The 57671-nt window shown below is 38.4% G+C and carries 61 protein-coding genes and 6 pseudogenes (2 of these 67 only partly in view); 37 read left to right on the top strand and 30 right to left on the bottom strand.

From position 1 onward, the window contains the following. Both MKP09_RS01585 and MKP09_RS01580 read left to right on the top strand, forming a co-directional pair. A protein-coding gene (locus tag MKP09_RS01585) for an ABC transporter permease (RefSeq protein WP_240826125.1) crosses the window boundary here: on the top strand, nt 1–516 show its 3' portion. The gene continues 471 nt to the left of window position 1, outside the view; 516 of the gene's 987 nt are visible here — the last part of the coding sequence; the start codon falls outside the window, past its left edge; it ends in the stop codon at nt 514–516. Then, the gene (locus MKP09_RS01580; RefSeq protein ID WP_240826124.1) at nt 513–764 is read left to right on the top strand and encodes an ABC transporter permease family protein; all 252 of its coding nucleotides are present in this window, start codon (nt 513–515) and stop codon (nt 762–764) included. Before MKP09_RS01585 ends, MKP09_RS01580 begins: the two co-directional genes overlap by 4 nt. A 111-nt stretch (nt 765–875) precedes the next feature. Here MKP09_RS01580 and MKP09_RS01575 read toward each other — a convergent pair whose 3' ends face one another. Then, the gene (locus MKP09_RS01575) at nt 876–1472 is read right to left on the bottom strand and encodes a 3-keto-disaccharide hydrolase (protein ID WP_240826123.1); all 597 of its coding nucleotides are present in this window, start codon (nt 1470–1472) and stop codon (nt 876–878) included. Between the two features lie 167 nt (nt 1473–1639). Here MKP09_RS01575 and MKP09_RS01570 point away from each other — a divergent pair, with 167 nt between their 5' ends. The 5 genes from MKP09_RS01570 (at nt 1640) to MKP09_RS01550 (ending at nt 5571) form a co-directional block, all read left to right on the top strand. Then, nucleotides 1640–2095: a DUF1569 domain-containing protein gene (locus MKP09_RS01570; protein WP_240826122.1), complete on the top strand. Its 456-nt coding sequence runs from the start codon at nt 1640–1642 to the stop codon at nt 2093–2095. Between the two features lie 21 nt (nt 2096–2116). Further along, complete coding sequence (locus tag MKP09_RS01565; RefSeq protein ID WP_240826121.1) at nt 2117–2572, top strand: YciI family protein; 456 nt, start codon at nt 2117–2119, stop codon at nt 2570–2572. A 128-nt stretch (nt 2573–2700) separates the two neighbouring features. Then, nucleotides 2701–3240, top strand: a complete 540-nt coding sequence (locus MKP09_RS01560; RefSeq protein ID WP_240826120.1) for an SRPBCC family protein — start codon at nt 2701–2703, stop codon at nt 3238–3240. Between the two features lie 106 nt (nt 3241–3346). Continuing rightward, entirely contained in the window at nt 3347–4939 is a 1593-nt protein-coding gene (locus MKP09_RS01555; protein WP_240826119.1) for a Na+/H+ antiporter, read from the top strand. Between the two features lie 191 nt (nt 4940–5130). After that, nucleotides 5131–5571: a lipocalin family protein gene (locus tag MKP09_RS01550; protein WP_240826118.1), complete on the top strand. Its 441-nt coding sequence runs from the start codon at nt 5131–5133 to the stop codon at nt 5569–5571. Between the two features lie 76 nt (nt 5572–5647). Here the strand turns inward: MKP09_RS01550 and MKP09_RS01545 are convergent, their stop codons facing one another. From MKP09_RS01545 to MKP09_RS01535, 3 genes and pseudogenes are all read right to left on the bottom strand, one after another. After that, the gene (locus MKP09_RS01545) at nt 5648–6133 is read right to left on the bottom strand and encodes a hypothetical protein (RefSeq protein ID WP_240826117.1); all 486 of its coding nucleotides are present in this window, start codon (nt 6131–6133) and stop codon (nt 5648–5650) included. Between the two features lie 211 nt (nt 6134–6344). After that, nucleotides 6345–7816, bottom strand: a pseudogene (locus MKP09_RS01540) (cation:proton antiporter). A 23-nt stretch (nt 7817–7839) separates the two neighbouring features. Further along, complete coding sequence (locus MKP09_RS01535; protein WP_240826116.1) at nt 7840–8322, bottom strand: hypothetical protein; 483 nt, start codon at nt 8320–8322, stop codon at nt 7840–7842. A gap of 632 nt (nt 8323–8954) precedes the next feature. Between MKP09_RS01535 and MKP09_RS01530 the strand changes: the two genes are divergently transcribed. The 5 genes from MKP09_RS01530 (at nt 8955) to MKP09_RS01510 (ending at nt 13546) form a co-directional block, all read left to right on the top strand. Beyond that, the gene (locus MKP09_RS01530) at nt 8955–9191 is read left to right on the top strand and encodes a HesB/IscA family protein (RefSeq protein ID WP_317235164.1); all 237 of its coding nucleotides are present in this window, start codon (nt 8955–8957) and stop codon (nt 9189–9191) included. 162 nt (nt 9192–9353) lie between these two features. Continuing rightward, the gene (locus tag MKP09_RS01525; protein ID WP_240826115.1) at nt 9354–10193 is read left to right on the top strand and encodes a TerC/Alx family metal homeostasis membrane protein; all 840 of its coding nucleotides are present in this window, start codon (nt 9354–9356) and stop codon (nt 10191–10193) included. A 139-nt stretch (nt 10194–10332) separates the two neighbouring features. Beyond that, entirely contained in the window at nt 10333–10902 is a 570-nt protein-coding gene (locus tag MKP09_RS01520; RefSeq protein WP_240826114.1) for a Mur ligase family protein, read from the top strand. 185 nt (nt 10903–11087) lie between these two features. Further along, complete coding sequence (alr, locus tag MKP09_RS01515; protein WP_240826113.1) at nt 11088–12668, top strand: alanine racemase; 1581 nt, start codon at nt 11088–11090, stop codon at nt 12666–12668. Nucleotides 12669–12859: 191 nt separating this feature from the next. Beyond that, nucleotides 12860–13546: a lipoprotein signal peptidase gene (locus MKP09_RS01510; RefSeq protein WP_240826112.1), complete on the top strand. Its 687-nt coding sequence runs from the start codon at nt 12860–12862 to the stop codon at nt 13544–13546. Between the two features lie 215 nt (nt 13547–13761). Here the strand turns inward: MKP09_RS01510 and MKP09_RS01505 are convergent, their stop codons facing one another. After that, nucleotides 13762–14298: a thioredoxin family protein gene (locus MKP09_RS01505; RefSeq protein ID WP_240826111.1), complete on the bottom strand. Its 537-nt coding sequence runs from the start codon at nt 14296–14298 to the stop codon at nt 13762–13764. A gap of 57 nt (nt 14299–14355) precedes the next feature. Here MKP09_RS01505 and MKP09_RS01500 point away from each other — a divergent pair. Together MKP09_RS01500 and MKP09_RS01490 are read left to right on the top strand one after the other, a co-directional pair. Then, nucleotides 14356–15116: pseudogene (locus MKP09_RS01500) on the top strand (pyridoxine 5'-phosphate synthase). 272 nt (nt 15117–15388) lie between these two features. Then, on the top strand, nt 15389–15634 hold the full coding sequence (locus MKP09_RS01490) for a hypothetical protein (RefSeq protein ID WP_240826108.1): 246 nt from the start codon (nt 15389–15391) through the stop codon (nt 15632–15634). A 32-nt stretch (nt 15635–15666) separates the two neighbouring features. Here the strand turns inward: MKP09_RS01490 and MKP09_RS01485 are convergent, their stop codons facing one another. From MKP09_RS01485 to MKP09_RS01455, 8 genes are all read right to left on the bottom strand, one after another. Further along, nucleotides 15667–15978, bottom strand: coding sequence for a DUF3467 domain-containing protein (locus MKP09_RS01485; RefSeq protein ID WP_240826107.1), 312 nt, complete (start codon nt 15976–15978; stop codon nt 15667–15669). Between the two features lie 318 nt (nt 15979–16296). Continuing rightward, nucleotides 16297–16956, bottom strand: coding sequence for a hypothetical protein (locus MKP09_RS01480; protein ID WP_240826106.1), 660 nt, complete (start codon nt 16954–16956; stop codon nt 16297–16299). Between the two features lie 135 nt (nt 16957–17091). Further along, nucleotides 17092–17808, bottom strand: a complete 717-nt coding sequence (locus tag MKP09_RS01475) for a SusD/RagB family nutrient-binding outer membrane lipoprotein (protein ID WP_240826105.1) — start codon at nt 17806–17808, stop codon at nt 17092–17094. 86 nt (nt 17809–17894) lie between these two features. After that, on the bottom strand, nt 17895–18653 hold the full coding sequence (locus MKP09_RS01470; protein ID WP_240826104.1) for a SusD/RagB family nutrient-binding outer membrane lipoprotein: 759 nt from the start codon (nt 18651–18653) through the stop codon (nt 17895–17897). Nucleotides 18654–18676: 23 nt separating this feature from the next. After that, nucleotides 18677–21844, bottom strand: coding sequence for a SusC/RagA family TonB-linked outer membrane protein (locus MKP09_RS01465; protein WP_240826103.1), 3168 nt, complete (start codon nt 21842–21844; stop codon nt 18677–18679). 495 nt (nt 21845–22339) lie between these two features. Further along, nucleotides 22340–23149, bottom strand: coding sequence for a SusD/RagB family nutrient-binding outer membrane lipoprotein (locus MKP09_RS25170; RefSeq protein WP_262915066.1), 810 nt, complete (start codon nt 23147–23149; stop codon nt 22340–22342). Next, nucleotides 23146–23820 carry a SusD/RagB family nutrient-binding outer membrane lipoprotein gene (locus MKP09_RS25165; RefSeq protein ID WP_262915065.1) on the bottom strand — a complete coding sequence of 225 codons (675 nt, stop codon included), beginning with the start codon at nt 23818–23820 and terminating at the stop codon, nt 23146–23148. The genes MKP09_RS25170 and MKP09_RS25165 overlap by 4 nt, the downstream gene beginning before the upstream one ends. Before the next feature lie 420 nt (nt 23821–24240). Next, the gene (locus MKP09_RS01455) at nt 24241–27054 is read right to left on the bottom strand and encodes a SusC/RagA family TonB-linked outer membrane protein (protein ID WP_240826093.1); all 2814 of its coding nucleotides are present in this window, start codon (nt 27052–27054) and stop codon (nt 24241–24243) included. Nucleotides 27055–27355: 301 nt separating this feature from the next. On the opposite strand from MKP09_RS01455, the gene MKP09_RS01450 reads away from it, so the two are divergent. Both MKP09_RS01450 and MKP09_RS01445 read left to right on the top strand, forming a co-directional pair. Then, nucleotides 27356–28267 carry a bifunctional 5,10-methylenetetrahydrofolate dehydrogenase/5,10-methenyltetrahydrofolate cyclohydrolase gene (locus MKP09_RS01450; RefSeq protein WP_262915064.1) on the top strand — a complete coding sequence of 304 codons (912 nt, stop codon included), beginning with the start codon at nt 27356–27358 and terminating at the stop codon, nt 28265–28267. A 167-nt stretch (nt 28268–28434) separates the two neighbouring features. Further along, nucleotides 28435–29016, top strand: a complete 582-nt coding sequence (locus MKP09_RS01445; protein WP_240826083.1) for a 7-carboxy-7-deazaguanine synthase QueE — start codon at nt 28435–28437, stop codon at nt 29014–29016. A gap of 371 nt (nt 29017–29387) precedes the next feature. Here MKP09_RS01445 and MKP09_RS01440 read toward each other — a convergent pair whose 3' ends face one another. The 4 genes from MKP09_RS01440 to MKP09_RS01425 all read right to left on the bottom strand — a co-directional run bounded on the left by MKP09_RS01440 (nt 29388) and on the right by MKP09_RS01425 (nt 32801). Continuing rightward, nucleotides 29388–29603, bottom strand: coding sequence for a hypothetical protein (locus MKP09_RS01440; RefSeq protein ID WP_240826081.1), 216 nt, complete (start codon nt 29601–29603; stop codon nt 29388–29390). 108 nt (nt 29604–29711) lie between these two features. Next, nucleotides 29712–30092 carry an ATP-binding cassette domain-containing protein gene (locus MKP09_RS01435; RefSeq protein ID WP_240826079.1) on the bottom strand — a complete coding sequence of 127 codons (381 nt, stop codon included), beginning with the start codon at nt 30090–30092 and terminating at the stop codon, nt 29712–29714. After that, the gene (locus tag MKP09_RS01430; RefSeq protein WP_240826069.1) at nt 30092–31513 is read right to left on the bottom strand and encodes an ABC transporter ATP-binding protein; all 1422 of its coding nucleotides are present in this window, start codon (nt 31511–31513) and stop codon (nt 30092–30094) included. Before MKP09_RS01430 ends, MKP09_RS01435 begins: the two co-directional genes overlap by 1 nt. 115 nt (nt 31514–31628) lie before the next feature. Further along, a complete protein-coding gene (locus MKP09_RS01425) occupies nt 31629–32801 on the bottom strand; it encodes an acetyl-CoA C-acyltransferase (RefSeq protein ID WP_240826068.1) in 1173 nt (390 codons plus the stop codon). Nucleotides 32802–33050: 249 nt separating this feature from the next. Here MKP09_RS01425 and MKP09_RS01420 point away from each other — a divergent pair, with 249 nt between their 5' ends. The 3 genes from MKP09_RS01420 to MKP09_RS01410 all read left to right on the top strand — a co-directional run bounded on the left by MKP09_RS01420 (nt 33051) and on the right by MKP09_RS01410 (nt 35554). Then, a complete protein-coding gene (locus MKP09_RS01420; protein ID WP_240826059.1) occupies nt 33051–34118 on the top strand; it encodes a quinone-dependent dihydroorotate dehydrogenase in 1068 nt (355 codons plus the stop codon). Then, nucleotides 34118–34798 (top strand): TerC family protein, encoded by a 681-nt coding sequence (locus tag MKP09_RS01415; RefSeq protein ID WP_240826057.1) that lies wholly within the window; start codon nt 34118–34120, stop codon nt 34796–34798. Before MKP09_RS01420 ends, MKP09_RS01415 begins: the two co-directional genes overlap by 1 nt. 258 nt (nt 34799–35056) lie before the next feature. Then, on the top strand, nt 35057–35554 hold the full coding sequence (locus MKP09_RS01410) for a deoxycytidylate deaminase (RefSeq protein WP_240826049.1): 498 nt from the start codon (nt 35057–35059) through the stop codon (nt 35552–35554). Between the two features lie 156 nt (nt 35555–35710). On the opposite strand, the gene MKP09_RS25160 is transcribed toward MKP09_RS01410, so the two are convergent. Further along, entirely contained in the window at nt 35711–36007 is a 297-nt protein-coding gene (locus MKP09_RS25160) for an amidohydrolase family protein (RefSeq protein WP_394800996.1), read from the bottom strand. A 23-nt stretch (nt 36008–36030) separates the two neighbouring features. After that, nucleotides 36031–36822 (bottom strand): N-acetylglucosamine-6-phosphate deacetylase, encoded by a 792-nt coding sequence (locus MKP09_RS01405; RefSeq protein ID WP_262915062.1) that lies wholly within the window; start codon nt 36820–36822, stop codon nt 36031–36033. A 105-nt stretch (nt 36823–36927) separates the two neighbouring features. Between MKP09_RS01405 and MKP09_RS01400 the strand changes: the two genes are divergently transcribed. Together MKP09_RS01400 and MKP09_RS01395 are read left to right on the top strand one after the other, a co-directional pair. After that, nucleotides 36928–37335 (top strand): hypothetical protein, encoded by a 408-nt coding sequence (locus MKP09_RS01400; protein ID WP_240826047.1) that lies wholly within the window; start codon nt 36928–36930, stop codon nt 37333–37335. Continuing rightward, entirely contained in the window at nt 37335–38141 is an 807-nt protein-coding gene (locus MKP09_RS01395) for a sterol desaturase family protein (RefSeq protein ID WP_240826045.1), read from the top strand. The genes MKP09_RS01400 and MKP09_RS01395 overlap by 1 nt, the downstream gene beginning before the upstream one ends. 2 nt (nt 38142–38143) lie before the next feature. Here MKP09_RS01395 and MKP09_RS01390 read toward each other — a convergent pair. From MKP09_RS01390 to MKP09_RS01370, 5 genes and pseudogenes are all read right to left on the bottom strand, one after another. Next, nucleotides 38144–38793: pseudogene (locus tag MKP09_RS01390) on the bottom strand (RsmE family RNA methyltransferase). A 127-nt stretch (nt 38794–38920) separates the two neighbouring features. Then, nucleotides 38921–40359, bottom strand: a pseudogene (dnaB, locus tag MKP09_RS01385) (replicative DNA helicase). A gap of 490 nt (nt 40360–40849) precedes the next feature. Continuing rightward, nucleotides 40850–41044, bottom strand: coding sequence for a PIN domain-containing protein (locus MKP09_RS01380; protein ID WP_240826043.1), 195 nt, complete (start codon nt 41042–41044; stop codon nt 40850–40852). Then, the gene (locus MKP09_RS01375) at nt 41041–41253 is read right to left on the bottom strand and encodes a PIN domain-containing protein (RefSeq protein ID WP_240826041.1); all 213 of its coding nucleotides are present in this window, start codon (nt 41251–41253) and stop codon (nt 41041–41043) included. Before MKP09_RS01375 ends, MKP09_RS01380 begins: the two co-directional genes overlap by 4 nt. Then, nucleotides 41250–41483 carry a type II toxin-antitoxin system Phd/YefM family antitoxin gene (locus tag MKP09_RS01370; RefSeq protein ID WP_240826039.1) on the bottom strand — a complete coding sequence of 78 codons (234 nt, stop codon included), beginning with the start codon at nt 41481–41483 and terminating at the stop codon, nt 41250–41252. Before MKP09_RS01370 ends, MKP09_RS01375 begins: the two co-directional genes overlap by 4 nt. A 134-nt stretch (nt 41484–41617) precedes the next feature. Here MKP09_RS01370 and pheT point away from each other — a divergent pair. The 9 genes and pseudogenes from pheT to MKP09_RS01320 all read left to right on the top strand — a co-directional run. Continuing rightward, nucleotides 41618–42756, top strand: a pseudogene (pheT, locus tag MKP09_RS01365) (phenylalanine--tRNA ligase subunit beta); the annotation flags it as partial. 18 nt (nt 42757–42774) lie between these two features. After that, nucleotides 42775–42948, top strand: a complete 174-nt coding sequence (locus tag MKP09_RS01355) for a hypothetical protein (RefSeq protein WP_240826035.1) — start codon at nt 42775–42777, stop codon at nt 42946–42948. Further along, a pseudogene (locus MKP09_RS27185) lies at nt 42942–43010 on the top strand (hypothetical protein); the annotation flags it as partial. The gene MKP09_RS01355 and the pseudogene MKP09_RS27185, both read left to right, overlap by 7 nt. A 93-nt stretch (nt 43011–43103) precedes the next feature. Further along, complete coding sequence (locus MKP09_RS01345; RefSeq protein WP_240826033.1) at nt 43104–44042, top strand: phenylalanine--tRNA ligase subunit beta-related protein; 939 nt, start codon at nt 43104–43106, stop codon at nt 44040–44042. Nucleotides 44043–44090: 48 nt separating this feature from the next. Further along, complete coding sequence (locus MKP09_RS01340) at nt 44091–44291, top strand: hypothetical protein (protein ID WP_240826031.1); 201 nt, start codon at nt 44091–44093, stop codon at nt 44289–44291. Between the two features lie 175 nt (nt 44292–44466). After that, nucleotides 44467–44757, top strand: coding sequence for a cell division protein ZapA (locus MKP09_RS01335; protein ID WP_240826029.1), 291 nt, complete (start codon nt 44467–44469; stop codon nt 44755–44757). A 175-nt stretch (nt 44758–44932) separates the two neighbouring features. Then, the gene (gene rny, locus MKP09_RS01330; protein WP_240826027.1) at nt 44933–46498 is read left to right on the top strand and encodes a ribonuclease Y; all 1566 of its coding nucleotides are present in this window, start codon (nt 44933–44935) and stop codon (nt 46496–46498) included. Between the two features lie 132 nt (nt 46499–46630). After that, the gene (locus MKP09_RS01325; protein WP_240826016.1) at nt 46631–46975 is read left to right on the top strand and encodes a type II toxin-antitoxin system RelE/ParE family toxin; all 345 of its coding nucleotides are present in this window, start codon (nt 46631–46633) and stop codon (nt 46973–46975) included. After that, nucleotides 46965–47273, top strand: coding sequence for a helix-turn-helix domain-containing protein (locus MKP09_RS01320; protein WP_240829059.1), 309 nt, complete (start codon nt 46965–46967; stop codon nt 47271–47273). The genes MKP09_RS01325 and MKP09_RS01320 overlap by 11 nt, the downstream gene beginning before the upstream one ends. A 30-nt stretch (nt 47274–47303) precedes the next feature. On the opposite strand, the gene MKP09_RS01315 is transcribed toward MKP09_RS01320, so the two are convergent. Then, complete coding sequence (locus MKP09_RS01315) at nt 47304–48455, bottom strand: hypothetical protein (protein ID WP_240826014.1); 1152 nt, start codon at nt 48453–48455, stop codon at nt 47304–47306. 122 nt (nt 48456–48577) lie between these two features. On the opposite strand from MKP09_RS01315, the gene MKP09_RS01310 reads away from it, so the two are divergent. The 6 genes from MKP09_RS01310 (at nt 48578) to MKP09_RS01285 (ending at nt 53520) form a co-directional block, all read left to right on the top strand. Then, on the top strand, nt 48578–49798 hold the full coding sequence (locus tag MKP09_RS01310; RefSeq protein ID WP_240826011.1) for a multidrug effflux MFS transporter: 1221 nt from the start codon (nt 48578–48580) through the stop codon (nt 49796–49798). A 283-nt stretch (nt 49799–50081) separates the two neighbouring features. Continuing rightward, the gene (gene rplS / locus MKP09_RS01305; protein ID WP_240826009.1) at nt 50082–50465 is read left to right on the top strand and encodes a 50S ribosomal protein L19; all 384 of its coding nucleotides are present in this window, start codon (nt 50082–50084) and stop codon (nt 50463–50465) included. 155 nt (nt 50466–50620) lie between these two features. Continuing rightward, a complete protein-coding gene (locus MKP09_RS01300; RefSeq protein WP_240826006.1) occupies nt 50621–50857 on the top strand; it encodes a Sec-independent protein translocase subunit TatA/TatB in 237 nt (78 codons plus the stop codon). Between the two features lie 111 nt (nt 50858–50968). Next, nucleotides 50969–52297, top strand: a complete 1329-nt coding sequence (gatA, locus tag MKP09_RS01295) for an Asp-tRNA(Asn)/Glu-tRNA(Gln) amidotransferase subunit GatA (protein ID WP_240825998.1) — start codon at nt 50969–50971, stop codon at nt 52295–52297. A gap of 171 nt (nt 52298–52468) precedes the next feature. After that, the gene (locus MKP09_RS01290; RefSeq protein ID WP_240825991.1) at nt 52469–52669 is read left to right on the top strand and encodes a hypothetical protein; all 201 of its coding nucleotides are present in this window, start codon (nt 52469–52471) and stop codon (nt 52667–52669) included. A gap of 20 nt (nt 52670–52689) precedes the next feature. After that, nucleotides 52690–53520: a lytic transglycosylase domain-containing protein gene (locus tag MKP09_RS01285; RefSeq protein WP_240825989.1), complete on the top strand. Its 831-nt coding sequence runs from the start codon at nt 52690–52692 to the stop codon at nt 53518–53520. A 492-nt stretch (nt 53521–54012) separates the two neighbouring features. Here the strand turns inward: MKP09_RS01285 and MKP09_RS01280 are convergent, their stop codons facing one another. From MKP09_RS01280 to MKP09_RS01260, 5 genes are all read right to left on the bottom strand, one after another. After that, nucleotides 54013–54528, bottom strand: coding sequence for an energy transducer TonB (locus tag MKP09_RS01280; protein ID WP_240825987.1), 516 nt, complete (start codon nt 54526–54528; stop codon nt 54013–54015). Then, on the bottom strand, nt 54525–54809 hold the full coding sequence (locus tag MKP09_RS01275; protein WP_240825985.1) for a hypothetical protein: 285 nt from the start codon (nt 54807–54809) through the stop codon (nt 54525–54527). Before MKP09_RS01275 ends, MKP09_RS01280 begins: the two co-directional genes overlap by 4 nt. A gap of 95 nt (nt 54810–54904) precedes the next feature. Further along, the gene (locus tag MKP09_RS01270) at nt 54905–55447 is read right to left on the bottom strand and encodes an ExbD/TolR family protein (RefSeq protein ID WP_240829057.1); all 543 of its coding nucleotides are present in this window, start codon (nt 55445–55447) and stop codon (nt 54905–54907) included. Between the two features lie 115 nt (nt 55448–55562). Then, a complete protein-coding gene (locus tag MKP09_RS01265) occupies nt 55563–56210 on the bottom strand; it encodes an ExbD/TolR family protein (protein ID WP_240825983.1) in 648 nt (215 codons plus the stop codon). A 71-nt stretch (nt 56211–56281) separates the two neighbouring features. Further along, nucleotides 56282–57139, bottom strand: a complete 858-nt coding sequence (locus MKP09_RS01260) for a MotA/TolQ/ExbB proton channel family protein (protein ID WP_240825981.1) — start codon at nt 57137–57139, stop codon at nt 56282–56284. 331 nt (nt 57140–57470) lie between these two features. On the opposite strand from MKP09_RS01260, the gene tpx reads away from it, so the two are divergent. Further along, on the top strand, nt 57471–57671 hold the 5' portion of the coding sequence (tpx, locus tag MKP09_RS01255; protein ID WP_240825979.1) for a thiol peroxidase. It continues 297 nt past the right edge of the window; the window shows 201 of its 498 coding nt (coding positions 1–201); it begins with the start codon at nt 57471–57473; its stop codon lies off the right edge, out of view.

Below are 57671 nucleotides of genomic sequence, written 5' to 3'. Positions count from 1 at the left end.
AAAAAAACGGCAACCGAACTTAAGTTAAAGCTGAATGACCGGGTTTTAATTTACTTTATACGTCCCGATGGCTCCAAAAGGCCAGACAGACTTACCATTAAAGGTATTTTCAAAACCGGTATCGGGGATTTTGACAATTCGTTTGCGATAGGCGATATTCAGTTGATCAGAAGATTAAATGACTGGCAAAATAACCAGATTGGTGGTTATGAAGTTGTGTTGAACGATTATAAAAAAGCTGACACTACAACGCAGGTATTGGCAACATTACCTGGTTTTGATGAAGACTGGAGCGTTCAAAATATTAAAGATTATATTCCAAATATATTCGACTGGTTAAATATGCAGGATACCACCAGGAATGTTTTGATCGGAATTATGATTGTGGTAGCTGTGATAAATTTAATTACCTGCCTTATAATTTTGGTGCTGGAGCGTATGCGTATGGTTGGTGTATTAAAAGCAATTGGTGCATCAGACTGGGCTGTACAAAAATATTTCTGCGCCATAGTTTGATTATTGCCTTGCGTGGTATTCTAATCGGCGCAGCTATTGGCCTGGCAATTCTATATGCGCAGATAAAAACCGGCTTTATTAAGCTGGATGAAGAAGCGTATTATATGGATAGAGCGGCAGTGCAAATAACTGCATGGGAGGTATTATTTATCTGCCTTACAACTTTCGTTATTTGCATGATGGTGTTACTCATCCCTTCCTACATCGTTAAAAAAATTCAACCGGTTAAAGCAATACATTTTAGATAAAAAGAGATGACAGTTGAAAGATGGCAGATGAAAGAGTTTTTTACAAACCCATATTTCTGTCAAACTATCATCTGTCATCTGTGAACTACTATTATTCGTCAACTGTAGTCCTTAGAGCTCCTTCAAAATAATATCTTTCCATTTTACTTTAATTCCACCACCATCGTGGATCTGCAAGGCAATAAAGCCATTGGCAGCACCGATTTTACTATCGGAAAAATCTACCATTTGATGGCCATTCAACCAGGTAGTAACCTGATCATTTACCACCCTTATTTTCATTGTATTCCATTTTCCTACTTTCAGATGTTTTTCATCTTCAGGTTTAGGCTTTATCAACCATCCACGTCCGTAAGATTCATAGATGCCGCCGGTATTTTTATTGATCGGAGCTACCTCAACCTGCCAGCCACTTATTTTTACGCCCTCAATGGATGAGCGGATAAAAACGCCGCTATTTCCATCAGCTTCTTGTTTAAACTTTAAGTTAAGTTCAAAATTTTTATATTTTTTGTCGGTAGACAGATAACCATATTGTTTATCCGGGCCACTTTCGCAAACCAATTCTCCTTTTTCCACATACCATTTTTCAGTACCATGTACCGTCCAGCCACTAAGATTTTTGCCGTTAAAAAGCGCTACCATTTTCTGTGCATGCAGCACATGAGTTGATAATAAAATGAAAGCGAAAGCAATGATTTTTTTCATTTAAATTTATTTTAATGTTGAGAAGCAACTAAAATACGAAGTTTTAGGTGATGGACAAAGATGTAAAATGTGGGATGTCTGATGTGCATGTTATTTGTCGCGCATTGTATTGTTAACATTATAATCCATAGTTCATATTTTGTACATTTACATTAAACCATTTAAATATGACTGACTTGTTTTCTGCCGAAGGTGTCGCGGCATTTATTGAACGCATCAATAAACTAACACCCGAAACGAAACCACTTTGGGGTAAGATGAATGTTGACCAAATGCTTGCTCATGTTAATGTACCTTATGAAATGGTATATGATACTGGCAAACACTCAAAACCGAAAGGCCTGATGAAATGGATACTCCGAAAATTCGTTAAAACAAATGTTGTAAATGACACGCCATATAAACGAAATATGCGCACAGCGCCGGCTTTTATTATTGCAGATCGTAAAGACTTTGAGGCAGAAAAGGAACGGCTTTTAGACAACCTTCAAAGAACACAGCAGCTAGGTTCAAAACACTTTGATGGCAAAGAATCACACTCGTTTGGACCATTAACCATCACGGAGTGGAATAATATGTTCTCGAAACATCTGGACCATCATTTAATTCAATTTGGTGTTTAACTAATTTCAACTGCAATGTATATGAATCGCTTTTTCTGTCTCTTGCTCGCATTTTCAACATTTGCTGCGGCTGCTCAAACAAGCAAATCCGATTACAATAAGGTATTGGCCGACAGCCTTGGAGCTGATGAATATGGAATGAAAATATATCAGTTTGTCATTCTAAAAACGGGTACCGCCAGCATCGCTAACAAAGATTCTGTTAGTCAAATTTTTAAGGGGCATATGGAAAATATAAATAAGCTGGTTAAAGAAAACCATTTAATTGTGGCTGGTCCGTTTGGAAAAAATGATAAACAGTATCGTGGCCTTTTCATATTTAAGGCAAAGGATAAAGATCAAGCTGAAAAATTATTGCTAACAGATCCGGCCATTAAAACGGGTTTGCTAACTTACGAGATATTCGATTGGTACGGTTCGGCAGCTTTGCCTATGTATTTACATTACAGCGACAAAATAACCAAAACTGATTTTTAGACGCTGGCCTCTTCTTCAACAATCTATTCAACTGATATTTAACATATAATGCCGTTCTTATAAAAAAGAACTTTATCTTTTTGCGATACAGGTTGTAACTTCAATGCCGGTTATTAAAAACCACAACTATGCGTGTGTTTAAAAAGATCTTACTATTATTAGCTACTGCTATCGCCCTCATCCTCATTGTGGCTTATTTTATAGATGGAGATATAAATGTTGAGGAATCTATTGAGATAAATGCACCGATTGCTACTGTTTGGGGATTTACAAATTCCATCAATCATATAAACAAATGGAATGCATGGTTTGAAAAAGACCGCAATATGAACACTACAATTTATGGCGCCGAAGGAAAGGTTGGGTCTAAGTTTTGTTGGGATAGCGAAAATTCTGAATTAGGACGAGGCTGCTACACTCTTGCAGGGTTCACTCCAAATGAGCTAGCAGAGCTACATATTAAGTTGTATATGCCATATGAAGCTTTTGCCAAACTTTATATACAATTAAAACCGTTTGGCAACCATACTAAAGTTGTTTTGAATTTTCATTGTGAAAGACAATATCCATTTACTATCATGAAACTTTTTGGAAGGGCTGAAAAAAACATCTCCAAAAACTACAACCTTAGTCTTCAACAACTTAAAAAGTTAAGCGAAGCGAAATAAACAAAATCCTAAGTTTTACGTTTTATCTACACCTAAAAAGTAGTTTGTGTGCCAGTAAAAAATTTACTGGCATCAACTAACTTTATAGCCAATTCAAATTGTTTGTATGATTCAGACTTATGTATTAATTGCTATAGCTGTTGCCTTTAGCGTAATGATGCTGGTTCTTATCGGGCAGAAATTAAAAGTTGCTTACCCGATCTTCCTGGTTATTGCTGGTTTGATCATCAGTTTTATACCAGGCATGCCCGCTTTTCAAATTCACCCGGATATAGTATTTTTAATTTTTCTGCCGCCGATACTTTTTGAGGCGGCATGGTTTACCTCCTGGAAAGATTTCTGGAAACATCGAAAGCAAATATCCTCAATGGCATTTGGTTTGGTATTCCTCACTTCGCTAATTATAGCCTACGTATCTTCTTCAATTATTCCAGGTTTAACTTTAGCTATGGGTTTTCTTTTGGGCGGAGTCAATTCACCGCCAGATGCTGTCGCCGCTACATCCATCTTAAAACACTTAAAAATACCTCAAAAAACTACTACAGTTTTAGAAGGTGAAAGCTTGCTTAATGATGCCTCAAGTCTTATTGTTTTTAAGTTCGCACTTGCAGCTGTAATAACTGGCAATTTTGTTTTTAAAGAAGCTATTGGCGATTTTTTTGTAATGGCTATTATGGGTATTGCTATTGGCCTTGCTATCGGTTATTTATTTTCGGCATTGTTACGCATCATCCCTTCCAATTCTAATATTGATACGATTATCACACTTATTGTTCCTTATATCATGTACATTACTGCTGAGCATTTTCATTTTTCAGGTGTACTTGCTGTGGTGGCTGGCGGGCTCATGATGTCTTATCATTCACACTGCTTTTTAAGTCACACTACCCGCCTTCAGGCAGGATCTGTTTGGAGTACATTGATCTTTGCTATTAATGCTTTTGTATTTATTTTAATAGGATTAGAACTTCCTATTGTGATTGCAGGCATGAAAGATTATTCTATTGCCGATGGTATTAAATATGCTGTAATTATTGGTGCAGCGATGATAGCCATCCGCTTAATTTATAGTTATGCGCTGGCCTATCTACCACGTTTTTGCTTTAAAAAGATCCGTCTCTCCAAACCCAAACCAAATTGGAAAGAACCTTTTGTGATCAGCTTTGCGGCTATGCGCGGGGTAGTTTCGTTAGCAGCGGCATTATCCATTCCTTTAGAAATGCCTCATCGCGATATTATCCTATTTGTAACTTTTGTAATAATACTAATTACTCTTGTGGGTCAAGGCTTATTACTTCCAACGGTTTTAAAATGGCTGAAAATGGAAGACAGTGAAAAGCGTATTCCGCACGAAAAACAGGAAGCCATCATACAGCAAAAATTAAAGCAGGTGGCACTCGAAAAAATCAATAATGATTATAGTGGGGAACTGACTGAAAACAGCCTGATACGTCATCAAAAAACCAGACTTGAAAGTGAATTGGAACTGCTTACAGATAAATTTAGTTGTATTGATCATTCCGAACACTTTCAACTGGCCGCTGCCCGCAACCGCGAGGTTATTCGCGACATTATAAAGCTGCAGCGCAAAGAATTACATCAGATACGTAAAGAGAAAAAGTATGACGATGCAGTATTGCGCAATCTTGAAATGCAATTAGATTTTGATGAAACAAAGATTACCGGGCTTCAACATTAGAATAGCCTGATCGCCGCTGCTTTAATAGTTTCATCGGCCCCAAATACCTGCTTCATGGAAAAGAGCACATAGCTTATCGAAAATGCTTCTTTCCATTTTCCCCTGAGATGTATTTTGCTTTCGTAAAAATTTTATGAAAGTGAACATGGCCTTGCTAATGCGCACCTTTCTCTTAACTCAAAAACAAAAACATGAAAAGGAATCTATGGTTATTAACGCTGCTGATAAGCGGCTTCTTTCTTTTAACAGGCTGCTCCAAAGACAATGACGACAGCCCAACTATTGAAGGAACATGGAAAATACAAAAAAGCGTATCTACTGTATATATTAATGGAACAGTTGATAATGAAAGTGGAGAAACCATTAACTATAATAGTGGCTCAACACTAACTTTAAAAGAAGGAAAAATCACTATCGTTGTTGATGAACCGGAAGATTCGTATACTGATTCGGGAACTTATACTTATGCGAATGACAAATTAACTATTCAATACACGGAAGGAGAAGAGGATCGCGATGAGTTTACGATACAAAAACTGACAAACACATCGTTAATTTTGGTTAATGAAATTATTGACACATGGGAGGGTAATACATATAAAGAAGTAACTGAAATACAGCTTACGCGTTAAGCTTTCGATAAACCAGCATGAAATAAAAGTTTAATTTAAAATAAGCCGTTCTACTTTTAGCAGAACGGCTTTATAATTACTTCTTCCAAAATTTCTTTCTAATCCGTTTGCCCGCCTCGTTAATTGCACCAAATTGTTCGCTTATGGTTTCAATAAGTTTACCATCGGCTTGTTGAATATCTGCCATATTGATGCTTGTATCCAACTGCTCGGGATAAAGAATAATATAGCTGTGTCTGGTAAAATATCTTGATAAATAATAAGGCAGTTTATTTAGCAGCTCAATATAAGAGTTGTATCCTTTTCTTGAAGAAACAATAATGAACAGATCGTTAGCGGCCAGCTCTCGCGTAAAAATCAGAAAATCTTCCCAGGCGTCAAAGCGGGTATAAGTTATCGGAATAATATCTTTATGACGTTCCGATACAATCTCGATAGCGGCCAGCGTTTGCTCTGTACCAAAAAAGCTCACTTTCATACCCGCTTCTTTCGCCACATCTCCCAGCTTATGCACCCAGTGTGTAAATCCGGGCTCTGTTTCAGCATTTGGGGGCACAGCCACTACCATTCGCTTTAGCGTGTTAAAAGGTTGAGTTGGTTTATAAATGTAAATAGTCTCGTAAATCTTGCGAACAATATTTTCTGTTATCTCACCAAAAAAACTTTCTCATCGGCGCCTTTATGTAACCCAATTACAACATCACTTATTTGTTGTTCTTTTATTGTGTAAACGATACCGTTGCTAATGCTTAAATCATGTCTAACCAAAGGTGTTATTTTGTTATCCGCAGCCTCGGCGTGTGCAACAGCTTTATCCAGTATTTTCCTACTTTTACCGACTGCATTTTTCGACTCGCTATCTTCATCAATAATATGAAGAGCGTATAACGGCACATCGCTTTTTTTCGTTTTAACATTACTCCAAAGTCCACAAGATCTGTTACGATATCTAAATGTGCAAGCGATATAAGTATCTTTTCAGGATTTTCTACTTCTGCCCTGCCCGGGTCTTCATCGTCCTGCATAATGGCCAGTGATTTTGATGCCCGTTCGGTAACGAATGAAGCCAGGCCGCAACTCACCAATATCAACAATACCGTAGCATTTAATACATCTTCTGTAATTAACCTGATCGGTTCTCCCGAGGTAGTCTCGCCTATAATAATGTTATAACCAACCGTTACAATAGCGAGTGTTGCTGCGGCATGCGACGAACTAAGGCCGTGCAAAAGCCGTCCTTCCCAATAGGTTAATCCAAATAATTTTTCCGTGATCCATGCTGCAAAAAATTTTGCAAAAACCGCTGTGCCAATGATAATACCAACGACGCGTACCGTTTCCCAGCTTTTGAACAAAACGGTTGCGTTTACAAGCATACCTGCGCCTATTAAAAAGAAAGGGATGAAGATGGCATTACCCACAAAATTGATACGATTGAGCAGGGCTGACGAGTGAGGAATAAACCGATTAAGCACCAATCCGGAAAAGAACGCGCCAATAATGGCTTCAAGGCCTGCCAGCTCAGCAAAAAATGAAGCAAGAAAAACCATTCCCAGTACAAAAATATATTGGGATACACTGTCATCGAATCGTTTGAAGAACCAACGTACAATAATTGGAAAAACAAAAAATACAACACAAACAAAAATAATAGACGACACACCCAACTTAATCCAAACGCCCGCTTCAACAGGCCCCTGGGTCATGCCTTTTACTGCTGCTAAAAACAACAGGGCAAGTGTATCAGTAACCATTGTACCACCAATGGCCATAGCCACAGCCCTGTTAGATGTAACGCCGTATTTACTGGCAATAGGGTAAGCCACAAGCGTATGCGTAGAAAGCATAGCGCCTAAAAGTAAAGAAGGTATTAAGCCAAAACCTAATAAATAGTATGATGCAAGCGCGCCTAATGAAAATGGAATAGAAAAAGTGATAAGCCCGAATACAAGAATTTTTTTCCAGCTTTTTTTAACTCAGCAAGGTCTATTTCCAAACCAGCCAGAAACATGATGTACAGCAATCCCACTGTTCCAAACAACACAATACTGGCGTCGCGGTTAAGTAGGTGAAGCCCGTAAGGCCCTACCATTACACCGGCAATGATTAGCCCAATAATGTGCGGTACTTTTATTTTACTAAAAACAATAGGTGCAAATAGAATAATGAAAAGCACCAACGCAAAAATTATCACCGGGTTGGTTAGCGGCAAAGTCAAGTCGAGAGATGATAGTAATGCTATCATAAAATAGTTTTAAAAGCTAAAGCTTATAATCTTCCGGCAGTTATAGAATAGGTTGTTTTGCAATTAGGAAGTTTTATTTCGCGAATGCCATCCATCTTCCCTTCATTCAAAATGCGAAGTGTTACCTCCATTGTTGTTGAGCTGTGCGAATTTTGATCGATTAGTTGCAGACCGCTTCGCGTATAAGATCCGTTATAGATACGAGAAAGATTTTTACCTGCATACGCCTTTACGACAATCGCATTGTTTTCAGTACTAAATTCCCACTGTTCGTTTTTTACATCTCCAATCGCCGAGCCTTCACAGGATGTTTCTACGCACTGCATTTGCACCTGCCATTTGCCAACAACCGATGGGCCATGAACTACTACAGAATCTATTTCTCGTTTAGTACTATCTAGTCGACGTTCGCGTTCCTCTAAAAAAACTTCTCTTTGAGTTAGCTGTTGCTCCCATAACAATAATTCCTTTTGCTTATTGTTAAGCGCGCCTTCCTTTTCTTTCATCAGTTTTTCCCGTTGATTGACACCGCATGAGCTGCAACACAATATCAGGAAAAATAGTACGGGATGTAATAATCTCATCTGCTTTGTATTTTATTTTTACAATAAGAAGTATTCAACAGAATAATCGTCGGCTCTGTCAAATCATTGCTGTGTAATTACAGGATTTAGGCAATTTCATTGCACGATAATAGGTTAAACAATACCAATTGCGGTAAATATAGGCAATCTGTTTTATTAGTATTGTCTTAAAGGGTAGAAAACACGTTTTTTAAGTTGCGTCTTTCACATCTTCATTTACAATTATTGTCTTTTACTCTAAACTCTGCTGATTAAACGTTTATCATTTTAAGTTTTTAAACTCTTTCAATAATGTGGTAACTTTGCATTTTAAAAGTTTACACCTTTTCATAAGAAACTTTTATTCTTTGAGAGTCAAAGACCTGCAAAAGGATGAACAACTTACCAAGGTTTTTGGTGTTAATGAATTTGCCGGCAAGGCCTCAAAAAAATAGCAAGATGAACAATACATTTTCTACAGACAGCATAAAAATAAGCGATACTGCTAAAGCAAGAATAGAGCAAATTCTCTCCGAAAAAAAGAAGCAGGCGCTACGAGTTTCGTTAGAGTAAGTGTGGTAAGTGGTGGTTGCTCGGGCTTAAGTTATAAACTCGATTTCGACAGCGAAGAAAAGCCTAAAGACCAGGTATTTGAAGACAATGGCGTTAAAATAGTTACCGATATGAAAAGTCTTCTTTACTTACTAGGCACCATGCTCGATTTTTCTGAAGGTTTAAGCGGAAAAGGATTTTTCTTTAATAATCCTAATGCTGCCCGCACCTGCGCTTGCGGCGAAAGTTTTGCTGTCTAGCATAAGTATTATTAATATATAAACATTTCATGACACCCGATCAAATTTCCTATCTCGTTTTCGGTATTGTAATTATTATTGCCTTGTTTTTGACATGGGCCTGTTCAGTAAAAAAATACTGTAATCACTCTTAAAACAGCGCTTTGGCAATCCATATTTTGGGTGGCGCTTGGCTTGGGATTTTTTGTATTTCTATTATTTGAAGAGAACCAGACAGTTGCTCTTGAATACCTTAGCGCCTATTTGATGGAAAAGAGCCTGAGCATTGACAACATATTTGTCTTTATATTGATCTTTAATGCTTTCAGAATAAAGGAAATTTATTACGGCCGTTCTATCCTTTTTGGCGTATTGATGGCGATTGTTTTCAGAGTAATTTTTATAACCTTAGGCGTAGAGCTTGTTGACCGTTTTCACTGGATACTATATGTATTTGGGGCATTTTTAATTTATACCGGTATTAAAATGTTTACAGCCAGCGATGATGAGGAATTTGACCCCAAAACACACCCGGTGTATAAATGGATTAAGCGGGTTTTACCAATAGTACCGCACGATGGTGGAGGGAAATACGTTATCAAAGAAAATGGGAAAAGACGTTACACGATGCTGTTTGTAGTTGTCATCATGCTTTCCGTTATCGACCTGGTTTTTGCCGTTGACTCCATACCTGCTGTGATGGGTATCTCAAAAAATAAAATGGTCATCTATACATCCAATATTTTTGCTGTTTTGGGCTTGCGCTCTCTTTTCTTTTTACTTAGAGGCGCTGTTGATAAGTTTGATTATTTGCAACAGGGCGTAGCAATTGTATTGATGTTTATTGGTGCTAAAATGCTGGCAGAACATTGGATTTCGCAATGGATCGGAAAATCTGCACAGGTAGTTATTTCTTTGGCAGTAATCGTTCTTTGTATTGTTGGAAGCATTATTTATTCGAAATATCACGACAAGCGAAAGTCTTTAAAAAGAGAAGCAACCACGAATGCCGAAAATATTTAAATAAGCATGCCATGTACACGCTACAGGACATAGCAAGCATATTAAATACGGATCAAAAGAAAGTTCCGGCTATTACTATAACCGCTCTTTTGACAGACAGCCGCACACTTATCAATCCGGAATCGTCACTTTTTTTGCATTGAGCGGACCAAGACGCGATGGCCATCTTTTTATTCCTGAACTTTTTAAGGCAGGGTTAAGATATTTTGTTGTATCTGAAAAGATCAATGCTAAAAATTATCCCGACGCTACCTTTTTATTGGTTAAAGACGTGCTTGCTGCATTGCAAAAACTGGCAGCAAATCATCGGTCTAAATTTAAAATAGATGTTATTGGAATTACTGGTAGTAACGGTAAAACTATTGTTAAGGAGTGGCTTTATCAACTATTACAAGATGACAAAAACATAGTAAGAAGCCCCAAAAGTTACAATTCTCAAATTGGTGTGCCGCTAAGCGTTTGGGAAATAGAAGCGCAACATGATCTTGCCATTTTCGAAGCAGGCATCAGTCAGTTTGGTGAGATGCAAAAGCTTGAAACCATTATCCAACCTACTATTGGTGTACTTACAAATATTGGAGCAGCGCATAGCGAAGGATTTAAAAATGATACAGAAAAGCTAAAAGAAAAGCTCAGGCTTTTTAAAAATGCCAAGATTTTAATTGCAAATGCAGATAATGATCTGATAAAAAAGAAACGCAAAAGCTAAAAATCCCCATTTTCTATTGGGGTAAATCTAAAGGCAGCCAATTAAGAATAACATTAATAAAAAGACGGGAAACGTTTACAACAATTGAGCTTAGTTATGTAACCACTAAGTTTTCTATTGAAATTCCTTTTATTGATGATGCATCAATCGAAAATGCAATTAGCTGTTGCGCTACAGCTTTGTATTTGAACACCGATATCCATAAGTTAAAAGAACGCATGAAGACCTTGCAACCGGTAAATATGCGTTTGGAGTTTAAAAAAGGTATTAATAACAGCATCATTATTAACGATAGTTACAGCGCCGATATTGATTCACTTTCGATAGCCCTGCATTTTCTTCAACAGCAGGCAAAAGGATTTACAAAAACAGTTTTATTATCTGATTTTGTACAGGCAGGGCGTTCAAATAGTCTTTACGAAAATATTCTTGAGCAACTTCAAAAGCATAAAATAAACCGGTTTATTGGTGTTGGTGAGCAAATGCAGGCTGTAATGCCAGCCTTAATGGCTGAAAAAAACAGCAGGATCAAAGCAAATTTCTATTTAAATACGCACGAATTTGCGCAGCATTTCCACAGTTTTAACTTTAAGGATGAGGCAATACTTATCAAAGGTGCAAGGGTTTTTCGCTTTGAAGAAATTGCAACTTTGTTAGAGCAAAAAGTACATCAAACGGTTCTTGAAATCAACCTGAATGCGATTGTTCATAATTTCAAAATGTTTCAACAAATGCTTAAACCAGCCACTAAAATGATGGTAATGGTAAAAGCATTTGCTTACGGCAGTGGCGGAACAGAAATTGCCAACTTGCTTCAATACCACAAAGCCGATTACCTGGGCGTTGCCTACGCTGATGAAGGCGTTGAAATACGAAAAGCAGGCATTTCTATTCCTGTTATGGTTTTAAATCCGGAGGAAAATGCTTTTGATGCTATTACCGACCATTTGCTGGAGGCCGATCTGTTTTCTTTTGACCAATTGGATTTATTCGAAAAACATGTTCAACAAAATGGCCTCAAAAATTACCCGGTACACATTGAAATTGAAACCGGCATGAACCGGTTGGGTTTTAATGTTTCTGATACTACTACGCTAATAAAACGATTTAAAAATAACAAATTTCTGAAAGTACAGTCGGTTTTTTCTCATTTAGCCGCCAGTGAAGACCAGGTAGAAGATGCCTTTACTATCAGACAATACGAGTTGTTAATCAAAGCAGCCGCTGAATTAAGAAAAGGTATTGGTTATGATTTCTTAAGACATATTGCTAATTCATCGGCCATCGTACGCTTTCCATCTTTGCAGTTGGATATGGTGCGGCTTGGCATTGGACTTTACGGTGTAGGTAGTAAACAACTAAGCAATCAGTTACAACCTGCTTTAACGCTTAAATCTACTATTGCACAATTAAAACAAGTCAAAAAAGGAGAAACTGTAAGCTATAACAGGCGCGGTGTGGCCCTGCAAAACTCCTTAATTGCAACGGTGCGGATAGGATATGCAGACGGTTATTCCCGAAGGCTGAGCAACGGGGTAGGTCAAATGTTGGTGAATGGTCAAAAAGCACCGGTAATAGGCACAGTATGTATGGATATGGTGATGATCGATGTTACAAAAATAAAAGGCGTTAAGGAAGGCGACGAGGTTATTGCTTTTGGCGATGGTTTGCACATAGAAGATGTAGCGAAAAGCATTGATACTATTCCATATGAAATAATGACCGGCATTTCTCAGCGGGTAAAAAGAGTGTATTGGAGTGAATAATTTTTCTCACGGATCACACAGAGTAGCATAGAAAATAATAAATATTGAATGAATAATTTTGAATGATAAACATGTTTTCGCTGAAGGTAGCTTTTTGAACTTTGTGTGATAACTTCTGCGCTTTCTGTGAGAAAAATACAATTAAAATTAATCACCAAAAATTAAAAATTAAAAATCATCTTTGCAACCTTATGAAGGCAGGTAAATTAAGTACATCCATATTTATCATTTTATTGGTTTTGATCGTTGACCAGGTTATTAAGATCTACATTAAAACACATTACCCGATAGGCGAAGTAACCCGCATGTTCGGTTGGGATTGGGCGCGTATTCATTTTATAGAAAATAGCGGCATGGCATGGGGATGGAAATTTGGTAATGAAGGTGGTAAAGTGGCATTAACCCTTTTCAGATTGGTAGCTGTAATATTTGGTAGCTGGCTGATCGTAAAATTTGCAAGAGAAAAATATTCGCGTGGTTTTATGATTTGTGTAGCGCTTATTTATGCGGGTGCACTTGGCAATTTGATAGACAGTATGTTTTACGGAATGATATTCGACAAAGGCTTACATTTTGATGCTGCTGTAGGTGACTATGTCGGCTACGGCGGCATAGCAACGCTGGGCGGAAAGGGATACTCGTCTTTTCTACACGGAAGTGTTGTAGACATGTTGTATTTCCCAATGGTGAAAACAACTTATCCTTCGTGGGTACCGTGGGTTGGCGGTGAACCTTTCGAGTTTTTCGGACCCATATTTAATATTGCTGATATGGCCATATCAACAGGCGTAATAACATTACTTGTTTTCCAAAAAAGATTTTATAGAAAGGCTGAAACTATTGAAACGCAAAATGCTGTTGCCGAGCAATTGCAATAAAAAAATCCGCTGGAAAATTCTCAGCGGATATTAGGTGTTTTTCTAAAATATCTTGATTTGTTTGGTCTTTTAAAATTGCAGTTAAGTTGCCATTATCTAGTCAGACAAAACCCTGTCGAAAAACTACGCTTGTCATAGTAATCGTAAAGTTAATATTAATTATAATCTATACGAAAAAAATTACATCACTTATTCAGGTGATGGGTAATCTAAATTTATCGTTTTACCGGTTCGTTTTTTCTAAACCTTTCGAAAACAGCCGTGATTGTTTTTTCATCAATTTTTGACGACTTTTTAAGCATATTGATAAAATGCTCAACTTCTTTTACCGCGGCAGGGCAGCCTGAATTATTTCCATCCGGCATTTTAGCATCGCCGATCACGTCTCCATTCGCATTAAAAATGATCCAAAATGGAATACCCGATTTAGCTGGCGCATGCTTTTTATAAAGATCTTCCGCACCAGGGTTTTCGAGGTGTTTTTTGTCCTTCGCCTCAAGAATGGTCAAATGCTCGATCACATAATTATCGTCGAAGAATTTTTTGCAGCTTTCGTCATTCATAGCCGCATCCATTTTGCGGCACCACCCGCACCAGGATGCATGAAAAATTATAAATACATTTTTCTTTTCTGCGTTAGCTTTGCTAAATGCTTTTTCTAAAACATCATTAGCACTTGCAGGTGTTTGCTGCGCAAATGCATTAACACCAATTAAACTGATAAATATAAAAAGCAATAAATTTTTTATCATATACTTTTGTTTTGATCAATAGAATTACCAACCGATGCAGTGTGCGACGCAAAACTGATGATAGTAGCACTGCAGCTGGTTACAAAAAAATTATACGAGATGACGAAACTCTCAGTAAATATAAACAAAATAGCAACCCTTAGAAATTCCCGTGGCAGCAACAATCCTGATTTAATTCAAATGGCGAAAGATGCGGAGCGATTTGGTGCCGATGGAATAACTGTACATCCCCGACCAGACGAAAGGCATATCAGGTATGCTGATGCGCGCGAACTAAAGCCAATACTTACTACTGAATTTAATATTGAGGGGAATTGCAAAGACCAAAAATTTATAGACCTTGTTTTGGAGGTATGCCCGCACCAGGTAACGCTTGTGCCGGATGCATTGGGACAATTGACCAGCGATCATGGCTGGGATACGATCACTCATAAAGATTATTTGAAAGATATTATCGGCATTTTTAAAAAGGCTGGTATTCGCGTTTCGATTTTTGTTGACCCAGATGAAAAAATGGTCGAAGGCGCTGCGAAAGTCGGTACCGATCGTATAGAATTATATACAGAAAGCTATGCCCGTCATTATCATGAAAACCGGGATAACGCGATTGAACCTTTTGTAATTGCTGCAAAAAAGCTAAAGAGTTAGGATTAGGGCTGAATGCAGGTCATGATCTGGACATGCAAAATCTGCAGTTTTTTGCAGCGAATATTCCGTGGTTGGATGAAGTGAGCATTGGCCATGCTATTATTTGTGACTCGCTATACCTGGGTTTTGAAAACACGATCCAACTTTATAAAAGACAGTTAGGGAGTTGACAAATGTCGGATGACAGTTGACTGCTGTACCAGCTTTCACATATCCGAGCCGCTAGATGAATCATAAGATTCAGGAATTTCACGTTGTCAACTTTTCATCTACTATTCTCGTCAATGGATTGAATAAAATATAAAATGAAGTATTTTTTCTCAGTCATATTTGTCTTTTTGTTTTTTGCTGGCCGTGCGCAAAAAGTAGAAAGTATTCACTTCCATCTGTATACAGACAGTTTGAAAAAGGCACTCACAATTATATTAACGTTGACGGGAAAATGAGCGATGGCAGCTGGAAGCCGCTAACCGCTAAAGAACTTGATCTTAAAACCGATTATGGAAAGTTTGAAGGCAATGATTTGGTGCTTCCTGAAAACACAACCGTGAATAAATTAACGGTTACCGCGACTTTGAAAGCAAATTCACGGGAATGTAAAAAAATTACGATCTGGATCAAACAAAAGCCTGATCCGCCTTTGGAGGTGGAACGGAAAAAGGGCGATAGTTCATCGTATTATCAATGAACTATTTGCCATGAACCACGAACTCCTCCTGACTACGCCTGTGCTGTTGGACCACCGAAATTTACGGGTATCTGCACTTCGTCTAGGTCTTTTATTTCTCCCTGTGTAGCTTCAAATTTTTCGATATTATCTACCAAAGCTTTCATAAAGCGTTTGGCATGCTGTGGTGTAAAAATAATACGCGATTTCACTCTGCTCTTTGGAGTTCCGGGCATAATATTGACAAAATCAATCACAAACTCAGCATGTGAGTGGGTAATAATAGCCAGATTAGCATAAGTTCCTTCTGCAATTTCTTCTGATATTTCTATATTAAGCGGGTTAGGTTCCTGTTGATTCTGCATTGAAAATATTTTGAGTGAAGATAAAGAAAAAGGAGCCAAAGATGAGTGAAGGCTCAAATTTGGCTCCTAGAAAAATGAAGATCAATCTTTCTGACAATATAAATTATTCCTTCTTTTTTAGCACAAACTTATATGCGCCAAAACTTCCTTGTGTAACACTCCAACTTGCATTAATGGTAACAGTTTGATCACATGGAGATACTATATTGCCTGCACCCGATGCTTCAATTGTAGGATTAGTATAGCCGGGATTCCATGTAAAAAAGTCCCCAACCGTTTGCTTACTAATGGTTACTGAATTATCTAGCGGATTAACCGTTACAACAATTGGTTTGTCATTCCCCCTAACGATGGGTAGTTGTAGGAGAAATGTGTATCATCAATCTTTGTTAGTGTAATTATATCACCAGGTGCCGTATCTTGAAACTCATCCTCCACAACTTCAAAATCTCCAGCATATAAATCGGGATTGTACTTACATATTGCAGAATATTGTATGGAAACACTGGAGCCATCAAGATTAACAACACCAGATCCGTACCCTATACCAACAGCAGGATAAGCTTGATACTTATTTCCATCTTTCATATAAACATCCAAGCCAATATCATAATTATCGTTTAACACAGCGGGTGTGCCGAATAGAGAGACAATATCTGAGCCTGTTAAGGTGAACGATGTAGGAAATGTAGTCACATCCGCTTTAAAGACTTTCACATTATTTGCATCTCCGTTTTTTCTAATAACCACATCTAATTTCGTAGGTCTTTCGTCGTCGGGAAATAATAGCCCCACTTCAAAATTTGCTGAAAAATTGTCAAAATCTGTAACGTCAATAGCAACGTCTCCAGATTTTTTAACAATTTTAGGAATTGAAACTTTTGAGACTGGAACTGGTGTAGCTCCATCGTTTTTTGTACAACTATAAGCTAAAGCTGCCAAAAAAGTAAAAAGTAATATATTTTGAATTGTTTTCATACTTCTTTATTTATTATGTTTATGGTTGCCAAAATACTTTAAAACTTGCCTGCGATTTTTGCTGGGGCGCATTTGTATTAAGATTAAGTTCATCCTGAGGCCAATAAAGAGATAGAGGGAAGGGAACGGCTAAATCTACTTCAACTTTTGGCTGAGGTCCATCAATAGTAGCGTTTCCATTAACTGGGGTTGAACGAAACCGCCAGGGGCCATCGTCTGGTTATTGGGGTCAAACAATATAGGATACCCCGTTCTTCTATAATCTGTGTATTGATCTACTGCAGAACCAATACTTGATAACCACTTCTGAGTCATAATATATTCAGTCTTTTTAGTAGCGTTAGCTGCATCATATTTAGCAAGCACACTGAATATATAATTATTAGCAGCACTTGTATTATACAACGCTGGCACCGCTTGAGTAGGTTTTACAAAAGTAGTAATTACATAGTCGACCTGCTCCATTGAAGCCATCATGGCTTCTTCAAATACATTTCTTTTATTACCAGTGGCTAATCCAGCATCGATCAATTCTGCTTCAAGGTACAACCTGTCTGCATAAGTAATAAACCTATATGGAGCTGCGCCTGTTCCACTAGCAGCAGCAGCAGTTCCGCCGTCACCGTCATCATAGCGCCCACCTACAGGGTAAATGCCAAACAGGCTAATGCTATTTTGCTGATTACCATCTCTAAAAGGGCCTTTAGAACCAAAATAAATGCTAATAAAGCCTCCATCACGATATTCGGTATTGGATTGAGATGCATCTGTAGCACCTATTTGATTATAAATATAATAAGGAATACGTGGATCTTCGATACCAGAGTTAATATTGGGGTTGTAACCCTTCATGATTTCATATAACCAAGGGCTAACATGATTTGAACGCTGAGTAGCCACGTAATCATTAAAGCCGGGATTTCTATCATCAGTAGCGGCTAATGGTCCATAAGGAAGTAAAAACTTTCCGATGTCATATTTATTAAGTTTGCAGGTGTACCCAATAAAGCTTGAACTTCAGATTGCACGTCCTTCACCTTTCTCATTTGAGTATATAACTTTAACTTAATTGTATTTGCCGCTTTAATCCATTTAGTTTTGTCACCTTTGTAGATTAAATCGTCAGAGGTAGGACTTGTTGCATTTTCGGTGCCGTTTAAGCTAGCTATACCTTCATCCAACATTGTTAACAAAGTTGGATAGATGTCACTACTACCATCAAATTTTGGAGTTCTCACACCCTCGGGGAACTTGTTAAAATCAGAAAAAGGGACATCTCCAAATATATCAACCAACTGGCTAAATGCATAGGCTTTCAAAATCTTTGCCATACCAACATAGATATCGCTGCGAGCAGCATCCTCACTTCCTTGCGAAATAATTACATCCAAGTCAGCTAATGCATTTTCGTAAATTTCAGCCCAACCCTGATTTAAATAAAACTCGCTAGGAAGTATGCCATACTGATCGGGAGATTCTCTTGTCGTCATTTGGTGGGTATATACAGCTAAAATATTAGAAAAGCCATATCCCATTGCAAGCGAGTTCGCCAAACTAACTTGTGCTGCGGGTAATAATGTACTTAATGGAACTTCTGTGGGGTCATTTTCATTTTTATTAACATCTAAATATTTTTTACAACCAGTAAAAACTAGTGCAACAAAAATTAAGATTGTTAAAATTGAATATTTTTTCATAAAAACACGAATTTTTTAATTATTTAAAATACAACATTTAAGTTGATTCCAAACCTTCTTGTGGTGGGTGCGGCAGATAACTCAATGCCCTGTACTGCAGACGCACCAAAAGAACTCACTTCCGGATCAAACCTTGTACTTTTAGGAACATTGGGTGCTAAATACCATAAATTTCTACCGGAAAAGCTAATTGTAGCCTTGCTTATTGGCAACTTAGAATAAACGGATTTGGGAATTTCATATCCAAGCACGAGTTCCCTTAATCTCATTACAGTAGCATCGTAAATATTCATTTCAGTAGCAGTATTGATAGCAAATGTAGCACCGTTTGTCGGGTTCGGAGAGAAGAACAAATCATTAGCTGAAATTCTAGTCTGATTGGGAATTTTATTTCCCTCTGCATCCAAAATAAGTTCACGTGTATTAGGATCAGCATAATAACCTGGTATAATAAACGCTGCCTCTCTATCTTTAGTATCCTCAATTACCCCTCTGCCCAATAAACTTGATATAGTTACCGAATAAATATCACCGCCCCTGGTATAATCGAACAAACCATTTAAGAATATTCCTTTATAATTAAATCCGGTGGAAATACCTAGTTTATAATCAGGATTAGGATTACCAACCATTCCTTGCTCAGGATTAACTAACAGCCCACCAGTTGATGGATTTATCATAAAATTACCTTCTTCATCTCTTTCAACTTTCGTACCCCGGATATAACCATAAGGAAGGCCAGGCTCAAAATACGGAGCAACTTCCGTCAAAACCCCACTCTGTGGAGTGCGCTCAAGACCCTCGGTTAAGCTAATTACAATATTCTTATTTTTTGTAAACACACCTCGAAGATCCCAACTAAAATCGTTAGTTTCAATGATACGGGCTGATAGTCCAATTTCAATACCCTTATTGCTAATCTCTCCAATATTTGTGTATAAATTACTATAGCCAGTAGAACTTGGGATGGCAATGCCATAAATCAAATTAGTAGATTTTTTGTCATAGGCTGTAAAATCAAGATTGATCCTTTTTCTGAGAAACGATAAATCAAATCCGCCTTCAAGCTCTTGTGTAAATTCCGGAGTCAAATTTGGATCTATTGTTAAAGACCCCCTGCTAGCACGAGGCACGCCTGTAAAGTTTGTTAATATGGAAAAAACGTCTTCACCATTCCAAGGGCTTGCATCATTACCGACTTTTGCCCAACTTAAACGTAACTTTCCATAGCTGAACACGTCTGAACGGATCTTAAGGGCTTCAGAAAAAACAAAAGATCCAGCAAAGGAAGGATAAAAATAACTTGCATTTTTATACGGCAAGGTAGAGGTAATATCCTGCCTGCCTGTAATCGTTAAAAAAGCATAATTATTATACCCTACTGTTGCTTCCGCAAAAAAACCAACAATGCGTCGTTTAGATCTTGAATCATTATCAAAGCTTTGGGTCGCTGTATTTTTTAAAGTGTAGATACTTGGAACGATAAAGTCAAGACCGGTATTCGTTTCTCTTGTCAAATATCTTTGATTAATATTATTACCAACCTTGGCATCCAAGGTAAAGTTCTCATTAATTCTGGGAGATAAGATCAACATAAGCGTAGACTCCAATTCTTGAGAAGTATACTGATCTTTTACAATCCTTCCCAACCCATTCGCAGCCCTAGAAAACTCTTGAGTGCGTTCATTTCTATCGACCTGATAATTATTAAATCCTAAATTATATGTTAGGTTTATCCAGTCATTAAATTCATATCCTAATCTTACGCCTAGGATACTTCTTTGTTCATCAGAACGAACAATATTGTTATAGGCGGCCCAATGTGGATTATCAAATTGAGCGCCTCCATTAGGAATTAACGGTTTTCCGTTGGCGTCCTCATAAGGCAAGCTAAGATCCCAGTTACGAGCTAAAAACAGAGAACGTGCAAATTGTGATGCAGCACCATCCACTTGATTTTCTCCAAAAAAACCACCTAGCTGTTTGGATTTCATGTAACTCAAATTCCCACCAATGCTCAATTTTTTAAACCGGGTTTGCCCTCCTACACTCACGTTATTCCTAGAGTAGCTTGAGTTTTCAACGTATCCTTTATGCGCAACATTTGATACTGTTAACGCAAAAGTAGTTTGTTCATCGCCACCGTTTACACTTATAGAATTTTCAGCTAAAGCACCTGTTTGAAATAACTCTTTTACGTTATCAGGATAGGCTTTATATGGAGTTTTCCCTGTCGATGAAAAAAGCTCAGGATAAGCAGCTAAGTACTCGGGCCATGCATCTATTGAATCTAATGTTCCAAATTTAGGACCCCAGGAACCATTCGAATTCTGGTATAAAAAATTACTACCTGCGCCATACATATTTTGATAAGTAGGTAGATTTGCAATATTCTCTAGTGAATAAGAGGTGTTTAATGAAACATTAATAGGTTTTGCCCCTTTTTTAGCTGAACCAGACTTTGTCGTAATAACAATTACACCACGCGATCCTCTGGAACCATATAACGCAGCAGCAGCAGCTCCTTTTAAGATATTCATACTTTCAATATCATTTTGATCAAGGTTAGCAATACCGCTCCCATATGCCCCTCCGCCAGAAGTCTGGCTGGAAGTAGTTACTTGATCATTGTTATAAGGCACACCATCTACCACGATTAATGGTTGAGATTCTAACCCAAATGAAGAATTACCACGAATTTGAATACGTGTTCCTGCGCCAGGCGTACCTTGAGAACTTCTAATATCGACCCCAGGAACCTTGCCCTGCATGCTTTTTAATAAATCCGGCTCCGATTTTTGTAATACAGCCGAGGGATCAAGTTTTGATACTGAATATCCCAGAGATCTATCCGCTCTTTTCACACCTAACGCTGTTACCACTACCTCTTCGATTAATACGCCATCACCTTTTTGCAACACAGGAGTAAGAGTACTACCTGTAGCGGTAACTTCAACGGAATTGTATCCTGTTGCAGAAACTACCAATATTGCTCCCTGCGATGCCTTTATAATAAATCTACCATCAGCATCAGCCGAAACTCCAGTTGTAGAACCTTTTAATGTAATTGAGGCAAATGGCACAGGATTAGCAGCCTCATCAAGCACTGTTCCGGTAATCGTTTCGGTCTGAGAAAAAGCCAGAAACGAAAAACCCATGAATATTGCTAAGAGCAATAAAAATTTTCTCATGTAAAACTTTTTTGTTAAAAATTTGATTAAATCGGATTAAAAAACAAGGGCTTTGGTAAAACTCACAGCCTTTCGTTTTATCAGTTGCAGAGGCAAGTTATATTTTTTTAACAAAAAATTCATCCACTTTTAATATTTATTTAAAATCTAGTACTCTATAAAAATTATGTAAAAAATATAATAGTTTAATTATAAATGATTTACAAAAAAAGCATAAAACTTGACAATATAACAAATGTTGATTTGAATCAATTCTGAGTATTAAAATATTTAACAACCGTTAGTTTTGTAACTTTCAAATAATATTGTTTTTCTTTGATATTTATTAGTATTAAAAAGGTGCTTTTTTAGTAAAAAACTAACTTTTTTGAAAAATCTTTAAAGAAATAACAAATGGTCTCTTTTTTTAAAAAAAACTTAGTTTAAAAATATTTAGCAAATAAAATAAGGGTCAGCATGTATGCTGACCCTTATTTATAGAACCCGGTATGAGTATCAATTTATGTCCCAAAAAATTTTGATCGTTAGTTTATCTCCACCAATAGCATCCGATGCTGCTCTCCAATTTGCCCCATTAACAGTTTGTTCATTTATAGGGTAAGTCATTCTCACAGGAACTTTTCCTTCGGCTGCCGCAACAGCATTGGGAGCAGTCATTACAGGATAATCAAGTCTTCTGTAAAAATTCCAGGATTCAAAACCACGATTGAACATAGCAATATAAGCCTGTCTGCCTATTTTCTCCTTCCAATCGCCGGCTGCGGTAGCATATGCAACAGCTGGTTTTTCCAAATAGGCTGTTGCGGAAGAACCTAATCCATATTGACCAAAAGAAGCCGTAATGGCTGCATTATAATAACTATCAGGTGTTCCCCCAACTGAAAAACCTCTTGCAGCAGCTTCTGCTAAATAGAAATTCACCTCCGCAGCATCAAAAAGATAGGCCGGTGCATCTGGGGCTACAAGCTGCTCGCCTACATGCGAAAATTCAGAATACAGTTGGTCTTCTTGCGCCAATACAGCACCTTTATATTGTCCACCAACGGTGCTGAAGTAGACAGATCGCCTGGGATCGGCTAATCCATTCATCATGTCAACTATAGTCTCTTCCACAATATAATCATTACGACCGCTGGCGATCACATTCGCATGTACTGGATTAAATGTTGGCGCACCAATGGTGTACTTAAAATCTATATTATCGCTATTATCTTCAATCACACCTGCTGCAACAGCTGATTCTACAGTAGTTTTAGCCAGTTGATTATTTACATCTGAAAGGTTAATTCCTATTTTAAGCTTCAATGTATTTCCGAAAAGTTTCCAGGCAGTAATATCGCCCCCAACATATATTCCTCATCTTCAGTAAACGACCCTCCGGTAGCATCGAGAGCTGATAAATCAGCATTTAAACGTTCTATCAAATTTGTATATACACTTTCACAATCTTCATATTTAGGTAATACATTTTCATCAGGCATAATTGCTTCCGAGTATGGTATATCACCAAAAGAATCAGCTAATATCTGGTATGCATACACCTGAATTATATCAAGAATTGCCATTTTATTATTCTGTTGCTTTGTCCAATCAGCGTCGGACATCGTACCCGGCTTTACTTCCACACTTATTGCCATCTTTGCAGACTCCAGGTTACCAATGACACTGGCATACAGTGCATCCCAATGATTATCAGGCACCGTTCTGGTGCCAGAAAAATTGAAACTGGCGTCGTTATAATAAGTGGTCATTGTCCAATAATGTTGGAAAAATCTGAAGACATTTAAATTCACATCTGGTGTAGTCATCTGATCAGCCAGGTCTCTCTGTGCATTTGTCATCAAGAGTGAAGCTCCAACATCATAAGGTTTACTTTGGTCGTTATTGAAATTTTCTACATCCTTTACACACCCGGTTAGTATAATACCAAATATAAAAACCACGCAGACGGATAATTTTAAATTTTTTAGTTGCATTGCTGTTTATTTTAAAAATTCAACTTAGCGTTAAATGATACTATTCTTGTTGTTGGCATTACGCCGCTTTGATACCCCTGGATATTACCTGAAGAGGTGCCGGCTTCCGGATCTGCAAAAGGAACATTTTTGTGAATAATCCATAAATTATTACCTACCAGGCCAAGTGTAATTCCTTTAATAATACCTTTCTTAAATATATTGTCTCCTAAGGTGTAGGAAATATTGGCTTCTCTTAGTTTTACATAAGAAGCGTCATATATAAATGCCTGATCAGGTGATACATCAACACTGCCACCTAGGGTTCCATATGCGCTAGCATCCAGTCTGATATCATTAGGTGTTCCATCTTCTTTTACACCAGGGAATATAATACCGCCGCCGTCCTCAAGCGAATTACGTAATGGATTTCCTAAATCATTAAGACCAGCAGTATTTGGATATAATCCAGTTGACTGACATAATACTGATCAAGTGAAAAAGGTCGCCACCACTTTTTACATCAATCAAAAATCCAATTGAAAAGTTTTTGTAACTCAATTTATTGTACACGCCTCCCAACCAGTCAGGTTGTATATTTCCAAGAACCTGATCTTGAACATTAATATAAACACCGTCTTCATTAACTACAGGCTGGCCGTTAAGGAACTGGTACCCGATACCCCTGAACGAACCATAAGGTTGACCCACAGTGGCATTAAGAGAGGTTGCCTGGAAGTTTGCTAATTGCAGATTTTCCCTTCCTTCATTAAGAGCAATAACTTTGTTCTTATTTTTAGCCCAGTTAATATTCACGTTCCACTGAAAATCGGGCGTACGCACAGGAGTTAAACCCAACGCCACTTCAATACCTTTATTTTCTGTTTCACCTGCATTTACTAAAGAAAATGCATACCCGGTTGCCGTGGATTGCGGAACATTAAATAATAAATCCTTTGTATTGGTTTTATATAAAGACAAATCGATAGTAATGCGCTTATCTAACATTGATGCCTCCAATCCTACTTCCCAACTCTTTTGTCTTTCGGGTCTCAGGCTTTCATAATCTACGTAAGTATTGCTATTAGACGCCATTGGATAGCCGGCAATAAGTCCATTATTTCTTCTAAAACCAGGAAGGCCGGGAGGCAGATCGTTACCTACTTCAGCATAACTTAAACGAAGTTTTGAAAAATTAAGCCAATCAGCATTACCATTATTCTTTAATAATTCAGAAAACACAAAACTAGAACCCAGAGAATAATATACGTAATCTCGATTATCTTTTGGTAAGGCTGTAGATTCATCTCTCCTTACTGTTCCTTCTAAAAACACGGTTTTTTTATAATCCGTTGAAGCCTGTGCATATATTCCTGATTTTTCCAAAGAAACATCTCCTTGGATTGGAGGAAAATATCCTACCGAATTACCGAGTGTATATAATTTAGGAATAATTAAACCGCCGGTTGTTGAAGCTTCAAAATCTTCCTGACGGGATTTTATAAATGTACCTCCTGCTAATAACATCGCTGAAAAGTCACTACTTATTTTCCAATCGTATGTACCTATCAGGTCGTATGTTTGCTGAAGGAATTTGTTAGTAAAAAGCCAGTACCCGGATGTTTCTCCTGCGGGTGATTGAGCCACACCAAACTCTTCTGAATGGCTTCCAACAGCTTTCCTTATTTCCTGTTTGCTATTTGAATAATCAATCGTAGCACGGCCTAATATATTGAGGTCATCAGTTATATCCCAACTTAGATTAGCGCCTGTCAATATTCTTGTCCTGTCATCAGTTGGGAAATTTTCATACCGGTCCCAGTAGGGATTATTCCAGAAAGCCGGTGCCAGGTTACCTTCCAATGGGCTCACCATATTCCAGGTCACATTTTCATTATTCCGAAAATACTCCTGCTCCAGTTCTTTTATATCAACATTTACCGGCCACCACTGTCTAAATCCAGTCAAAATATTATCGCCATATCCCACACTGTTCCTACCGATTGTTGATTGATCAACAAATGTCACAAATGCTGTTGATTTCAGCCCTTTTGCTATTTGCCTTGAAAAATTTCCATTAATTGTGTTTTTACCCAAACGACTATTAGGCATTACACCTGTTTCATAATGATTGCTGTACGTAAAATTGTAAGTAGTAAACTCATCGCCACCATTAACATTCACACTGTTTATAGTGGTAAAAGCTTTCTTGAAAAATGTGCTTGGGTCATTTGCTGCTGCAACCCAGGGTGTAGCCTTACCATAATTAGGATTGCCCAACGCAAATGCATTCCAGTTGTATACCATTAGTTCAGGATCAAAGGCTGTACCATAAGAGGCATCGTCGCCGGTTGAAGTAATAGCATCATCCACTCCGTCGCCATCTACATCCCCCTCAATAAAACCCGGGCCATAACCCTGTCCGTACTGCTTTTGATAAGTTGGGAACGTACTTTTATCTATACCCCCAACTGAAAAAGTAGTGTTGAGCGTTACGCCTACAGCTTTATTAAGCTTACCCTTTTTTGTTGTAATCAATAATGCACCATTGGATGCCTGGCTACCATAAAGTGCTGTCGCAGCCGCACCTTTTAGTACGTTGATCGATTCAATATTATTCGGATCAATATCAGAAGCAGAGTTACCAAAGTCAACGCCGTCACGGCCTCTTCCTGCATCATTCAGATTAAGGTTAGTGTTTGATACAGGAACACCATCAACCACTATTAGCGCCTGGTTATTGTAAGAAATACTTTTGGTTCCTCGAAGAACGATGTTGGTGGACCCTCCAAAATTCGAATTGGTTTTAATATCTAAACCCGCTATCTTACCTGATAAGTTGTTCAGAAAATTGTTTGTGGGTCGCGAATTCACCGCAGCACCATCAATTTGTTGCGATGAATAGCCAAGAGCTTTTTTGTCCCTTGAAATACCTAAAGCCGTAACTACTACTTCGTCAATTGTGATTCCTTCTCCTCGTTTCAGGACAACAGTTCCCGCACTGGATGCAACCACTTCTACAACAGCAAATCCAGTAGAGCTAACGACGAGAATTGCAGAATTACTTACCTTAATTGTAAACTTTCCGTCTGAGTCAGCAGACACTGCATTCTGGGTACCTTTTTCTGTAACCGTAGCAAACGAAACCGGGGAAGCCGTTTCATCAACAACTTGTCCGGAAATGTTTTGGGTTTGGGAAAAAGCCAGAAATGAGCACAACAGAGACATTGCCAGAAGCAATAGAATTTTTCTCATTTAGATCCTTTTTTGTTAAAAAATTGATTAAATAGGGCTAAACAAGAAGGACGGTACGGAGGGCAATTGTAGTTTTTATTTTACCAATTGCTTAGGAAAGTTAATTGTTTTTTAACAAAAACTTCATGAGTATTTAATACTTTTTAAAGACTCCTGATTATGTAAACATTTCCCGACCTATGTTAAAAACTGAATATCAAATACTTGTTTTATAATTCTCTTAGTTGAAGAAAAAACATATTGATACAGATCAACCAAAAAATCACTGAAAAATCAAACAATTGTTAGTATCATATTTTTTATGCCTATAAAAAAACTTATGCATCTTTGCACGATGCAAATATTGGATGGAAAAAAGACGGCCAAAACTATACTAAATACTATTAAAATTGATGTGGCACAACGAGCCACTACAGGCAAAAAGGTACCGCATTTAGCTGCCATTTTAGTCGGTGCCAATGGCGCCAGTCAGACTTATGTTAATTCGAAAGTCAGAACCTGCAATGAAATAGGCTTCAACTCTACTATGATCGAATATGAGGAAGACATCAGCGAAATGAAGTTGCTCGATAAAATTCAGGAATTAAATGAAGACCTATCTGTGGATGGCATTTTAGTTCAGCTGCCGCTTCCGGCTCATATTTCAGAGAAAAAAGTTATTGAAGCTATTGCAGTTGCAAAAGATGTTGACGGTTTTCATCCCGAAAACATTGGGCGCATGATCATGGGCGAAGAAGAGGCTTTTGTCCCTGCCACACCTTACGGCATTATGCTTCTGTTAGAACATAATAATATTACCACTAAAGGAAAACATGCTGTAGTGCTTGGACGCAGCAATATTGTTGGCCGCCCCATGAGCATTTTGCTGAGCAATAATAGTAATCCAGGAAACTGTACCGTTACTGTTTGTCATTCAAAAACAGAAAACTTAAATGAAATCTGTAGCCAGGCAGACATTATCGTAGCCGCTATCGGACAGGCTGAGTTTTTACAACCTGAAATGGTGAAAGATGGAGCTGTGGTTATCGATGTTGGCATTACACGCATACCAGACGATTCAAAAAAATCTGGTTATCGCCTGGTGGGAGATGTCGATTTTGACAAAGTAGCACCGAAATGTTCTTTTATAACGCCAGTCCCTGGTGGCGTTGGCCCCATGACAATAGCGGCGTTGATGAAGAATACTTACAAATCCTGCACCGAAAAAGATTAGATCATACTAATTATATTTTATTGACCCGGCAAAAGAATATATGGCATCGGTGTTGCGTCGCACTCTTGTACAGTTGAATAAAACTCAGCAGTAAATTTCGATCGCCGGCATTCTAAAAATCTTATATTATAAATAATACACTTCAAATATCATCTTCTTTTCCCGTAATGGAGCATTTTTACACCATTCAGGGCGAAGGTTATCATCAAGGTCGCGCTGCCTATTTCGTGCGCCTTGGCGGCTGCGATGTAGGCTGCGTTTGGTGCGATGTAAAAGAAAGCTGGGCTTTTGACGGACATCCTGTTTTGCACATTGATGAAATTGTTTCCACCATTAAAAATTCCAAAGCTCCGCTTGCGGTAATAACCGGTGGCGAACCACTCATGCATAACCTGGATGAACTCACCGCTGCTATTCAGAAAGAAGGAATTGCCACTAACATAGAAACTTCAGGGTCATCGGCATTAAGCGGAAATTGGGACTGGATATGCCTTTCACCGAAAAAATTCAAAGCACCGCTTCCTGAAATTTTACCGGTTGCTAACGAACTTAAAATAATCATTTACAACAAAAGTGATTTTGCCTGGGGCGAAAGCTTTGCAAAACAAGTATCTCCTCATTGTAAACTTTACCTGCAACCCGAATGGAGCAAAGCAGATACCATGACTCCTCAAATTGTAGACTACATCAAACAAAATCCTAAGTGGGAATTGAGTTTGCAGATTCATAAATATATTAATGTACCGTAGGAAGAGTTGACAGATGACGGATGACAGTTGTTCCTCCCATTTTTCGGACTTTCCGTCTTCCAGTCTTTCCGTCTCCTTCAACAAAAAAAAGCACCCCTTATAGAAATAAACGGTGCACTCTCGAAAACTATCTGCTTAAGGAAAACTATACTTTTTTATAGTTGGGAAACTCTCAAAACCAACTGTTTTACCAGTAGAAAAAGCCCGAGAAACCCATTTGCTTTTGTTAACACAAAAATAGATACTCCTTCAATAGATCGTTGTCGAAATCGGGAAAAACAGTTTACGAAATACGGAAAAAGAAAATCCATCATTCCAGATACTATTATCTGAAACGATGGATTGTACTTCCTTAAAGGCAATTTATACCACTACCTTCTTCCGCGATATTTTTTCTGCTGTCCCGGCGCAAAAGGTTTAGCAGATTTTGTTCCATAATATTTTTTAGCATGTCCTGGTGGAACATGTCCTCTTTGGCTATAGCCTGGGGTACGGTGGTAGTGCGGATGTACACAAGAGGAGAAAAGGCCAATCAAGGCAATTACTACTACAGCGAGCGAAAGCATTTTTGTAATTGAAGTTTTCATGTGATTTTATTTAATTATTAATGGCTGGTTTTAACTATCCGATTAAACAAATAATCTACCACAAAGACGAGCGAAGCACTTTAATAAGTGTTAATAAAATCTAAATATCTAATTATAAAACTTAGCAATCCGTTCTATATTTAAACTTCTTGCAGACGCGTCAAAAATTTCTTTATAAACACCATTATTCTTTATCAATTCTTCATGCTTTCCAGCTTCAGCTAATTTTCCCTGTTTTAAAACATAGATAGTATCTGCATCAACAATTTGTGAAATAGAATGTGATATAATAACCACTGTTCTGTTCTCCTTAATGGCGTCTAAACTATTTTTTATTTGTTCGGTAGCAATTGCATCCAGGCTTGCAGTTGGTTCATCCAAAAAAATAATGGGAGGATCTTTTAAAAATAGCCGGGCAATTGCAATGCGTTGCTGTTGGCCACCACTAAGCAGTTGCGCATCGCTTTGGTATTGTTGCGGAAGCTCCATTATCTGGTCATGTAAATAAGCTTTTTTGCTGCGCTGATTACGTCATCAAACGAAGCACGCATTTTTCCATACCGGATATTCTCCTCAATCGTTCCTTTAAAAATGTGATTTTTTTGCAACACCAATCCAACATCGCGGCGAAGAGAGCCGTTTTCATATTCTTTCAAATCAATACCATCTAATAATATTTCTCCGCTATCGGGTTCATAAAATTTGTTCAGCAGATTAAGAATAGTGCTTTTACCTGCACCACTTAACCCCACAAGTGCAGTAGTTTTACCACGTTCTATTGTAAGGCTAATATCGTGTAATGCCTTGGTACCATTGGGATAAGTAAATGTTACATGCTTCATTTCAAAATTACCATCCAACTCTTTCACTTTATGAGTGCCTGTTTGTTCAATGCCGTCATCGTCTTCAATAATTTGAAAATAGGCTTCGGCGTAAATAAACGCATCGTTTACTTCATCATAAATTCTATGAAGCTGGCGAATGGGCGAAGACACATTGTTGAACAACATAATGTGCAGCATAATGGCTCCTATACTAATTTGATGATTCAATACTAAATAAGTTGTCAAAATTATGATCAGCACCACGCCTATTTGTTCAACGAATGTTTTTACACCATCATACCTAAAATTCGTTTTACGGGTATATAATTGATCATCCGTTAACTGCTGCTGAATAACCAATTGCTTTTTCTCCTCTACATTTTCTCTAACAAAACTTTTAATTACCGTCATCGACTCGATAAGATTGAGTAATCCATTGCTTTTATTTTCCCGTCCGCGGCGCAATTGCCTTCTTACTCCTTGCAATTTTTTTGCCTGCCGCACACTTACATAAAAGTAGGCAGGTAAAATAGTTACCGCTACAAGCCCAACATACACATTGGCCATAAACATAATTACAAGGGCCAGTATAGCGTTACTAAATAAAGGAAGAATATCGATAAAAAAATTCTGAACCAGTTTGGTAAGACTCTCAACTCCCCTGTCAATACGGGTTTGAAGCTTTCCGGATTGATTTTCCGGCGAGGAAAAAAAACTCATTTGGTAAGTAAGAATTCGCTTTATTGCTTTTTGTGCAAGGCTGTTGCTTACATTGATCCTTATTTTTTCACCATAGAATTTCTGTCCGAACTGAATAAAAATATTGACAATTTCTTTTGCAAATAGTACCACGGAGATAAAAACCAACAGCTTGACACCCTCGCTCATTGGATCAGGTGTTTGCAGCAGCGCATCAACATGATCGACAGTATATTTTAAAATAAGCGGATTGACCTGCGCTACCAAAGCGCCTATTAAGGTAAGTGATAAAGTGCCGAAAACCATTTTTCGATAAGGCCTCACAAAAGGCCAAAGCTGCTTTACTATATTTACCAGGTTCAATGTTTTAGAAAAAGGCTTGGCCATGTATTTAAATTGATAGGATTTTATTAATCATTGGACGACTAATAAGATCAAAACTTTTAAAGTAAAAAGAGCCGCAAAAGCAGCTCTCTTTATATTCTAAATTTGTACAGTTAAATTACAATCTTTCAATAACGCCCGCAATGCCTTGTCCGCCGCCAACACAAGCTGTAACCATGCCATACTTTTTATTCAATCTTTTAAGATCTCCCAATACCTGAATGGTTAGCTTAGTTCCGGTGCAGCCTAACGGATGGCCCAAAGCAATGGCGCCTCCATTGATATTCACTTTCTCAGGATCAAGATTTGCCTCTTGAATGACCGCCAAAGACTGTGAGGCAAAGGCTTCATTCAGTTCTATTAAATCAATATCGCTTAAGCTTTTTCCGGCCTGCTTTAAAGCTTTAGGAATGGCCGCTACCGGACCAATACCCATAATACGCGGATCTACACCAGCAACTGCCGAAGCAACTAATCTTCCAATAGGTTGCAATTGCAACTCGTTCATCATTTTTTCGCTCATCACAATTACAAAAGCGGCACCATCACTGGTTTGAGATGCATTACCAGCGGTTACTGTCCCGCCGGCAGCAAATACCGGTTTTAATTTTGCCAACGCATCCATTGATGTATCAGCCCTTGGCCCTTCGTCTGTATCAACCGTATAATTTTTTGTTTGTCTTTTTCCTTTTTCATCCAGATAAACTTCTTCAACACTAATGGGCAAAATACCTTCTTTAAAATATCCTTTAGTGATGGCTTCCATCGCTTTTTGATGCGAGTTATAACTAAATTCATCCTGCGCAGCACGGCTTATATTAAAATCCTTTGCAACAGCTTCTGCCGTCAAACCCATGTTCAGATAATAATCAGGTGCATCACTGGCGATATTAAATGATGGAACGGTTTTCCAGCCGGAAGCAGGAACCAGGCTCATACTTTCCGTTCCGCCAGCAATAATGCAATCGGCCATTCCTGTGCGAATTTTCGCAGTAGCCATTGCAATAGTTTCTAAACCCGATGCACAATAACGATTAACTGTTACGCCGGGTGTTTCAATACCCAATGCTCTTGCCGCGATAATGCGACCTACCTGCAACCCTTGTTCCGCCTCGGGTACAGCGTTTCCTACAATTACGTCATCAATACGACTGGGATCTAACTGGGGCACGCTGGCCATTAAGCCTTTTATTACTTCAATGGCTAAATCATCCGGACGATAAAATCTAAATCCACCTCTTTTTGCTTTGCCAACTGCGGTTCTGTAACCGGCTACAATGTATGCTTCCATAGTGTCTTTTTTTAATTAGTTGCATAGACAACTTTATAGATCAAATTTAAGAACAATTAGCTAATTAGCCAATGTGATGATGTGCTAATGATGGGTAAACCTTCGAGGTTTTTAAAACCTCGAAGGTTTGGATTCATCGTTTGTATAGGATGCCACATATTCTACAATTAAAAGGATTGCGACGCAAGATGGATGCCACATGTTCTGCCGCTGGTATTCAAATGATAAATCTCAAATCATAAATCTTAAATGGGAGTATATTTGCACCCGATGTATTCTTTACTACGCAAATTATATTTTTTGTTTCCGGCTGAGCAAGCTCATTACATGGCGATGAACCAGCTGGCTTTGCTGACAGGATCGGGAATTGGGAAAAAACTGGTTAGTGCTTTTACGGCATCGGATGAGACACGGCATGAAACGCGGTTTTTGAACATGGTTTTGAAAAATCCTGTTGGATTGGGTGCGGGTTTTGACAAAAATGCGAAATACCTGAATGAACTGGAAGCGCTGGGTTTTGGCTTTGTGGAAATTGGAACGGTAACGCCTTTGGCGCAGGAAGGAAATCCGCAGCCGCGCTTGTTTCGTTTGCCGCAGGATAAAGCGTTGATCAACCGCATGGGTTTTAACAATGAAGGTGCGGACGTGATTGCTGAACGGCTAAAAAAATGGCGCCAAAAGAAGGCGAATGCTAACGAAAAATATCCATTGATCATTGGCGGCAATATTGGTAAGAATAAGGTTACGCCCAACGAGGAGGCGTGGAAGGATTATGCCATCTGCTTCAATAAATTACATCATTATGTAGATTATTTTGTGGTGAATGTGAGCAGTCCGAATACACCCGGCTTACGCGAATTGCAGGAGAAAGAGTCTTTACGAAAGATCATCTGGAACCTGGCGATGATCAATAATGGAAAGGCAAAAGCTAAACCTATTCTTCTGAAAATAGCACCGGATCTTACTCAATCACAAATTGATGATGTAATTGATCTGGCAGCGGAAGTAAAGTTGGACGGACTGGTAATCAGCAATACAACCATCGATCGCAGCGGACTGAACACACCAGTTGCGGAGCAGGAAAAAATTGGCGCAGGCGGATTAAGTGGCAAGCCGGTACGCTCACGAAGTACAGGCATTATTGAATATGTACACAAACAAACCAGTGGCGGCCTTCCGATTATTGGTTCGGGCGGTATTTTTACCGGCGTTGATGCAAAAGAAAAAATGGCTGCTGGTGCATCGCTGGTACAGGTGTGGACCGGTTTCATTTATGAAGGCCCGGCTATTGTAAAACAAATTTGTAAATCTTTATAATGATAGATCTTCTTTTTATTTCCGGTTCGGAACTATTTACTTTCGAATCCTTACTAAGTTTTGTAATACTTGTAGTACTGGAAGTAGTATTAGGAATTGATAACGTGATCTTTGTTAGTATTATTCTAAACCGGCTTCCCAAAAATCTACAGAAAAAAGCGCGCAGAACATGGATGGTAACGGGTATTTTAAGCCGCTGTCTTTTGCTGGCTGCGTTGAGTTGGCTTTTGGCACAAAAAGGCAAATACATTATTCCTGAAAGCTGGTTTGGGAAAGGCTTTGATTTGGCAAGTATTGTAATGCTGGTAGGCGGTTTATTTTTGATATATAAATCGGTAAAAGAAATTCACCATAAACTGGAAGGAGAAGATCCCAGCCAATCTCAGGCAAGCCAAAAGAAATTAACTTTTGGCCAGGCTATTATTCAAATTTTAATAATAGATGCCGTGTTCTCTTTTGATAGTGTAATAACCGCAGGCGGCACCGCCAAGCATCTTGAAATAATGGTTGCGGCTGTAGTAGTTGCTATGATTGTAATGTTTACATTCAGTCCAAAAATTGCTTCGTTTATAGAAAAACATCCTACCTTAAAAATGCTGGCTTTATCATTTTTGGTGATGATTGGTGTAAGCCTGATTGTAGAAGGATGGAACTCAGACATACACACGAACTCCATCTGAAAAATTATATTTACTTCGCAATGGCATTCTCCTTCATTGTAGAACTTTTAAATATGTTCATGCTTAAGCGAGCAAAAAAAGTAGTGAAGTTAAATTCGCCGTCGTTAGAAAAAGTGCAGGAAGAAGTTAAAGAGCCTGTGCAATAGCTTTTACTGAAAGCGCAAAAACGACATATAATTTTTGTAAAGAAAAGAGTATAATAAAATCCGTGTTCTTCCGTGCTTTTTGTGAGAAACGTTTGAATACGAAAACACGATTATGAGTAAAAGAGAAGATTATATTACCTGGGACGAATACTTTATAGGTGTGGCCTTACTTTCCGGGAAGCGAAGTAAAGATCCCGCGACTCAGGTAGGGGCATGTATTGTAAACCCACTTAATAAAATTGTAGGCACTGGTTACAATGGATTGCCGATTGGCTGTAACGACGATGAATTTCCATGGCAAAAGAAAGGTGATTTCCTTGACACAAAATATCCTTACGTATGCCATGCTGAATTGAATGCAATACTGAATAATATTGGCATCGGCCTGCAAGGTTGTAAAATTTATACGGCTCTTTTTCCGTGTAATGAATGCACCAAAGCTATCATACAAGCAGGTATTACAGAAGTAATTTATCTTTCAGATAAACATGCCGCAAAAGATAGTTTTATAGCTTCCAGAAAAATGTTAGAGAAAGCCGGAGTTTCTATCAGGAAAGTAAAAGTACAGAGAGAGCAGGTTATCTTATCTTTTAACGAGAAAGATGTTTGATGTTGAAAGTCAATAGCGAAGAGCGTCATGTCGAGTGAAAACGAGACATCTCCATGTACTTTAGGAGATTTCTCACTCCACTGGCGCTGCGTTTCGAAATGACATAGCCGTTTATTTCCAATCACTTTGCAATAATGTAAAGCCTCAAAACTCACGTTAAAATATCAAAGATTCTACTTCTTTCATTTCATCATCAAATAAAACAAATCTGGCGTTATACCCGGGTTTAATATAACCAATTTCTTTGTCCATTTTTATAGCTTTAGCCACACGGCTGGTGCTCATTTCTACGGCTTCCTGTAATAAAATATTCAAGTACTGCATTGCATTCTTAACAGCGTCGATCATTGAAATGGCAGCGCCGCCCAGGTTTCCATTACCATCTCGATAAAAACCTTCTGTCATTTTAATGCTCAGATTTTCCCAATCAAATTGTTGTTTTTTTCTTCCCAAAAAAGCAGCATCCGAAAGTAAAATCAGCTTATCTTTTTTTGCTGATACGCTATTCTTGCAGCAGCATAATGACAATGGCCGCCATCTAAAATTATCGGGGCATAAACTTCTTTGTTATCAAAGGTGGCACCTACCAATCCACATTCCCTGTGCCCCATTTGGTTCATGGCATTATATAAATGCGTAACCAGTGTTATTCCTTTCGAAAAATAAAACTGTGCTTGTTCATAATTAATATCAGTATGTCCTATTGAAATAATAATACCGCTATCTAATAACATTTGTAACTGTGCGTCCGTAAAAACCTCTGGTGCAATGGTTATAATTTTAATTACATCCTTTCCCAATCTGATGATTTCACGGAGTTCATCATCCGTTGGTTTTCTTATAATATGAGCCGGGTGCGCACCACGTTTTTTCACATTAATAAACGGACCTTCCAAATGCATACCTAAAACACCAGGTTGCTTTTGCTTAAAGCTTTTTACAACATCTATAGCTTTTAAGATAGTTTCAAAATCCGACGAAATCAATGTAGGAAGAATATACCCCGTTCCATGATCCAAACTGGCTTGATACATATCTTCCAGCGCAGCTTCCGAAACTTCTTTTGAAAAATATAAATCGTAACCGCCATTCGGTTGTATATCTATAAATGTGGGCGCTATGTTTTTACCTCCGGCATCAATAATGTTTGCATTGTCGGGTATTTCGTTGCTAACCTCCAGGATCTTATTATTTTCAATCACAATATTGCATCCCCTTAAAACTTCTTCGCCAGTGAAGATAACTGCATTAACGATTGTATGTAGCATACATTTTTTTGGCAAACTTACATGATCGTTGTTGTTCGTGTATAGAATGAAAGACAACAATTTTAAGCTGATATATTGCTAACTTTACGTATCAACCTATAACAAATGCGCAAACTGAGAATTTTACAAACAATCACCATTGGAACATTTATGTCTCTCATTGGATTGTTTGTGGCATATCGAGGTGGCTTTCTTGACTCACTAATTTTTCGTAATGCAAACAATTTGCAAACCAGCCCCAATGGAGCTCCGGTTACTGGAACAAAAACAACGCAAAAAGATTCTGTGAACATAACAAGGATTTCCTCATCAAAATCAATAGTAGTCGTAGATAAAAATCAATGGCCAAAAGCCGACTCTGTTAAAAAATTAAGAATGTCTTCTTCAAAATCATTAATTCTTACTGAAAGAAAATGGACAGCTCCATTAAAAAATGCTGAAAACAGCAGATTAAGCAGCTCCAAGTCTGCAATCATTTTCAAACCTTCCGACACTGCCAAAAGAAAAAATTAATGCAGGAAGCTCTACAATTAATGATTGCTGCCGGAGCCAGTTTTATTTTTCTATCGCTGGTTTTTATTCCAATGGAAAAAGTTTTTCCTGCCAAAAAAGAACAAAAAATTATGAGGAAAAACTGGGCACTCGATCTGTGTTATTTTTTAGGTCAATACCTTTTATGGAACGGCCTTGTGCTTATTGCTTTGGATTATTTTGGAACATGGCTTGACGGATATATTACTGTCGGTTTTCGACAATCCATAAAATCTCAGCCGCTTTGGTTACAGGCGATAGAAGTTATTTTACTAAGCGATTTTTTAATTTACTGGGGACATCGTATACAACATAAAGTGGAGTTCTTGTGGCGCTTTCATAAAGTGCATCATAGTGCTGAACATCTCGACTGGCTGGCGGCGCATCGCGAACATCCGCTGGATACTATTTACACCGTTGGACTTATTAATTTACCGGCATTGTTAATGGGTTTCCATTTGGAAGCCCTGGCTATACTTGTCGCATTCAGAGGTATTTGGGCTATTTATATTCATTCAAATGTACGTTTGTCGCTTGGCCCTTTAAAATATCTGATAGGCGCTCCCGAGCTTCACCATTGGCATCATGACATTGAAAGAGATGCGGGCAATTATGCAAATATTTCTCCATTGATGGATGTTATTTTTGGTACTTATACCTGTCCGTCAAAAGAACCTGAACGATTTGGTATTAAAGAAGATTTTCCAAAAAATTATGTAGGGCAAATGGTAAAACCGATTTTACCGAAGCAAATATGGGAAAAACTAATCAGAAAAAAATCAAAATAACCTCATCCTACTCTTAACAACGCCGCTGCCACCATCCCCGCCGTTTCTGTTCTTAATCTGGTATCTCCAAGTGTTACGGGTTGGTAATTGTTTTTAATCGCTTCGTTAATTTCTTCCGGAGTAAAATCTCCTTCTGGGCCAATAAGAATAATCGATGAAGTTTGTTGAAAAGCTAAGGATTGCTTATTTCCGTCCACGCAATGTGCGATGTATTTATTGGGAATGGTTGAATATTTTTGATCGACAATAAACTCCTCAAACCCAACAGGGGTTGCATTTGAAGCAACCATGTTTGCTGGCTTTGCAACATAGCGCTGATTAAAATATTCTGCAAACGTTCTTCTTTGAACTTTTGCTTTTCAGTTCTTTTAGAAATAAGTGGAACAACTTTATATACGCCCAACTCAGCAGCTTTTTCTAAAAACCACTCAAAGCGGCTGGAGTTTTTGGTAAAAGCAATGGCGATGGTAACTTCCGGCAAATTAGGTTTATTTACCTGCACATCAAGCACGCTAACTTCACAATGTTTTTTGTGATCGTTGGTTATTGTGGCTGTTATTAAATGTCCGCATCCATCTGTAAGATGCAGATCCTGACCGGTTTTCATACGAAGCACCTGTACAGCATGACGCGAATTATCTTCATCCAACACGATGGACGATTGAGAAGCATCAAATTCTTTTATATAGAAATAAGGAAGAATAGTAATGTAGAATTTTGAATTATAAACTTTGAATTACGAATTCATCCATTGATTATTCACCATTCACTATTAAGTTCTAAAATGGCGCTTCATCCAGCTCGTCATCACTCATATTATTCATTTTGCTTTGGGCCTGGAATAAGCGCGCTCCGCCACCTTCTGCATCATCATTCACGGGCCGCCAGGTGCCTCCGCCTAAGCCGATGGCGTTGTACGGATCATCATCCCAGGTAACAAATTTTTGTATATGTAACAACGCTTTAAGTTTGACAGTATCCAACGAACCATTACGGTGTTTAGCTATCTTCACTTCTGTCAATCCTTTTTGATCTTCGCCTTCGGCGTTCGTATTCATGTCGTAATAATCCGGGCGATAAAGAAACATTACCATGTCTGCATCCTGCTCAATCGCTCCCGATTCACGAAGGTCACTTAACTGCGGTATGCGGCTGCCATCTTTAGTGCCTCTTTGTTCCACCGCACGGCTTAATTGTGAAAGTGCAATGATCGGAATATTCAACTCCTTTGCAAGGCCTTTTAAGTTACGGCTAATATTACTGATCTCCTGTTCGCGATTACCGTTTTTGTTATCACCCGTGCCACTCATCAGCTGCAGATAGTCGATAATAACCATTCCGATATTATGTTTGTTCTTAAGCTTGCGGCATTTCGCCCTAAGCTCAAATATATTCAAGGCAGCTGTATCATCAATAAACAAAGGCGCCTGAGACAATCGTTGAATACCTTTAGTGTACAATTGTTTCATCTCATGCTCTTCCATTTTACCACGCGCGATTTTCTCAAGCATGATCTCACTTTCTGCCGACAATACGCGTTGCACCAATTGTGCCGCACTCATCTCCAACGAAAAAATGCAACAGGTGTAGGCCTGGCCGGATTCATAATATTTCGTGCCAGGTTTAGCGCAAATGCTGTTTTACCAACAGCCGGCCTGGCTGCAAGAATAATAAGGTCACTGTTCTGCCAACCATAAGTTATTTTATCCAATGGCTTAAACCCGCTCGTTACGCCGGTTACATCTTCATTACGATGGCGTAGGTCTTCAATACGTTTAATGGTATCAACCAATACAGAGTCGATGGATTGCATCGTACTCTTCATGTGCGAGTTAGTAATTTCAAAAAGTTTGGACTCAGCATCATCAAGCAGGTCAAATACATCAGCGCTGTCTTCATAAGCATCGGAAAGAATTTCTCCACTGATGCGTATCAGTTCACGCTGAATAAACTTTTGCATGATGATACGTGCGTGCGACTCAACATTCGCTGCCGACACAACTGTATTGGTAAGCTTTGTAACGTAGTAAGGGCCACCCACCATTTCCAACTCTTCTTTCAACCGCAGTTCTTCCACCACGGTAAGAATATCAATAGGCTGACTCTTATTAGACAAAGATTGTATAGCGCGAAAAATACGCTGATGCGCATCTACATAAAAACATTCAGGATTACGGATGGTTTCAATAACAGCATCAAAAGCACCCTTCTCCAGCATAATGGCTCCCAACACTGCTTCTTCCAATTCACGCGCCTGTGGCGGCACTTTGCCATACACCATTGTTCCCATATCAACAGCGCTGCCGGTCCTTCTTTTTTGCTTCCTGTCTTTATTTAAGTTTATTGGATCCATTGTTCAATTCAAACGATAAAAAGTCCTGTCATTAGTTATTACCAATGATTCGATGGGGTGAAATCCTACTTGTAATTTTGTTAAAAATATCTAGTCGAGGTGTACCAACCAGCGAAATCAGAGAGCGAATTTAGACCCGAATGCGGGTAGAAAAAATCTTTATTTCCAAACAAGTTCTGTACATTAAAAGGCGGGTTATACACATTTTTCATATTCGTTCGTCTGACCGTCTCGGTCTGCCGAAACTAATGATTGATTATTTCATCAGCGATAAACATGTAGCATCGGTCTTGCTACGCTCAGTTTTTTTGTAGAATATATGGCGACCAACATATTCGCAGCAAATCTATATTTGTTATTTGCCGGTATATACTTTTAAACCTTCACTTTTATATTTTGCTACAGTTTTATCAGCAGCTATTAGTGTGTAGCCATTAGTAATTGCAGTCCAGATAAGCATTCTGTCAAATGGATCTTTATTATAAGTAGCATTCAATTGATGGTAAGAGCTGCTGATATTTGCATGTAGCGGTTCTATAAGAAAATTCATTTTTTGCACAGTTGCGGTAAATCCTGCGGCGCTACATGCTGTAGGTGTATTTTACCTAAAGAACTTTTAAGGGATATTTCCCAGAAGCTAATAACGCTTACTATCATTTCATTTGCCGGATCAGTAATAATGTCTATCGATTTTTTGGGTATCCGCCTGCTTTCCATGATAGTCCAAATCATATAATGTGTGTCTAAAAGATATTTCATAGATCAAGAAATTCTTCTTCTGATAATTTATAATCTTTCGCAAACCTTACTTTCGCAATTTGATCTAATGCCCCCAACTTTCTTCTCTGTGTTTTTTCTTTTTTTGGCACAAGCCTCGCTACAATTTCTTTTTTCTTACCGTAAGAAATACCTATCTCTTCTCCTTTCAACACTTTTTTAAGCATCTCAGAAAAATTGGCTTTGAATTCACCAACGGTTACTGTTTGCATAGCTTTTTTATTACAAAAATACTTTTTCTTGTCAAGTTGTCAAGAAAATAACCTTGCCATATTCGCTTCTTTGCGGCATTTTTATAACCTCAAACATTGCGTATCTTCGCCGCCAATAAAATTTTTTATAAAAGATGACCATTTCTTACAATTGGCTAAGCGAGTATTTGCCCGAAACAGTGCAACCTGAAAGGCTAAGCCAGATTTTAACTTCCATCGGATTAGAAGTAGAAGGCACAGAACAATATGAATCTCATAAAGGCGGACTGAAAGGCCTGGTAGTTGGCGAGGTATTGACTTGCGAAAAACATCCGAATGCAGATAAATTAAAATTGACCACCGTAAACACCGGAGCATCAGAACCTTTAAAAATTGTATGCGGTGCACCCAATGTTGCGGCCGGACAAAAAGTAATTGTAGCACCAATTGGCACTACTATTTATCCGCTTGGCGGAGATGCGGTTACAATGGAAGCCGCTAAAATAAGGGGTGAAGAAAGCCAGGGAATGATTTGCGCAGAAGATGAGATTGGATTAGGCACTTCGCATAATGGTATTTTAGTATTACCTGAGGATAGTAAACCCGGCATGCCGGCATCCAATCTTTTTAATATTTATACGGATACTATTTTTGAAATTGGACTTACAACCAACCGCATGGATGCTATGAGCCATTGGGGTGTTGCAAGAGATGTTTCAGCTTATCTTTCTCATCATGATAAAAAGAATGCCGGGCCCAAAATCCCTGCAAGTAAAGCATTGCCGGCCTTCAAAGGCAAAAACCCAATTGAGGTTTCTGTAGAAAACGCAGCAGCCTGTCCGCGTTACAGTGGCATTTGCATTAATAATGTAAGCATCGGCACCAGCCCGCAATGGTTGCAGGATAAATTGAAAGCTATCGGCCTGAAGCCTATCAATAATATGGTTGATATTACCAATTTCATCCTTCATGAAACCGGCCAACCCTTGCATGCTTTTGATGCAGATAAAATTGCAGGCAATAAAATCATCGTTAAAAACCTTTCGCAAGGCACACCGTTTATAACACTTGACGGGAAAGAAAGAAAGTTGAATGATTTTGACCTGATGATATGTGATGCCGAAGGTGGTATGTGTATTGGCGGCGTATATGGAGGACAAAACAGTGGTGTGACGGACACAACTAAAAATATTTTTTAGAAAGCGCCTGCTTCGATCCTATTACCATTCGTAAAACATCTTTTGCGCATGGCTTAAGAACAGATGCTGCTACAAGATTTGAAAAGGGTACTGATATTTCAGCAACAGTAAATGTGCTGAAACGTGCTACCGAATTGATTTTGGAGCTATGCGGCGGAAAAGTAGTTTCTAACATTATTGATATTTATCCTGAAGAAAAACCCAAAACTTCGGTTACTTTAAAATATCATTATCTTAAAAAACTAAGCGGTAAAAATTATCATCCTGATGCGGTTAAAAAATATTAACAGCTTTAGGCTTTGTAATAGAAAAAGAAGATATTGATTCGCTTCAAATAGCTGTTCCGTATCACAAACCAGACATCAGCCTTTCTGCAGATATTGTTGAAGAAATTTTACGTATTGACGGGCTGGATAATGTCATCATTCCTACATCTATTACCATGACGCCGTCGGTGGAAGAAAATCACCACGCAGAAGTCATTAAAGAAAAGATCGCCAATTATCTGGCAGGACTTGGTTTTAACGAAACATTGACCAATTCGATTACCAACAAAGCCTACTTTAGTGAAGCAGAGTTGGCAAATGTGGTGCAAATGAAAAATAGTTTGAGCGCTGAGTTGAATATCATGCGGCCACAGATGTTGGAAACCGGGTTAGAAGTGATGGCGCATAATCTGAATCGAAAAAACGACAACCTTCGTTTGTTCGAGTATGGTAAAACTTATGCTGTCAATAATAAAGGAGGATTTGAAGAACCTGAACATCTTTGTCTATATGTTACAGGAAAACAACAGGCCGATGCATGGAAAGGCAAAGGAGCTTCAAATGATTTCTTTACATTGAAAGGTGCGGTTGAAAAAACGTTAGCCCTTGCAGGCGTCGTTAATATTAGTTATAGCGAAACAGAAGCGGCTCAGTTACAATACGGATTGGAAATATGGTCTGGAAAAGAAAAAATTGGTCAATTAGGATTGGTAAGCAAAAAAATGCTGGATCGTTTTGACATCAAACAGCCCGTGTTTTTTGCAGATCTTGGCTGGGATCAGATTGTAAAAAAATCGAAGACACAAAAGGTACAGTTTAAGCCAATTTCTAAATTCCCCGCGGTGCAAAGAGATATTGCAGTAGTTATTTCTAAGGAATTGAAATATGCTGCTGTTGAAGAACAGGTAAAGAAATTGAATCTTAAAAAATTACAATCAGTTCAACTTTTTGATGTGTTTGAAAGTGAAAAATTAGGTGCTGATAAAAAGTCAATTGCCGTGAACTTCACTTTTCTGGACGAAGAAAAAACCCTGACAGATGGTGAGATTGACGGCTGGATGAAAAAGATCATGCAAAATCTGGAAAGGGAATTGCAGGCAGAAGTGAGGAAATAATTTTATGTTTCGGGCTGTTGCCTGGAGCCATTAATACAAATAATTGTCATGTCGCAGGTTCTGGAAAATAAAATCAAGGCGATTCAGGAAAAGCTTCAGTTGCTTGTAAAGCAAACTACGGCAATTCAGAAAGAGAATCAATCACTAAAAGATGCATTAGCTGAGGCAAAACTTCAGGCAGAAAGTGCGTCTAAAGCTGCAGACGCTTTACAACATCAGTTGGACGCAAAAAGTATAGCCAGGCTTTGATGAACCCCGAAGAAAAAAGGCATTTGAAAAAAGATAAATGGCTATGTAAAGGAAATCGATAAATGTATTGCGCTGTTAAGCGTGTAATATAGGCTATAGTGAATGGTCAATTGGCAATAGCAGACACATTCATATACTATTCACCATTCATTATTCACTACTCATCATTCACCACATGCAAGAAAACCTCATTCCCGCCAATATCAATATCGCCGACCGTATTTTTCGTGTACAAATGTCGCCAGGCGATGAGCAAACGGTACGGCAGTCTGTAAGAATTATTAACGATAAAATTGTTGAATTTAAAACCAAAATACCGGGTAAGGATATGCAGGATTATATATCAATGGTACTGGTTTGGTTTGTCACAGAAAGCAGCAACAAAAATGTTTCCATTGCTGATGAAAATCATTTAGTAGGTAAACTAGAACAAATTGAATCGCTGATTGACAGCGAACTGAAATAATTGTATTTAATTAATAACCCACGGTTTAAACTATGGTTCATTATGAATTAAATCTCACTCTCTAAATCCCAAATTTATTTTTATCTTCGCCCACTACCCAACCCATTGGCTGGGTATTTTTTTGAAGATATTGATTTGAAGAACCTTTTTCGCAAGAAAAAACAAATGAAACTTAATGGATCCCATAATAATTACTGTAATTGCCGCTGCAATAGCCCTCGTAGCAGGCATAGTGGCGGGCAAACTTATTTTCGCTAAAAACACACAACAAAAAATTGATGAGGCTGAGTTAAGAGCTAAAACCATTATTAGAGAAGCTGAGTTAAGCGCTGAAAATGTTAGAAAAGAGAAGGAATTACAAGCAAAAGAAAAATTTGTATCGTTAAAGTCAGCGCACGACAAAGATGTGAACGAGCGCAACCGCAAGCTGTCGGAAAACGAAAACCGCATCAAGCAAAAAGAGCAAGCCTTAAGCCAGAAAGAATCCAGCATTGAAAAGCAGGTAAAGGATAATGATGTTATCAAAGAAAATCTTAACAAGCAGATCGATGTTGTAAATAAAAAACGCACAGAACTGGAAAAGCACCAGGAAGAGCATATACGCCGCCTGGAAAAAATAGCCAATCTTACCGCGGAAGAAGCCAAAAGCCAATTAGTAGAAAGCCTTAAAAATGAAGCTCAAACACAAGCAATTGGTTTGCAGCAGGAAATTATTGATGATGCTAAGCAAAAGGCCAATAAAGAAGCACGCAAAATCATTATTCAAACCATTCAGCGTACCGCTGCTGAACAAGCGATTGAAAATGCGATTACTGTTTTCAACCTTGAAAGTGATGAAATCAAAGGACAGATCATTGGTCGCGAAGGCCGTAATATACGTGCTTTGGAAGCCGCTACCGGCGTGGATTTGATCGTAGATGATACACCTGAAGCGATTCTTTTATCCTGCTTTGATCCGCTACGCCGCGAAATTGCGCGTTTGAGTTTGCAACGCCTTGTAACAGATGGCCGTATTCACCCGGCACGTATTGAAGAAGTGGTAGAAAAAACCCGTAAGCAAATTGAAGAGCAAGTAATGGAAATTGGTGAGCGTACCGTAATAGACCTGGGCATTCATGGCTTACATAAAGAATTAGTAAGAATGGTAGGCCGCATGCGTTACCGTTCTTCTTACGGACAAAACCTGCTAATGCACAGCCGCGAAACAGCGAACCTTTGCGCTACAATGGCGGCGGAATTAGGCTTAAATCCGAAACTCGCTAAACGTGCAGGTTTATTACACGATATTGGTAAAGTTCCTGACGAAGAAAGTGAATTGAGCCATGCTCTTTTAGGTGCTAAATTGGCCGAAAGATATGGTGAAAATCCAGCTGTTGTAAATGCAATTGCCGCTCACCACGATGAGGCCGAAATGCAATATGTTATCTCTCCAATTATTCAGGCCTGCGATGCCATAAGCGGTGCGCGCCCGGGCGCACGTCGCGAAATTATGCAGCAATACCTGCAACGCATTAAAGACCTCGAAAACCTGGCTACAAGCTATCCGGGTGTAGAGAAGGCCTACGCCATTCAGGCTGGACGTGAATTACGTGTGATTGTAGAATCGGATAAAGTAAGCGATCAGGATAGTGATACATTGTCTTTTGAGATTGCACAAAAAATTCAGACAGAAATGACTTTCCCTGGCCAGATCAAAGTAACGGTGATCCGAGAGAAGAGAGCAGTGAATGTGGCGAGATAAAAAACTACGCAAATCATAAACAAAGCAGCCGGTTATCATTTGAATAACCGGCTGCTTTGTTTTTACACGTCAAATATCGTAATTGGTATTGTTACCTAATTCGCTAACTTTGTTTTGAAAATGCTCTGTAGAATGAGTGAACATTTTATTCGAGAAATATTTTATTATGAAAATTATTATCTGGATTTCTTTGAACTTTTAAAGCCAGAGGTGAAAAAGAAATTTAACTGGACATTACAGTTAATGGCAACAGTTGACAGAATACCAGAAAAATACTTTAAACATTTAACGAACTCGACAGGTATCTATGAAGTTAGGGTTGAAGTGCGTTCAGACATTTATCGGGTTTTCAGTTTTTTTGACAAAGGGAATTTGATTATACTTATCAATGGATTTCAAAAGAAAACACAAAAAACACCGAAAAATGAATTAGCGCTTGCCGAAAAACTTAAAAAGCAATATTTTGATGAACAATAAAGTAAATAAAAAATTGACTTCTTTTTCCGCACATTTAGATAAGCAATATGGGAAAAGGGGGACGACCAACAGGGAACAATACGAAGAAGAATTTGAAGCATTCAAATTAGGAGCAATGATTCAGGAACTGCGTAAAGAACAAGGGTTAACCCAAGAGCAGTTAGCCGAAAAATGTGGTACAACCAAAACGTATATTTCGCGCATTGAGAATAATGCAAGCGACATCCGTCTATCTACTTTAATGCGCATTATCAGGCAAGGTTTAGGCGGAAACCTTAAATTAAATGTAACCCATTAAAGGAAACGCAACAAGTTTGACTCGGTGATTTCACGTGCCTTCTATTTTAACTCCTCGCCGAAGTACTTCATTCTCCAATAGCAGAGTCAAATAATACGCTTGAGATCTATAAAAGAAATTGGTCTTTCGGCTTTTTACAAATATGCCTTTTATGGGATTAGGAAATACTGAAGTCATATTCGCTACAAAAAAATAAAACGCATTCCTATCTTTTTCAGAAACTGAAATTTTTCCCGAAAAAGGTTCTTCCAGTTTTAATAAAGAAGTCTGTAACAACACGCGCTCCATATTACTTTTTGAACTATGCATCTGCTTCTTCAAATCAGTTATAAGAGCAGATTTTAATCCATCAAGCAATGGATGTTGTGGATGCGCAGCTACCAATCTTGCTAAATGATATAAAATAATATTGGGATTTTGATAATGTGGCGATACATAAGCTGCACGTTTTAGATGTGTATCATTTAGAACCATATCGCGAACAAGTTGAATGGTGGCGCTGTCATATTTATTAAGCTCGAATTGATTATCTAATACAAATCTCAAAGCGTTAGCCTGCACGCAAATATCAAAATCAACCGGCATATTTTTCCCAAACCAGGTTGAATAAGCCGGAATTCTCTTATACCGTTTAAAAGTGTTGCGAACAGTGTATTTGCGGCCGTTTGCATTTTCCGCCATCAACGTCTTCACTATATTTTTAAGGCTATCGCTAAATGCTGTAGATAGATAAAGAATGGCTGTATCGTCCAGGTCATCCGGAATTATATATTTCTTTCTGGAAGAAAAATATTTACTGTTGGGGAAATGCCGCGAAGGTTTTGTCTGCCAAAAATTATACACCGGCCTTCCATCCTTGTTTTGATATAAAACGTAATTCGGTGTTGCCTTTTCTGTTATGGCATCAACAATTGCCTGGTTCTTTACAGACAATTCAGATCTTACGCTTTTTAAAGTCCATACAATTAAGCCGGTGAAAAATATATTATCATCTTCCCTGGTTGGCATTTTGCGCGACCGGTAAACTCTTTGCGAAGGGAACATGCCAACGTTATAATTAGTATTCTTATCAACAATTTGAAGGTTTTCAATCTTTATAAGCAAAGAGTCGATATAAGGGTTTTGTCCGGCAGCACCGATAAAACTCATAAACAAGACCACAAAAAATAGAATACTTTTCATTTCTTTTCTTAAGATGTTTTACAGAACGCAAATTTATACTTTACCTGATTCATAAAAATTTGCTTTAATTTCGCCGCTCTTGATACACGCAACACTTGCTTGCCCAAACACAATATTTTACCATGAAGGGCAATAATAATTTTTTCAAGATATTCATTTTAGGTCTGCTTTCGGCAATCGGTCCGTTTTCGATCGATATGTACCTGCCAGGCTTTCCTGATATTGCAAAAGAGTTGCAAACTGACGTAAGTAATGTTTCGCTTACACTTTCCAGTTTTTTCATCGGAATTTCAATCGGGCAGCTATTGTATGGTCCGCTACTTGATAAATATGGCCGAAAAAAACCGCTGTACTTTGGCCTTAGTTTATATTTAATTGCTTCCTTAGGCTGTGCGCTCTCCACTTCAGTTACCATGCTCATTGTGTGCCGGTTTTTCCAGGCTTTGGGAGGTTGTGCAGGTATGGTAGCATCGCGGGCCATGGTAAGGGATATGTTTGATGTGAAAGACAACGCAAAAGTATTTTCATTGCTCATGCTGGTTATAGGTGTATCTCCTATTATTGCACCAACTTTGGGTGGCTATGTTTCCGCAACATTGGGTTGGAGATATGTATTTGGGATTCTCTTTTTGATCGGCTCAGGCATTTTCCTGTTATGCTTTTTTAAACTTCCGGAAAGCAAAAAACCTGTAGAAGGCTATTCGCTGGCGCCAAAATTCATTCTTCAAAAATTTGGTGAAGTATTTAAACAGCCACAGTTTGTTATATACACTTTTACAAGTGCCTTTACGGCTGCCGGTTTGTATGCATACATTGCCGGATCGCCTCATGTATTTATGGAAATATTTGGAACAAGTGAGAAAACATACGGGTTGATCTTTTCTGTCGTGGCAGCTGCCCTCATTGTTGCTACACAAATAAATGCACAAATATTAAGATTTACATCCAGTCAAAAGATCATTCCGATTGCCATTACTTTTCAGTGTTGTGCAGGTATTTTACTGCTGATCGGGTTTATCAATAATTGGTGGGGCATTACCAGCAGCGTGGTGTTTTGCAGTATTTTCCTGGCATGCCAGGGGTTTACATTTCCTAACGCATCTGCTCTTGCACTTGCTCCGTTTGAGCAAAATGCAGGAAGCGCTTCAGCGCTTATTGGCTGCATCCAAATGGCTGTAGGCACTTTATCCTCAGCTATGGTCAGCATCTTTCACAATGAAACAGCGGTTCCTCTGGGTTTTGTAATGGCATTTTGTGCAGTAATGGCCATAACCATTTTACTTACGGGTAAAGGAATTGTAAAATACCGGGCACGTAAAGTACAGGTTGAAAAAAATCGATAGATATGCTATCTGATGTGTAGGTTGGGTGAGTAGGGAGTAGGGAATAGGAAGTAGCAAGTGGGAACGGCTCAGATCAGGTTTCGAAAAATATGTAGGTTGATTAATAATCGGGACGATAAAACGATCCGCCAGCTGGCGGAAATATCGACGCCATATGTTTACTGCTGATTTCATAAAAACCATTACCTATTTTTTACTTTTTGCCGAAGTACTAAATTTTTAATGCAGTGTATTAAAATTTAAAAAATCTCCCTACCTTTGCAGTCCTTAAAAAAATTAAGTTATGAGCAGCGCAATAGCTTTCGTTCACGAGCAATTGACACAGACAAAAAAATTCCCGGCTTTTAAAGCAGGTGATAATATTACAGTAAACTACAGAATTATAGAAGGTAGTAAAGAGCGTATCCAGTCTTTTAAAGGAGACGTTATTAAGAAACAAGGAAGCGGCCAAACTGCTACATTTACTGTTAGAAAAATTTCTGATGGTATTGGCGTTGAAAGACTTTTTCCTTTTACTTCTCCTAACATCGATTCTATCGTGTTACATAAAGTAGGACAGGTTCGCAGAGCTAAATTGTTCTATCAAAGAGAAAGAAGTGGTAAAAGCGCTCGTATCCGTGAAAAACGCATGGCTGTTGCTCTTAAAAAGGTTGCCGCAAAAGCATAATACTAAATTTCACATAATTAGAAGAATCCCGCAACATGAGCGGGATTTTTTTGTTATACTATGCTTGATATACTTAAATCATTTCTCTTTTTTAAGCATTTGGGCATCCAAGTTTGCATAGTTCTCGTATCTTTGAATACTAATTTTTATTAATCATGACACAAATTCAACTATTGGGCGCTTTAGGCACTAATGAAATAATCATCATTATGGTAATTGTACTGCTTATGTTTGGCGGTCGTAAAATTCCAGAGCTGATGAGAGGTTTGGGCAAAGGTGTACGTGAGTTTAACGACGCTAAGGACAATGTGAAAAAGAAATTGAAGAAAGCGCTAACACGATCACTACTGAGCCTAAAAGAGCCACAGAGTAATCAACAATTGTTATTTTAGTCTATCAGCTTCTAAGCTGAGGCTATTGATAGAGTAAAGCGTTTAAATTTGGACAGATAAACTGAATGTTTTATTCTATCTTATTTTACTGACTTACAAAAGCCAAACCTTTTGCCAGAATTTGTTTCTATTGCCCACTACCACCAACAATTAAGAGAGGGTAAAACATCTTGCTTAGCTACTGTAGAAGATTATCTTCAAAAAATTAAGGAAAAAGCGCATTTAAATGCGTTTATTGAAGTGTATAGTGAAGAAGCATTGGCTAAGGCACGAGAGCTTGATACACTATCCTCTTCGAAGGGAAAGCTGCATGGGGTCGTTATTGGTATTAAGGACGTAATTTGCTATAAAGATCATACACTAACAGCATCATCAGAAATACTTAAAGGTTTCACTTCTATTTTTTCAGCAACAGCGGTTGAAAGGCTGCTTGAGGAAGGTGCTATTATTATTGGCCGGCTGAATTGCGATGAATTTGCTATGGGTTCTACCAATGAAAATTCAGCATATGGGAAAGTGCTTAATGCAGCTGATGAAACGCGTATTTCCGGAGGTTCCTCAGGAGGTTCGGCTGTTGCTGTGCAGGCCGGTTTATGTATGGTTTCTTTGGGAAGCGACACAGGAGGATCTGTGCGGCAGCCTGCTGACTTTTGTGGCATAATTGGCCTAAAACCAACTTATGGGCGCATTTCAAGATATGGACTTATTGCGTATGCCTCATCTTTCGATCAGATAGGTGTATTTTCTATTAATATTCCTGACGCGGCTTTGCTTTTGGAAGTAATGGCCGGTACAGACGATTTTGACAGTACTGTTGCTTCGCAACCGGTTCCCGCCTATTCTAAAGAAATGGAAACTGGTAAAAAATACAGGATAGCGTATTTTAACGAAGCGCTATCGCATCCAGGCTTAGATCCTGCCATTTCTGCAGCTATTCAAAACAAATTAGAAGATTGGAAAAAAGATGGGCATACTGTTGAGGAAGTACATTTCGACCTGCTTGATTATATTGTTCCGGCTTATTATATTCTAACTACTGCTGAAGCTACATCAAATTTATCCCGCTATGACGGAGTTAAATATGGATATAGAGCCAAAAATGATATAAATAACCTTGAATCATTTTACAAACAAAATCGCTCTGAAGGTTTTGGTTGGGAAGTGAAGCGACGTATAATGCTTGGCAACTTTGTTTTGAGTTCAGGCTATTATGATGCTTATTTTACCCAGGCGCAAAAAGTTAGGCGAATTTTAACAAATCAATTATCCCTGATATTCAAGGATTTCGACTTCGTTTGCTTACCTAATTCCCCCTCTGTTGCCTTTAAAATTGGCGAAAAAATGGACGACCCTGTTGCCATGTATATAGCTGACATATACACAGTTATGGCAAACTTAACAGGAGTTCCAGCCATCTCCCCCCCTGTTTACCCATCCTGAAAACAATATGCCTTTTGGTCTTCAACTAATGGCTTCTCCCTTTAATGAGTTATCTTTGCTTTCTTTCTGCAACAATATTTTAAAGAAATAAACGTTATTAATAATTCTATAAACTACCAAACCCATCCTAAACTAGTAATTGACTACATTTTAAAAAACATTTTATTAAGAATGAATAATAAAAAGCAGGCAGTGAGGCATTATGGAATGGTTGTTCTTTTTTGCTCCCTTACATCTCTTTCATTTGCACAAATCAGTCCTTTAGCGGCTGTTTCTTCTAACATCAGCAACGCGTCTGAGGCGGTAAAAAAGCCGATCCTAAAAGTGGCTTTAAAAATCTGTTTGAAGGCTCAGCTGGCGCTGAAAAAGTAGTAACACTAAAAGGTGTGAGCATGGAGCATTTGAATCCACAGGCTCTTATTTTTGTTCAGGACTACATGGAAAGGCACTCTGATGATTTAAAGGAATTACAGACTTGGGGTAAGCCATATTTTGATATGATGGATGATGTGCTAGCGAAAAATAATATTCCCAAACAGCTAAAATACCTGGCAGTAATCGAGTCAAACCTGAAAGCATCAGCTACATCCTGGGTTGGTGCAGTAGGGCCATGGCAGTTTATGCCCGCTACTGCACGCACCATGGGCTTACATGTTAGCCGTGGACAAGATGAACGCCGTGATTATTTAAAAAGCACAAAGGCGGCCAGCAAATATTTAAATTACCTTTTTGATATTTATGAAGATTGGCTTTTGGTTGTTGCAGCCTACAACTGTGGGCCCGGGCGTGTAAATTCAGCTATTGCTAAAGCGGGTTCAAGCGATTTCTGGAAACTTCAGTATTATTTGCCAACAGAAAGCCGTAACCATGTAAAAAAATTCATCGCCACTCATTACATAATGGAAGGAGAAGGCGGAATTACTACAGTTACTAAAGAAAAAGCGCTTGCGATGATGGCTACTGTGAAGGATGAGGTCACTTCTAAAGATGTAAAAGTTCAGACTATCAGTGGCCGGTATAATTCTAAGGCGATCATCAAACATCTTGGAATGAATATCGACGAGTTTAGCCAGATGAATCCAAGCATGGACAAGGTATTAGCTTCAAATAATACCTACCAGTTAAAATTACCTATTGAGAAAATGGAGATTTTTCTTTCTAAGAAAAATGAGATGTTAAACGAATCCATTCAAATGCTCATCAATCCTGAGTATAGAAATTAATCCAATATTTAAAAGATTATTAAACCGCCTCAAAAGGCGGTTTTTTTATGCCTGCCGAATGAAATATGGCTGCATAAATTTGATTTGAATACCGCAATTATGAACATGATACGCTTTATATAATTGAAATTCAAATCTGACCTACCTAAGCGAAGTGGAGGAATCTCTTTCGCTAAAGTAGCTGCTTGTACAGGGAAGGCTGCTCGGCTACACTATGTTAAGCTGCCAATGATGTTGCCATAGTGGGTTTCAGTCATCGTCATTCAAGGTCCTCTCGTTATTCCGACTACAGCGAAGCGGAACGGAGGAATCTCTTTCAATAAGTAAGTTGCTTGTAACGGGAGATTGCCCGGCTTCACTACGTTACGCTCGCAATGAGGTTGGGGAAGGTAGTTATCATTGTTGCTTGGGATTTAGGTAGGTCTTCACAAAAGTATCCACAAAAAAACCCGTCAGTAATCGACGGGTTTTATATAATATTTAATGAAACTATTATTGATCTGTAACCTGGAACGTAATAGGCTGTTTTCTGTAAGCCTTTACTTCTCTACCGTTTTGAACGGCAGGTTGCCATTTACCTGATCTTTTAATTACTCTCATTGCTTCTTCTTCCATACCGTGACCTTGTTTTGTCAATGCTTTAACGTCACTAACATTACCTGCAACATCCACAATAAACTGAATGATCACAGTATAAGTTCCTGGAGAAGCGCCATTATCAACAGCAACCTGTCCATCAAGATTCCTTTCAAGGAAAGAACGCCAGTTACCCGGATATTTGGCATCAACCTCAACTTTAGTAAATACTTCAGGTTCCTTTTCAACCGGTTTAGCTTCTACCAGACCTTTACCGGCATCCGCCGCTGCAGGTGGTGTAACAATTCCGATATCTTTGATACCTTCCTGGTTGATATTACCAATTTTGGTTTCTTTCAATTCTTCCACAGCGGGTGGTGGCTCCTTCACTTCCTCATCTTTTACGATTTTAGGAGGTGTAAATTGCTTCATCTCAATTTTAGGGGTGGCGCCTGCTTGGGCGGGGGTGGCGGAGGTGGTGGAGGTGGTTCCTCCGGTTTCTCCTGCTCAATCTGCTGGATCGTAACTTCATTGATCTTAACTGCTTCAGTATCATCAGAACCTTTCAACTGGTTATTAAGATAGATACCCCCGGCAATAAGCGCAAAGCCAAGTACCGTAAACCCTAACGCCATGATCATACGCTTTCTGTAGCTTCGACGAAGCTCATAGGCGCCATAGCTTTTATTACGGCCTTCGAACAGAAGATCCAAGAAGTCAGTGCTTAAAATTTTATTGGCTTCCATTGTTCTTTTAATTTGTTAATAATAAGATGCTGTACGTGCCATTTTCCACACGTTCATCAATTTTACTGCGCCGGTGGTGCAGCAGCAGGGGCTGAGCCTTGCGATGCAGTTATAAGATCTTTCTCTGTATCAAACGGATCTATCAAAGCATAACGCGCTACTTTATTAATTGTCATTTCATCTAAAAGATCAATAACATTTTTGTAGTTTGCCTCTTCTGTAGGTTTAATCAATACAAAGAAATCTTTTTGGCGACAGTCAGCAGGGTTTTTACCCTCTTGTCTTGCTTTTGCTTCACATGCGGCATCTGTAACGTAAGAAGCTTCAACTTGCTTCTTCTTTTTTATGATTGCAGATCTAATTTCTTTAAAATTTGTAGATTGAAAGTTGCTGCCATCCGGCGCCAACTCTCCTTCGTAATAAAAAAGATTATTATCCTTACCTACCATAATTGTAAGCGCACCCGATTGTTTTACTTTGGTTTGATCTTCTTCGTTCTTATTATCCTTCGGCATATTGAGATCCATCGTTGTAGGAGAACTCATTGTTGCTGTAAAGATGAAAAACGTAATAAGTAAAAAACCCAGATCCACCATCGGCGTCATGTCCACGCGCGTGCTTAGCTTTTTGGCTTTTTTACGCCGGGGCCTTTCTTGTGGCCGCCGCCGTCACCGCCTTCTAAACTTGCCATAACTAAAAATTAGGTTTAAAAATTAAAAACTATTGGTTCCTTTCTCTCCATAACTCGCTGCCTTCCGGCGCTCCTTCTGGCATGGTAACCAGGTTATATTTCTGCTCATCATTCTTCTTTAAGGCTTCTATCACAGCCTGAAAAGCCGGGAATTTTGATACATTATCGCCTTTGATGAGGTACTTAAGCGGCTTACCAGCGAAAGCAGTACGCGTAGCAGCAATCCAATAATACAACTCATTATTAGCTGAATCTTTTACCGGAATACCTTCCTGCACATACTTCTTCTTATCATCATTAGACATAGCTAAAAACGCACCCAGTTTATTGAAAGGCACACCAATCATATCACCAGGAAAGTAATTCTTCGCCTGTGCATCAGAAACTGGAATGTTTCTTGCCTGAGCCGCGCCTTTGATAATATCAACTGCGATTTGCGGATCATTTTTAGCCATGATGGAAAAATACACCTTGTCATCTTTATCGATACTGATCAGAACCGCATCGTTTTCAGGTAACTTTTGAGAAGAGACCGAATTAGGAGTTGTAATTGGAACTGCCTCTGCTGGCTTAAACTTTGTAGCCATGATAAAAAACGACAGGATCAGGAATGCCACATCCACGAAGGGTGTCATGTCCGTATCGGTCGATTTTTTTACTATATTAACTTTTGGCATTTTCTATTAAATTTTGATATATGACGAATTAATTCGGATTTTCCATAAAACATTATTCGTCTTCTTTGCAATTATTTATACAAAGAAGCGAATGATTGAGTTAAAGTAAATCCAGATTCATCAATACCATAAGTAATGCTGTCAATTCTTGTAGTAAGCATGTTATAGAAAATCAACGCTAAAGCAGAAGTACCGATACCCAATGCAGTATTGTAAAGGGCCTCAGAGATACCAACCGCAAGAGCTGAAGAATCGCCGCCTCCACCGCTGCTACCAAGAGCCGCGAAAGAACGGATCATACCCATTACCGTACCTAACAACGCAATAAGTGTAGCTCCTGATACGATAGTTGAAAGGAATACCAGGTTTTTCTGAAGCATAGGCAATTCAAGCGCAGTAGCCTCTTCTACTTCTTTTTGTATAGAAGCAACCTTTTGTTCTGTATCCAAACCATTGTCGCTGATCATTTCTTTGTAACGACGCAAACCTGCTTTCATTACATTACCTACAGAACCTTTTTGCTTATCGCACTCTGCAATTGCTGCATCTACGTTTTTATTAGCTAAGTGATACTGCACTTTACGCACGAAGTTGTTGATGTTGCCTTTGCCCAACGCTTTACCAATGGTTAAAAACCTTTCGATAGCGAAAACAATAGTCATTAATAATGTACCAATCAAAAGAGGCACAATGATACCACCTTCGTAAATCGCATTGAATGCTCCTTTAGGTCCTTTGTGGTGAGGCCAAAAACCACCCGCTTCATCAGGCACTTCAAACCCTGTAGGGTTGCCCATTCCAAACCTCCAAATAACATAACCCAATATAATACATAAAATTGGGGCAAGCCACGAGATAGCATTACCGCTTTTTTTGGGTTGCACAGATGTTGTTGCTGCCGCTACCGGCTTAGCTTGATTTTCCGCCATGATCTTAGTTTTTTTGTTTTTTAAATATTAAAGCTTGTGAAATAGATTACAATTCTAACAAAAAAATTTTATAACAAAATTTTTCTCTGTTATTTTTTTCTCATTTAAGAAGTAAAAGTTTTTAGCAATTTTTTCAGATTTAACAAAAGCAATATCTTATTTATAGATTAATGAAAAGGCTTTTCATATTGCAGATTAGCCCGGTTAATTGGCCATGAATATAAGAATTTTGTTGGTAAACAAATACATTTTGTTTTTTTGGAAGGTTGTTTAAAATGAATTAACCGATACTTTTGCCTTGCATTAAAATCAATCATAAAAAATAATACTCATGTCAGAAATTACATTAAAAGGCAATAAGATCAATACGTCAGGCACACTGCCCGAGGTTGGTAGCAAATTAAAAGATTTCACTTTGGTTAAAGATGACTTATCAGAAAAGAGCCTGTCCGATTATCAGGGTAAAAAATTGGTTCTTAACATCTTCCCAAGTGTAGATACAGGTATTTGCGCGGCTTCTGTAAGGAAATTT

This window comes from Paraniabella ginsengisoli (assembly GCF_022513635.1).
GTDB lineage: Bacteria > Bacteroidota > Bacteroidia > Chitinophagales > Chitinophagaceae > Niabella > Niabella ginsengisoli.
The sequence above is the reverse complement of the archived record's forward strand: the minus strand, read 5'-3'. Positions and strand labels throughout refer to the sequence as shown.

Excerpts from the sequence above, each read along its gene's own strand:
- MKP09_RS01575 (WP_240826123.1), bottom strand. The coding sequence starts at position 1,472 with ATGAAAAAAATCATTGCTTTCGCTTTCATTTTATTATCAACTCATGTG.
- MKP09_RS01570 (WP_240826122.1), top strand. The coding sequence starts at position 1,640 with ATGACTGACTTGTTTTCTGCCGAAGGTGTCGCGGCATTTATTGAACGC.
- MKP09_RS01565 (WP_240826121.1), top strand. The coding sequence starts at position 2,117 with ATGAATCGCTTTTTCTGTCTCTTGCTCGCATTTTCAACATTTGCTGCG.
- MKP09_RS01560 (WP_240826120.1), top strand. The coding sequence starts at position 2,701 with ATGCGTGTGTTTAAAAAGATCTTACTATTATTAGCTACTGCTATCGCC.
- MKP09_RS01555 (WP_240826119.1), top strand. The coding sequence starts at position 3,347 with ATGATTCAGACTTATGTATTAATTGCTATAGCTGTTGCCTTTAGCGTA.
- MKP09_RS01550 (WP_240826118.1), top strand. The coding sequence starts at position 5,131 with ATGAAAAGGAATCTATGGTTATTAACGCTGCTGATAAGCGGCTTCTTT.
- MKP09_RS01535 (WP_240826116.1), bottom strand. The coding sequence starts at position 8,322 with ATGAAAGAAAAGGAAGGCGCGCTTAACAATAAGCAAAAGGAATTATTG.
- MKP09_RS01510 (WP_240826112.1), top strand. The coding sequence starts at position 12,860 with ATGAAGGCAGGTAAATTAAGTACATCCATATTTATCATTTTATTGGTT.
- MKP09_RS01505 (WP_240826111.1), bottom strand. The coding sequence starts at position 14,298 with ATGATAAAAAATTTATTGCTTTTTATATTTATCAGTTTAATTGGTGTT.
- MKP09_RS01490 (WP_240826108.1), top strand. The coding sequence starts at position 15,389 with ATGAGCGATGGCAGCTGGAAGCCGCTAACCGCTAAAGAACTTGATCTT.
- MKP09_RS01485 (WP_240826107.1), bottom strand. The coding sequence starts at position 15,978 with ATGCAGAATCAACAGGAACCTAACCCGCTTAATATAGAAATATCAGAA.
- MKP09_RS01480 (WP_240826106.1), bottom strand. The coding sequence starts at position 16,956 with ATGAAAACAATTCAAAATATATTACTTTTTACTTTTTTGGCAGCTTTA.
- MKP09_RS01475 (WP_240826105.1), bottom strand. The coding sequence starts at position 17,808 with ATGAAGGGTTACAACCCCAATATTAACTCTGGTATCGAAGATCCACGT.
- MKP09_RS01470 (WP_240826104.1), bottom strand. The coding sequence starts at position 18,653 with ATGAAAAAATATTCAATTTTAACAATCTTAATTTTTGTTGCACTAGTT.
- MKP09_RS01465 (WP_240826103.1), bottom strand. The coding sequence starts at position 21,844 with ATGAGAAAATTTTTATTGCTCTTAGCAATATTCATGGGTTTTTCGTTT.
- MKP09_RS25165 (WP_262915065.1), bottom strand. The coding sequence starts at position 23,820 with ATGCAACTAAAAAATTTAAAATTATCCGTCTGCGTGGTTTTTATATTT.
- MKP09_RS01455 (WP_240826093.1), bottom strand. The coding sequence starts at position 27,054 with ATGAGAAAAATTCTATTGCTTCTGGCAATGTCTCTGTTGTGCTCATTT.
- MKP09_RS01450 (WP_262915064.1), top strand. The coding sequence starts at position 27,356 with ATGCCTATAAAAAAACTTATGCATCTTTGCACGATGCAAATATTGGAT.
- MKP09_RS01445 (WP_240826083.1), top strand. The coding sequence starts at position 28,435 with ATGGAGCATTTTTACACCATTCAGGGCGAAGGTTATCATCAAGGTCGC.
- MKP09_RS01440 (WP_240826081.1), bottom strand. The coding sequence starts at position 29,603 with ATGAAAACTTCAATTACAAAAATGCTTTCGCTCGCTGTAGTAGTAATT.
- MKP09_RS01435 (WP_240826079.1), bottom strand. The coding sequence starts at position 30,092 with ATGGAGCTTCCGCAACAATACCAAAGCGATGCGCAACTGCTTAGTGGT.
- MKP09_RS01430 (WP_240826069.1), bottom strand. The coding sequence starts at position 31,513 with ATGGCCAAGCCTTTTTCTAAAACATTGAACCTGGTAAATATAGTAAAG.
- MKP09_RS01425 (WP_240826068.1), bottom strand. The coding sequence starts at position 32,801 with ATGGAAGCATACATTGTAGCCGGTTACAGAACCGCAGTTGGCAAAGCA.
- MKP09_RS01420 (WP_240826059.1), top strand. The coding sequence starts at position 33,051 with ATGGGAGTATATTTGCACCCGATGTATTCTTTACTACGCAAATTATAT.
- MKP09_RS01415 (WP_240826057.1), top strand. The coding sequence starts at position 34,118 with ATGATAGATCTTCTTTTTATTTCCGGTTCGGAACTATTTACTTTCGAA.
- MKP09_RS01410 (WP_240826049.1), top strand. The coding sequence starts at position 35,057 with ATGAGTAAAAGAGAAGATTATATTACCTGGGACGAATACTTTATAGGT.
- MKP09_RS01405 (WP_262915062.1), bottom strand. The coding sequence starts at position 36,822 with ATGCTACATACAATCGTTAATGCAGTTATCTTCACTGGCGAAGAAGTT.
- MKP09_RS01400 (WP_240826047.1), top strand. The coding sequence starts at position 36,928 with ATGCGCAAACTGAGAATTTTACAAACAATCACCATTGGAACATTTATG.
- MKP09_RS01395 (WP_240826045.1), top strand. The coding sequence starts at position 37,335 with ATGCAGGAAGCTCTACAATTAATGATTGCTGCCGGAGCCAGTTTTATT.
- MKP09_RS01380 (WP_240826043.1), bottom strand. The coding sequence starts at position 41,044 with ATGAATTTTCTTATAGAACCGCTACATGCAAATATCAGCAGCTCTTAC.
- MKP09_RS01375 (WP_240826041.1), bottom strand. The coding sequence starts at position 41,253 with ATGAAATATCTTTTAGACACACATTATATGATTTGGACTATCATGGAA.
- MKP09_RS01370 (WP_240826039.1), bottom strand. The coding sequence starts at position 41,483 with ATGCAAACAGTAACCGTTGGTGAATTCAAAGCCAATTTTTCTGAGATG.
- MKP09_RS01345 (WP_240826033.1), top strand. The coding sequence starts at position 43,104 with ATGACGCCGTCGGTGGAAGAAAATCACCACGCAGAAGTCATTAAAGAA.
- MKP09_RS01340 (WP_240826031.1), top strand. The coding sequence starts at position 44,091 with ATGTCGCAGGTTCTGGAAAATAAAATCAAGGCGATTCAGGAAAAGCTT.
- MKP09_RS01335 (WP_240826029.1), top strand. The coding sequence starts at position 44,467 with ATGCAAGAAAACCTCATTCCCGCCAATATCAATATCGCCGACCGTATT.
- rny (WP_240826027.1), top strand. The coding sequence starts at position 44,933 with ATGGATCCCATAATAATTACTGTAATTGCCGCTGCAATAGCCCTCGTA.
- MKP09_RS01325 (WP_240826016.1), top strand. The coding sequence starts at position 46,631 with ATGAGTGAACATTTTATTCGAGAAATATTTTATTATGAAAATTATTAT.
- MKP09_RS01320 (WP_240829059.1), top strand. The coding sequence starts at position 46,965 with ATGAACAATAAAGTAAATAAAAAATTGACTTCTTTTTCCGCACATTTA.
- MKP09_RS01315 (WP_240826014.1), bottom strand. The coding sequence starts at position 48,455 with ATGAAAAGTATTCTATTTTTTGTGGTCTTGTTTATGAGTTTTATCGGT.
- MKP09_RS01310 (WP_240826011.1), top strand. The coding sequence starts at position 48,578 with ATGAAGGGCAATAATAATTTTTTCAAGATATTCATTTTAGGTCTGCTT.
- rplS (WP_240826009.1), top strand. The coding sequence starts at position 50,082 with ATGAGCAGCGCAATAGCTTTCGTTCACGAGCAATTGACACAGACAAAA.
- MKP09_RS01300 (WP_240826006.1), top strand. The coding sequence starts at position 50,621 with ATGACACAAATTCAACTATTGGGCGCTTTAGGCACTAATGAAATAATC.
- MKP09_RS01290 (WP_240825991.1), top strand. The coding sequence starts at position 52,469 with ATGAATAATAAAAAGCAGGCAGTGAGGCATTATGGAATGGTTGTTCTT.
- MKP09_RS01285 (WP_240825989.1), top strand. The coding sequence starts at position 52,690 with ATGGAGCATTTGAATCCACAGGCTCTTATTTTTGTTCAGGACTACATG.
- MKP09_RS01280 (WP_240825987.1), bottom strand. The coding sequence starts at position 54,528 with ATGAAGCAATTTACACCTCCTAAAATCGTAAAAGATGAGGAAGTGAAG.
- MKP09_RS01270 (WP_240829057.1), bottom strand. The coding sequence starts at position 55,447 with ATGACGCCGATGGTGGATCTGGGTTTTTTACTTATTACGTTTTTCATC.
- MKP09_RS01265 (WP_240825983.1), bottom strand. The coding sequence starts at position 56,210 with ATGCCAAAAGTTAATATAGTAAAAAAATCGACCGATACGGACATGACA.
- MKP09_RS01260 (WP_240825981.1), bottom strand. The coding sequence starts at position 57,139 with ATGGCGGAAAATCAAGCTAAGCCGGTAGCGGCAGCAACAACATCTGTG.